Genomic DNA, 42,863 nt, shown 5'->3' with positions numbered 1-42,863 from the left:
CCCACACAGCGAGGACCACCCCAGATCCCCCACGGAAACGAAGCCGTGAGAGGTCCGGGAACCCGCCCAAGGGGGGGGGGGAGAGGGCCCCCCCCCCCCCCCCCCCCCCCCCCCCTTCCCCGTGGCGTGGGGTCACTTGCAGAGGACGTCCTGGGCGGGGCGGACGCCTTCGGTGAGGAAGCGGGTGACGGCCTGGTCGCCGCAGGGGTTGCCGTTGCCGAGGTAGACGGAGTGGCCGCCCTTGTCGACGGAGACGAGGCGGGCGCGGTCGCCGAAGGCCTGGCGCATCTTGAGGCCGGCGGAGTGGGGGGTGGAGGGGTCGCGGAGGTTCTGGATCATGAGGACGTTGGAGGGGCCGCGGTCGGTGATGCGGGTGGGCTTCTCGACGGCGCCGCCCTTCCAGAAGGCGCAGGGGGTGATGTTGGCGGGCATGCCGGCGGTCAGCGGGTGGCGGACGCGGTCGGCGGCGACGCCGCGCTCGTAGGCGGGGACCGAGCGGGGCCAGTCGACGTCGTTGCAGATGACGCCGACGCTCACCGTGGCGGCCTCGTCGGGCATCGGTCCGGCCAGCTCCGGCGGCAGGACGGGGACGCCCTGCGGGTCGAGAGCCTGGGAGACGAGACGGCCGAAGGACTCGAAGGCCGCGTCGGAGTACAGGGCCTGCTGGAGGGCCTGGCGGAGCACCGTACCCGTGAGGGGGACGCCGGGGGTGGTCGACGGGCGGGGCTCGCGGTCGAGGCGGGCGGCCAGGTCGAGGAACAACGGGCGTACGTCCTCCGGGCGTTCGGCGAGCCGCAGGCCGGTCGGGCGGGACGGGTCCGAGGCCCAGGCCGCGAAGTCGGGGAAGCGGTCGTCGGCGCCGCGCGCCATGCCCGCCAGCCAGCCCCGCGCGACGCGCCTGGGGTCCGGGTCGGCGCTGCTGTCCAGGACCCAGCGGTCGGTGCGCTCCGGGAACTTCTGGGCGTAGACGGCCGCCACGTACGTCCCGTACGACACGGCCCACGCCGACAGCTTCCGCTCGCCGAGCGCCTGCCGCAGCCGGTCCAGGTCCCGCACCTGGTTGGCGGTCGTCAGGCTCCGCAGCATCGCGCCGCCGTTCCGCTCGCACGCCTCCGCCATCCGGCGCGACCGGGCCACGTTCTCGCCGATCCCGCCGTCCGCCGCCGGCCAGGACCGCAGCGTCACCAGCCGCCGGTCGGCCTCTTCGAACCCGCACCGGGCCTTCGTCGAACCGCCGACACCGCGCGGGTCGAAGGCCACCAGGTCGTACGCCCCGCCCATCTCCTTGGCGAGCGCCGCCCCCTTCTGCCCCAGCCGCTGCACCCCGGAGCTGCCGGGCCCGCCCGGGATCACCATCAGCGTCCCGCGCCGCGCCTCCGGCTTGTCGCTGCGCAGCCGGGCCACCGCCAGCTGGATCTGCTCGCCCTCGGGATCGGCGTAGTCCAGCGGTACGGAGAGCGTCGCGCACTCCTGTCCCGGCAGCGGCTTCACCGCCGGGGCGCAGTCCCCCCATTCCAGACCGGTCGCGGCGGCGGCGGGGGCGGCCCCGCCTCCGGCGAGGGCCACACCGGCCACGGCGGCGGCGGAGAGGGTCAGCATCAGGGCCTTGCGTGCACGGTTCGTCGTCATGCGCACAGCCTCTCCCAGCCGTCCCTCCGCTCCCATCCGGCAGACAGGCGGGTCGGGGGTGGGGTCAACCCCCCTGTGTCCGGGGGGACTTCGGGGTGCCACTCGGAACCATCACGTCCGCTTCGGAGGCCGCTCCGCGTCGCCGCCTACACTCCACCCCCATGACGACTCCCGCCCCGCGCCCCGCACCCCACGACCTGCCCGCCGTCGCCGCCGACCTCGCCCCCACCGGCGTCCTGCGGGCCTCGGTCAACCTCGGCAACCCCGTCCTGGCGCAGGGCACCCCCGAGGCCCCGGCCGGCATCACGGTCGATCTGGCGCGGGAGTTCGGGGCCCGGCTCGGGCTGCCCGTCGAGCTGCTCTGCTTCGACGCGGCACGGAAGTCCTTCGAGGCGATGGCCGACGGGCGGGCCGACCTCTGCTTCCTGGCCGTGGACCCGGCGCGCGAGGCCGAGGTCGCCTTCACCGCCCCGTACGTCGTCATCGAGGGCGTGTACGCCGTCCCCGCGGGCTCCGCGCTCACCACCGTCGCCGAGGTGGACGCGCCGGGTGTGCGGATCGGGGTCAAGAAGGGTTCCGCGTACGACCTGTTCCTGTCGCGGACCCTCACGCACGCGACGGTCGTGCGCGGCGATGAGGGCGTCGACACCTTCCGCGAACAGGGACTCGAAGCCGGCGCGGGCATCCGGCAGCCGATGACGGCGTACGCGGCGGCGCACCCGGACGTACGGCTGCTCGACAGCCGGTTCATGGAGATCCGGCAGGCGGTCGGCACGACCACCGGCCGCGCCCCCGAGACCCTCGCCTTCCTCCGCGCCACCGTGGAGGAGCTGAAGGCGAACGGCTTCGTCGCCGACGCCCTCCGCCGCTCCGGCCAGGACGCGGAACTCCAGGCCCCACCGGCCTGAGCCGCCCCGCCCCACCCCACATGGAGAACCGGGCCCTCAGCCCACCACCCCCTCCAGCGTCAGCGGCTTCCCCGGGATGAGGGCGCGATCCCGGGGGCCGTACGGGAGGAGCTCGTCCCACCACTGGGCGGCCGGGTCGAAGCGGGCGTGCGCCAGGGTGCCGACGAGGGCGGGGTCGCGCGCCTGGAGGGCGCGGAGGGCGAAGGCGGGGCCACCGGGGAGGTGGGCGATGCCGTCGACGGCGAGCTTGCCGAGCTCGGTGGACATGACGGGGCCGCGCACGGTCCGCGCGAGGCCGGAGACCTGCCGCATCGCGTCCGCGTGGACGTCCAGGGCGCGGGCGAGCGGCAGCCCGAAGTAGCGGCGCGGACCCGTGTCGCGCTCCACGAACATGTAGTACGGGACGAGGCCCAGCTCCACCTGCTCCTGCCACATCCGCGCCCAGACCCCGGCGTCGTCGTTGACGTGCCGGACGACCGGCGCCTGGGTGCGCAGGACCGCGCCGGTGGAACGGAGCCGGCACAGCGCGCGGCGGGCGGCCTCCGGGTGGAGCTCGCGCGGATGGGAGACGTGCAGCATCAGGGCGAGATGGCGCCCGGATGCGACGACCCGTTCGAAGAGCCGCAGCAGGTCGTCCGCGTCGGGCGCGGTGAGGAAGCGTTCCGGCTGGAACGACACCGCCTTCGTGCCGATGCGGACGGTACGGACCTGGGGCAGCTCCAGGAGCGGCGCGACGTACGAGTCGACCAGCTCGGTCCGCATGACCAGCGGATCGCCCCCGGTCAGCAGGACGTCGGTCACCTCCGGATGCCGCGCCAGATGCCCCGTCATCACCTCGGGTCCGCCCACCGCCTGCCGCCGCGCGGGATCGCCGGTGAACTGCGGCCACCGGAAGCAGTAGGCGCAGTAGCCGTGGCAGGTCTGGCCCTGCCGGGGGAAGACGAGCAGCGTCTGCGGGTACGTGTGCTGGAGCCCCCGGCCGTCCTCGGGCACGTTCAGGTGCGACTGCCCGCCCGGGTGCGGGTTCAGCCGCTCCCTGAGCCCGTCCACCACGATCCGCAGCCGCACCCGGTCGCCGCCCAGGAGCGCCGCCTCGACGGCCGCGAAGTCCGCGGGCGCCAGCATGTCCCGGTGCGGCATGACCAGCCGGTACAGCGGATCGTCCGGGCCGCGCGCCCAGTCGACCAGCTCCTCGGCCACGTGGGCGCTCACCTTGAACGGCAGCACCCTGCCCACCACTTCGGCCTCGTGACCGAGCTCGCGCCGCCCCGTCCGCTCCGCGATCAGCCCCGCCAGCCGCCGCCCCGTAAACCAGCTCACCACACGCTCACCATCCGCACGCCGACCCCCTGCCCGCAGCCCTGTCCGCCCACCCCGCACGATGATGGGCAGCCCGCCCCGAGCCGCCAATCCCCCTAGCGGCGCCCCCTCTCGCGGGCAACCCGCCAGTCCGGCCAATCCCCTCCCCCGCGCGCCGGACACCCCCGGACACCACCGCACATCCCCACACGCCTACCCCGCCCGCTTCACCCCCATACACCCCACTTCGCACCCCCGTACTTTCAGCCTCCTCCCGCCCCACGGCCACCCCTCAGATTGACGCCTTTCCTCCGTGGCCCGGGACCCGAACACCCCGCGAACACGGGCACGAACACCCCGGGAAATCCGTCGAATCGGAGGCCTCCGCCCGGCCCGGAAAGGCCCCTCCAGGACCCCCTGGCGCCCCTTCCCCGCACCACGGCACGGGGCCCCGACCGAGGGGGTCAGGGGCCCTCCAGCAGGCCTTCCAGGGCTCGCACGGGGCATCCGCACACCACCTCTGACCTGGGCTTTTACCTTCCCGAGCCCTATTCTTGAGGGACTCGGAGGGGAGATCCGCATGGACCGTAATATCCGCACGATCGACGATGTGATGGCGCTGCTCGACGGCCTGTTCGCGCCTGAGGCGGACCGGTGGACGGAGGGTGGGGCGGAGTGGTGGAACGGGTTTTACGGGGACCGGGGGAAGGGGGTGCCGTTCTTCGTCGGGAAGGCGGACGAGTGCCTGGTGGAGTACGCGGAGCGGGGGCTGCTCGCGGGGCGCGGGAGGGCGCTGGACCTCGGGTGCGGGCCGGGGAGGAACACGCTGTACCTGGCGTCGCTGGGGTACGAGGTGGACGCGGTGGACCTGTCGACCGAGGCGATCGGGTGGGCGAAGGAGCGGGCGCGGGAGGCGGGGGTCGAGGACCGGGTGCGGTTCGTGTGCGGGGACGCGTTCGCGGGCGCCGTGGACGGCCCGTACGACCTCGTGTACGACTCCGGCTGCTTCCACCATCTGCCGCCGCACCGGCGGGTCGGGTACCTCGCGTTCCTGGAGCGGGTGTTGAAGCCCGGCGGGCACTTCGGGCTGACGTCGTTCGCGGCCGGGGAAGGCGGGATGGGGTCGGAGCTGCCGGACGCCGACTTCTACCGGCGGGGGAAGCTGGAGGGCGGTCTGGCCTATACGGACGAGGCGCTGCGCGCGATCTTCGCCGACCTGACCGAGGTCGAACTGCGCCGGATGCGCGACGAGTCGGCGGAATCCCCGGTGTTCGGGGAGTCCTTCCTCTGGGCGGGCCTCTTCCGGCGCCCTGCGTAGACTCCCCGGCATGACATCTGTGGCCCTCGCGGTCTACGACGGAGCCATGCTGTTCGAGGCCGCGGCGGCCTGCGAGGTGTTCGGCGTGGACCGGGAACTCACCGACGCGTGGTACGAGTTCACGGTCTGCGCACCGCCGGGGGCGGAACGGATCGGCAGCGGCTGGCTCCGCATCGACACCCCGCACGGGCTCGACGTCCTGGCCGGGGCGGACACCGTCATCGTCCCGGCCTGCACGGACGTCGACACCGAACCGCCGGCCGAGCTGCTCGCCGCCCTGCGCGCGGCGCACGACCGGGGCGCCCGGCTCGTCTCGCTGTGCACGGGGGCGTTCGTCCTGGCGGCGGCCGGGATCCTCGACGGGCGCCGCGCGACCACGCACTGGGCGCACACCGAGGCCCTCGCGGCGCGCTACCCGCACGTCGAGGTCGACCCGGACATCCTGTACGTCGAGGACGGGAACGTGCTGACCTCGGCCGGGAAGGCCGCCGGCATGGACCTGTGCCTGCACCTCGTGACCGCCGACCACGGGGCCGCCGTCGCGGCCGAACTGGCGCGGCGGCTGCTCGTGCCGGCCCGCCGGGCGGGCGGTCAGGCGCAGTACGTCGCCGCGCCGAGCGTCGCCGACACGGGCCACGCGTTCGCGGACCTCCTCGACTGGGCGAGCGCCCGGCTGCACGAGCCGCTGACCGTGCCCGACCTGGCGCGCCGGGTCAACATGAGCACCCGGAACCTGACCCGCCGCTTCACCGCCGCCACCGGCACCACGCCGCTGCGCTGGCTGCACACCCAGCGCATCCACCGGGCGCAGGAGCTCCTGGAGACGACCGACGCCAGTGTCGAGCTGATCGCCTCGCGTACGGGGATGGGGACCGCCGCCACCCTGCGCCGGCACTTCCACAACGCGCTCGGCGTCCCGCCGGACGTCTACCGGCGGACCTTCCGCGGCCACCGCGCGGCCGCCTGACAGGCCCGGCGCCGGAGGAGCGGCCTCACATCGAGGCCAGGTACTCCGCGAGCCGGTCGTACTGTTCCCGCACGCCCGCCTCCATGCCGGCGGCCAGGGCCTGGTCGCGGGTGTCGTTGGAGGGCCAGAAGGAGGTGCTGGTCAGGGCGGTGCCGCCGTCGGGGGTGGCGTCGAAGGCGAGGGTGACGCGGACCGGCTCGGCGTCCGGCATCTGCTCGAAGGCCTCCGTGTAGTCGAGCCGCTCGACCGGGACGACGTCCTCGTACACGCCGGAGAAGACGATCTCCTGGCCGTCGGGCGCGGTCTGCCCCCACCGCCAGGCGCCGCCGGGGCGCAGGTCGATGTCGACGACCGTCGTGGTCAGGACCTCGGCCCCGTACCACTCCCGTACGTGCTCGGGGTCCGTCCAGGCCTCCCAGACCAGGGCGGGCGGCGCGTCGAAGGTGCGGGTGATGACCAGCTCCCGGTCGGCCGGTGTCGTCAGCAGCGTGACCATGGTCGCGGCCCCTTCCGTACGGCTCCGCCCCGCGGCCCTCTGCCGTGACCGCCTCTTCCAGCATCCGCCGAACGCCCGAGGGCGGCACCCCCTGATGGGAGTGCCGCCCTCGGTCGCGTTCAGCGATGAACCACCGATCCCGGAGGATCAGAAGTCCATGTCACCGCCCGGCATGCCGCCGCCGGCCGGCGCGGACGCCTTCTCCGGCTTGTCGGCGATGACGGCCTCGGTGGTGAGGAACAGCGCGGCGATCGACGCGGCGTTCTGCAGCGCGGAGCGCGTGACCTTCGCCGGGTCGATGATGCCCTCGGCGATGAGGTCGACGTACTCGTTGGTCGCGGCGTTCAGGCCGTGGCCGACGGGCAGGTTGCGGACCTTCTCCGCCACGACGCCACCCTCGAGACCGGCGTTGACGGCGATCTGCTTCAGCGGAGCCTCGAGGGCCAGCTTCACGATCTGCGCGCCCGTGGCCTCGTCGCCCGAGAGGTCGCCCTCGAGCTTCTCGAAGACGTTCGACGCCTGGAGCAGGGCGACGCCACCGCCGGCGACGATGCCCTCCTCGACGGCCGCCTTCGCGTTGCGAACGGCGTCCTCGATGCGGTGCTTGCGCTCCTTGAGCTCGACCTCGGTCGCGGCACCGGCCTTGATGACGGCCACGCCGCCGGCCAGCTTCGCGAGGCGCTCCTGGAGCTTCTCGCGGTCGTAGTCCGAGTCGGAGTTCTCGATCTCGGCGCGGATCTGGTTCACGCGACCGGCGACCTGCTCGCTGTCACCGGCACCGTCGACGATGGTGGTCTCGTCCTTGGTGATGACGACCTTGCGGGCGCGGCCCAGCAGGTCGAGGCCCGCGTTCTCCAGCTTGAGGCCGACCTCCTCGGAGATGACCGTGCCGCCGGTGAGGATGGCGATGTCGTTCAGCATGGCCTTGCGACGGTCGCCGAAGCCCGGGGCCTTGACCGCGACGGACTTGAAGGTGCCGCGGATCTTGTTGACGACCAGGGTCGACAGGGCCTCGCCCTCGACGTCCTCGGCGATGATCAGCAGCGGCTTGCCCGACTGCATGACCTTCTCCAGGAGCGGAAGGAGGTCCTTCACGGAGGAGATCTTGGAGTTGACGATCAGGAGGTAGGGGTCGTCGAGCGACGCCTCCATGCGCTCCATGTCGGTGGCGAAGTACGCCGAGATGTAGCCCTTGTCGAAGCGCATACCCTCGGTGAGCTCCAGCTCCAGACCGAAGGTCTGGGACTCCTCGACGGTGATGACGCCTTCCTTGCCGACCTTGTCCATCGCCTCGGCGATGAGCTCGCCGATCTGGGTGTCGGCGGCGGAGATGGAGGCCGTGGAAGCGATCTGCTCCTTGGTCTCGACATCCTTTGCCTGCTCGAGCAGGGCGCCGGAGACGGCCTCGACGGCCTTCTCGATACCGCGCTTGAGGGCCATCGGGTTGGCACCGGCGGCCACGTTGCGCAGGCCCTCGCGGACGAGCGCCTGGGCGAGGACGGTGGCGGTGGTCGTACCGTCGCCGGCGACGTCGTCCGTCTTCTTGGCGACTTCCTTGACCAGCTCGGCGCCGATCTTCTCGTACGGGTCCTCGAGCTCGATCTCCTTGGCGATGGAGACACCATCGTTGGTGATCGTGGGGGCGCCCCACTTCTTCTCGAGGACGACGTTGCGGCCCTTGGGGCCGAGGGTGACCTTGACGGCGTCAGCGAGCTGGTTCATGCCGCGCTCGAGACCGCGCCGGGCCTCCTCGTCGAACGCGATGATCTTGGCCATGTGAAGTGGTCCTCCCGGACATGGGGTGGATAACGCTCCAGGACCGCGCCGATGCCCGCGACGGACGGCCTGCGTGCCCGGCGGTTCCTTGCCCCACCTGGCCGCGGGCCTCATCTGCCCGATCCTCGTAAGCACTCTCACCTTCCGAGTGCTAACGCCAATGATTAGCACTCGCCCTAGGAGAGTGCAAGCGACTCTCGGGTTTCGGGCACCTCCACGCCAAGCCCGCCGAACCCCTGGTGAACCTTCCGGGAACGCGCGAGGGGTCCGCATCCCCTCAGGGATGCGGACCCCTCGACGGCGTTGCGTCGGTGGCCGATCGCGCCGCGCTCAGACGGCGAGCTTGACCATGTCCGCCTGCGGACCCTTCTGGCCCTGCGAGATCTCGAACTCGACTCGCTGTCCCTCTTCGAGGCTGCGGTAGCCATCCATCTGGATCGCGCTGTAGTGGACGAAAACATCCGCACCACCGTCGACCGCGATGAAGCCGTAGCCCTTCTCCGCGTTGAACCACTTGACGGTGCCCTGAGCCATGCCTAACTCCCCTATTACTGGCCCTTGCGCGGGACCGCACTTCGCGGACCCGGGTCAGACCCTGCGCCGGAACGCGTCGACCGCCGCTGAATGTATCTGCCCAACTGCCCTCTGCAACAGGTCATTCGAGCGAGAATTCTCGGCGCGACGGAAAGGGGAATTGGGGAGAATCCCCTGGATGACGGGGCAAGTCGGGCCCGGCAAAAGGCGCACAACGTACACAACGCGCAGGCACTTTGGCTGCTTCTTGTCGCGCGAAGACGCTTTCTCATATGCGTCCGGCATGAGCAGCGGAGGGGACTTCCCCAACTCTACCCCGCTCAACCATGCAGAATTGCCCCTTCCGCTTATAGGCGCGGAAGGGGCAATTCGAGAAAGACGGGACGCGATAGGCGTCAGCAGCCGCCGGCGACGGCCGGGATGATCGAGACGCCCGCGCCGGCCGGGGTGGCCGTCTCCAGACCCTGCTCGAAGCGCACGTCGTCGTCGTTCACGTAGACGTTGACGAAGCGGCGCAGCTTGCCCTGGTCGTCCAGGACGCGGGCGGCGATGCCCGTGTGGTTCTTCTCCAGGTCGGCGATGACCTCGGCGAGGGTCGCGCCCTCGGCCTGGACCTCGGACTGACCGCCCGTGTAGGTGCGGAGGATGGTGGGGATGCGGACGTTCACGGCCATGTCGTCGAAACCTTTCGGGGAACCGGGGGAGCGGGCGGGTGTCAGAGCGCCAGGCCGGCGTCGCGGAAGGCGTCGAGGCTCGGGCGGATGGTGACGGTCGCACCGGAGGTGTCGGCCACCGCGTCGAGGGTCTTGAGCCCGTCACCGGTGTTGAGGACGACGGTGGTGAGGTTCGGGTCGATGACACCGGCCTCGACGAGCTTGCGCGTGACGCCGACGGTCACGCCGCCCGCGGTCTCGGCGAAGATGCCCTCGGTCCGCGCGAGCAGCTTGATGGCGTCCACCACCTGCTCGTCGTTCACGTCCTCCACGGCGCCGCCGGTGCGGCGGGCGATGTCGAGGACGTAGGGGCCGTCCGCCGGGTTGCCGATGGCGAGCGACTTGGCGATCGTGTTCGGCTTCTGCGGGCGGACCACGTCGTGGCCGGCCTTGAAGGCGGCGGAGACCGGGGAGCAGCCCTCGGCCTGGGCGCCGAAGATCTTGTACGGCTTGTCCTCGACGAGGCCCAGCTTGATGAGCTCCTGGAGACCCTTGTCGATCTTCGTGAGCTGGGAGCCGGAGGCGATCGGGATGACGAGCTGGTCGGGGATGACCCAGCCGAGCTGCTCGCAGATCTCGTACGCCAGCGTCTTGGAGCCCTCGCCGTAGTACGGGCGGAGGTTGACGTTCACGAAGCCCCAGCCCTCGCCGAGCGGGTCGCCGATGAGCTCCGAGCAGAAGCGGTTGACGTCGTCGTAGTTGCCCTCGATGGCGACCAGGTCGCCGCCGTAGACGCCGGCCATGACGACCTTGCCCTGCTCCAGGTCGTGCGGGATGAAGACGCAGGAGCGGAAGCCGGCGCGGGCGGCGGCGGCGCCGACGGCGCCGGCCAGGTTGCCGGTGGAGGAGCAGGAGAGGGTGGTGAAGCCGAAGGCGCGGGCTGCTTCGAGGGCCTGCGCGACGACCCGGTCCTTGAAGGAGTGGGTCGGGTTGCCGGAGTCGTCCTTGACGAAGAGCTTGCCGGGGGCGACGCCGAGCTCGCGGGCGAGGTTGTCGGCCTTGACGAGCGGGGTCCAGCCGGGGTTCAGGTTCGGCTTCTCGGCGACGTCGGCCGGGACGGGCAGCAGCGGGGCGTAGCGCCAGATGTTGGCGGGTCCTGCCTCGATCCGCTTGCGCAGCGCCTCGGGGTCACCGGCGGGAAGGTCGTACGCGACTTCGAGCGGTCCGAAACAGAGTTCGCAGGCGAAGATCGGGCCGAGCGGGAAGACTTCACCGCATTCGCGACAGGAAAGCCCGGACGCGGGACCGAGGTCGACGGTGGTGGCGGAAGCGACGGTCTGTACAGCCATGGAGGCGAGGCCCTTTCTCCTCATCTTTCCCATGACGAATTTTTCGTCATGAGACGGATTTGGCACCTTCCCTAGCCGGGAGCCTCGCTGGAGGACGAGTAACCGACTGGAGGGTTGCCGGGGCTTCAACGGGCCGTTTCCCTCTGCCCCTCTGGATGAGCGGTATTCGATTGTGAAGTGCGGTGGACTTTCGTTCCTGCACTCCGACGCGGTCGGCACCCCGACGTGCATCGGGCATCCGCGTTGTTCAAGACTGTAACCGAAGGCCCCGGAGCTTGGACGGGCCGTCCGTACCGCGAGATGGAGATCACGTGCTGGAAGAGGTGGAGCGCTGGCTGGACCGGCGGTCCTGGTCTGTGGCGGACCGGCCGCTGGAGCGCATCCTCGCCGCCAAGCGCAATACGAAGGTCAGCGTCGTGCTGCCCGCGCTGAACGAGGAGGCGACCGTCGGCGACATCGTCGCGGTGATCCGGCGGGAGCTGATGACGGAGGCGGTGCCGCTGGTCGACGAGCTGGTGGTGATCGACTCGGGCTCCACCGACCGCACGGCGGAGGTCGCCGCGGCGGCCGGCGCGCGGGTCGTCGCCCGCGACGCGATACTCCCCCGAATACCGGCCGTCCCCGGCAAGGGCGAGGTCCTGTGGCGCTCACTGATGGTGACGAGCGGGGACGTCGTCTGTTTCGTCGACGCGGACCTGCGGGACTTCTCCGCGGACTTCGTCACGGGGATCGTCGGCCCGCTGCTCACCGACCCGGACGTCGAGTTCGTGAAGGCCATGTACGACCGGCCGTTCGGAGACACGCCAGGCCAGGGCGGGCGGGTGACCGAGCTGGTGGCGCGCCCCCTGCTCAACCTGCACTGGCCGCAGCTGGCCGGCTTCGTCCAGCCGCTGGGCGGGGAGTACGCGGCGCGCCGCTCGCTGCTCGAACGGCTGCCGTTCCCGGTCGGTTACGGAGTGGAGCTGGGGCTCCTCGTCGACGCGCTGCACACGGTGGGCCTGGACGCGCTCGCCCAGGTGGACGTCGGGGTGCGCAAGCACCGGCACCAGGACGGGCAGGCGCTCGGCCGGATGGCGGCCGCGATCTACCGGACGGCGCAGCTGCGGCTCTCCCGGGGCCATCTGGTCCGCCCGCGTCTCACCCAGTTCGAGCGCGGCGAGAAGGGCTTCGAGCCGCGCACGTACGCGGTGGACACGGAGGAGCGTCCTCCGATGGCCGAGATCGCGGAGTACGCGCGCCGCCAGGTGGCCTGAGGGCGGGGGCGGAGGCGTACCCGGCCACCACGTACACGGCGGAGCGGATCGACCGCGTGGCGTAACGCCCCACGATGATCCTCTTTGCCTACATTGCCCTTTTATGCGCTTCAGACGACTTCACCTGGGCAGAGTGCTGGCGGCCATCGGCCTCACGGCGGGCTCGCTCGCGTTCACGGCGGCCGGTCCGGCCTCCGCGGACGTGGTCGAGCCCTTCGGAAAGCGGTACGACGAGTCGCTGTACGGCGACTTCACCACCATCGGCAACACGGTCATGGGCTGTCCCACCGCCCCCGCCGACCTGGCCGCCCGCTGCGCGTCGGCGGCGAGCGGCCAGGGGTCCGACAACAACAACACCTTCGTGATGCGGCGCATCGACGCGGGCGGCGTCGGGGACACCGGCTACGGCTCAAGCACCGGCCACGTCGTGATCCCGGCGGGCGCGGAGGTCGCGTACGCCCGGCTGTTCTGGGGCGGCAACGACGGCACGTACCGGGGCCCGAGCGGCGCGGCGCTCAAGCGCTGCGACATCTCCGGCGCGGACGTCGACGCCTCGCCAGGCGACCCGGCGACGACCACCCCGGTGATCAAGGTCGGCACGGGGGCGGCCGCGCCGGTCTCGATCGACAGCATGGTCGTCGACCCGGCCGACACCAGCGGCCCGCACTACTACACGGGCGAGTCGGACGTGACGGCCGCCTTCGCGGGCGTCACCGGCGGGGACGTGCCGATCGCGGTCGGCAACCTGTGGGCGCCGACCGGCAAGGGCTGTGTCGCGGGCTGGTCGCTGACCGTCGTGCACAAGTTCCCGGGCCCCGACCCGGTCCGCGCCCCCGAGCGCCGGAACGTGTACGTCTACGGCGGCCACGTCCTCCAGCGCTCGACCTCCCCGGCCACGACCATCACCGTGGACGGCTTCTACCGGAACCCGGGCACCGTGCGGGCGAGCGTCACCGCGTACGAGGGCGACTGGAACACGCCGGGCGACAAGTTCCTCGTCGACGGCCAGAACGTCACCGAGGCCCACACCGGCAACACGAACAACTTCTTCATCAGCGAGGACGACGGCGCCGTCAACCCGAGGACGCAGAACAACCTCAGCATCGACGCCAAGGCCTTCGACGTCCCCTCCGGCGCCGTCCCGCCCGGCGCGACCTCGGCCGAGCTGACCTTCTCCACCAGCGGCGACACCTACGTGCCCTCCGGCCTCGCCTTCTCCGTACCGGTCCCCGACCTGGAGATCACCAAGAAGGCGAGCACGACCAAGGTCAAACCCGGTGACACCCTGACGTACACGATCACCGCGAAGAACATCAGCCCGCTGGACTACCCGAACGCCAAGTTCAGCGACGACCTCACCGGCAACCTCGACGACGCCGACTACAACGGCGACGCGCGCAGCGACATCGGCACGGCCACATACGACAAGCCCAAGGTCGGCTGGACCGGCACCATCCCGGCCGGCCAGACGGCGACCGTCACCTACTCGGTGAAGATCAAGAACCCGCCGGCCGGCGACGGCAAGCTCCGCAACGCCGTCGAGTTCGAGACCGCGCGTACCAACTGCGGCGACGGCAGCCAGGACCCGGCCTGCGCGGTCGCCCCGGTGCTCGACCTCCCCGAGGTGACGGAGTCCCCGAAGCCCACGCCGACGGACCCCTCGCCGAGCCCCTCGTCACCCGCCCCGCCGACCTCCTCCGACGAGCCGTCCACCCCGGCCCCCAGCACGTCCGCGACGGCCTCGGCCACGGTCTCCGCGCCGCACACCTCCCCCGCGGCCCCGGCACCGGGACCCCAGGGCGGCCGCGGCTCCGGCTCCATGGCCGACACCGGCGGCAACGGCGAGCGGCTCTGGCTGCTCGGCGCCCTCGCGGTCGCCCTCGCGGCGACGGGCCTGGTCGCCAAGGCGGCGATGCGCGGCCGCCGCGACTGAAGGACAGCGGGGAGTCACTGACCTGCGGTGACTCCCCGTGGCCGGATCAGCCTGTCTCGTATACGTACGTTTGAGCGTTTACGGGACGGGCTAGGTTCGCCACATGGCTACTGTGCTCGTGGCATCCAACCGGGGCCCGGTCTCGTACGTCCCCGGCGAAGACGGCTCCCTCGAAGCCCGCAGGGGCGGCGGCGGCCTCGTCTCGGGGCTGAGCGCCGTGTCCGCCCGGGAAAGCCTCTGGGTGTGCGCGGCGCTCGGCGAGGGCGACCGCGAGGCCGTCCGCCGTGGCGTCTCCGAGCCGGGCGTCCGCATGCTCGACATCGATCCGGCCGTCCACGACGACGCGTACAACGGCATCGCGAACTCGGTGCTCTGGTTCCTCCACCACCACCTGTACGACATCCCGAGCGAGCCCGTCTTCGACGCCGCGTTCCGCCGCCGCTGGGAGTCGTACCGCGCCTACAACCGCGCCTTCGCCGAAGCCCTGGCCGCCGAGGCGGCGGACGGCGCCGCGGTCCTCGTCCAGGACTACCACCTGGCCCTTGTCCCCGGTCAGCTCCGCGCGCTCCGCCCCGACCTCCGCATCGCCCACTTCACGCACACCCCGTGGGCCTCCCCCGCCTACCTCCGCATGCTCCCCGACGACCTGCGCGGGGAACTCCTCGCCGGCATGCTCGGCGCCGACCACCTCGGCTTCCACACCCAGGCCTGGGCCTCCGCCTTCACCGAGTGCGCGGGCCCCGACGGCCTCGGCCGCTCCGAGGTCGCGGTGCACCCCCTGGGCGTCGACGGCGACGAACTCCGCTCCCTCGCCCACCGCCCCGAGGTCGACGAACGGCTCGCCGCGCTGCGCAAGGAGGTCGGCGACCGCAGGACCATCGTCCGCGTCGACCGCACCGAGCTCTCCAAGAACATCCTCCGCGGCCTGCTCGCCTACCGCGAGCTCCTCGCCACCCGCCCCGAGTGGCACGACCGCGTCGTCCACCTGGCCTCGGCCTACCCCTCCCGCCAGGACCTCGACGTCTACCGCGCCTACACCGCCGCCGTCTCCGACCTCGCCGCCGAGATCAACGCCGAGTTCGGCACCCCCGCCTGGCAGCCCGTCCTCGTCTCCGTCCAGGACGACTTCACCCGCTCCCTCGCCGCCTACCGGCTCGCCGACGTCGCCCTCGTCAACCCCGTCCGCGACGGCATGAACCTCGTCGCCAAGGAGATACCCGTCGTCTCCGAGTCCGGCTGCGCCCTCGTCCTCTCCCGCGAGGCCGGCGCCCACGCCGAACTCCACCCCTACGCCCTCACCGTCAACCCCTTCGACGTCTCCCAGACCGCCGAAGCCCTCCACACCGCCCTCTCCATGCCCCCCGCCGAACGCACCACCCGCACCACCCACCTCGCCACCGCCGCCACCGCCCTCCCACCCCAACGCTGGTTCCTCGCCCAACTGGAGGCCCTGGGCGGCTAGGGCCCCGCGATCGGGCGTTCGGTGGGGTGGTCAGACAAGTGAGGGCAGCATTCCGCGAGGCCAGTGCCCAAGCCAGAAGGCCATGGCGGACCCCTCGATCTGCCCCTCGGTCGATCCATCGTGGAAGAGGTACTCGGTCGGGGCCACGTAGCCCTCTCCGGGAGCGAGACGGACCCGAACGCACCGAAGAGGGTGGCCGGCGGCGACGTACGCGCGGCAGTCGTCGGTGTGGGGGTACCTCCGCTCGTAGGAGTCGGCGTGGACCGCTCGGCACACGGTCTGTGCGTCGAGGACGCCGAGGACAATGAACCGATCGCCAGGACCGAGGTTGAGGGCGAGCCGACGTCTTCCGGCCGTCCTCCGGCTGTAGATGAGCTTGTCCCAGTTGTCGAGGTGAAGGCCGATCAGACGCCCGTCCCTGTAGTTGTCAGTCGTGGTGCGCAGACCAGGCCCGGAAAGGGCCTGACCGATGTACTCCGCATGGTCGTCGCCCAGGGCCTTCGCCAAATCGGCGACACTCCCGCCGGTGAGTGCCGGGGGTGTGACGATCTCCACGAGCACGGCAGGCGGCGTCCCCACGGGAGCGGCCAGCGCGCGCCCCTCCTCCGCGCTGAGCCGCTGCCACGGGCCGGACGGCGCCACCGCCCCCTCCTCGTACTCCGCCTCGTCCCCGACGGGGTGGATTACGGCGATGTCGCAGCGTGTGCGTAAGGCACCCAGGTCGTTGAATGCGAGGTGCAAGGGCACGGAAGGCCTCCTGTGCGTCAGTCGTCCCCGATGACGATGTCGAGTTCGCTCACCAAGGCATGAGCGAGGTCGGCCTGCTGCGACTCGTCGATGCGGATCTTGGCGAGGTTCACGACGCCTCGGATCGCCGCCAGGTCGTTGCCCCGCAGGTCCGTGTCCCGGTAGCGGCCGCCCCCGAACTCCGTGAGCCTCAACGCGCAGTCGCTGAACACGGCTTCGGACAGGTCACAGTCGCTGAACACGGCCTCGGTGAGGACACAGCCCGCGAACACCACGGGCCCGATGGCCCGGAGCTTGTCGAACGTCGCGTAGTCGAACTTGCAGCCCTCGAACAGCACGTCGTCCAGCACCAGGCCGTTCAGCGCGGCGCCCATGAACTTGGAGTCGCGGACCACCACTCGGGTCAACTTGCTCTCACTCCAGCGAACCGACCGGAGATCACTGCCTCTGATCTCCACACCGTGCAGATTCAAGGCCCGGAACTCGACGCGCTGAGAGTGGACGTCACTGATGCGACCGGTGATGAGCTGCGTCTCCGCCAGGTCGAGTGAGCGCAGGTTCGCTTCTCCGAAGGAGAAGTCCTGGACGATGCCGCGCGCGCTGTCGAGAGTGCCGACGTTCGACAGGTAGAGGCCGGGTTCGTCCAGATCCGGCGTCGTCACGGTGACGCGCCCGAAGACTCGCGTGGCCATGGTGGTGCTCCGTTCCGTCGTGGGGCCGGAGCAGCCCCGCGGAGTCCGCTGGAGCCGCCCCGGTATCCGCGTGAGCTAGGACTTCTTGCTCCAGTCGTCCCACGTGGGCCGGTTGTCGAAGACCGGTGTGGGGTTGTCCCACGTGGGCCGGTTGTCGAAGGTGGCCAGAGCGTGCGTCCCGGCGGCCTCCAGGAGGGACCGGAAGCCGTGGGGCGAGTCCATCACGAGGGTGGTGGCGTCAGTGGGCATGTTCGCGGACATGGCGCGTTACTCCTTCCATCAGGGCGATCTTGGCGGTGGTGCAGTACCGGGTCCTGGTCCCGTCCATCCGGCCGCCGTGCTCGAAGTACCGGTTGGCGGGGTGTGCTCCGCCGCAGAAGGCGAAGTAGGGGCACTCGGCGCGGCAGGCGTCGACGCCGTTCCAGAACTCGGTAATCCAGGGGGTGCGTTCCTCTGCCTCGGCCACGAGGACGTCAAGGCCCAGGTCGAGCACGCTGCCGGTGGTGAAGTCGCCGAACCTGTCGTCGGTGAACCCGGCCAGCTCGGGCGACAGCATGACCACGCCCCCGTCGTACGCGATGGTGGGCAGCGGGTCCCAGGGAGCAGAGGCCGGGAGGGGTGCGGACACCTTCCCCTGGAGGACCGCACCGGCGAAGTTCACCACTCGCTGGACCTCCCTCAGGCGTATCACCGGGTTGGCCCGCCAGGTGCCGGCGAGAGCGGCCCAGAACTCAGTCGCCCGGGCGGCGTCGGTCGCCCGTACGGAGCGGTTCACGCCCTCCTCCTCTTCCACGTTCACCCCGAGGGTGGTGACGCCGAGCTCGGCGAAGAACTCGTAGAACCGGGCAGCGTTCACCGGGTCCGGGTCGGAGACGACCGCGATGGCGGAGAACGGGATGCCGTGTCGGCGCAGGCGGTCGATCCCCCGCATCGTGGTGTGGAATCCGGGATGTCCGGCAAGGGTCACACGGTGGGTGTTCATGGCTTCGGGACCGTCGATGCTGACTCCCACGGCTACGTCGTGCTCTGCCAGGAACCCGCACCACGCGTCATCGACGAGTGCGGCGTTCGTCTGCAGGGAGTGCTTCACGCCTTTGAAGGGGGCCATGAGCGCCGCCATGTGTTCCCGGCCCGTGGCGAGAGGCTCTCCCCCGTGCCAGACGACCTCGAATGCCGGGTCATCGACCGCCCATTCGTTGACCGACCTCGCCACTGCCCCGGCGACATCCACCTTCATGAGGTGCTTCTGCTTCCGCAAGGGCAGGTAGCAGTAGGTGCAGTCCATGGGCAGGCATTGCGTCGTCGGCTGCATGATCACGGCACGGGGGACGGCCGCGAGCCGCTTGGGGCTGCCCGAGGTCATGGTGCTCCTCTCGTCCGACTACTGGCTGGATGGTTCATCGGACGGCCTTGACGTTGTCGACTGCCGTCGACCACTCCACACCGGACGCGGGGCGGATGTGGGCGACGCGGACCACTCGGCCGTCGTCGTGAACGTCGTGCGTGACCGCCATGAGCCGGCCTTCGCTCCGGGAGGCGATGTCCCGCACCTGCCGCCCGAGCAACACGTGCTGCTCGTACCCGGCCTGGTCGACGGCGTTCACGCCTCGATGTCCCGGTCGGTCTGGGGCTGGTCGACGGCGAAGCGGCGCAGGAACCGTTCCCATCCGGCGGCCGCCCGTTCCCTCAGCTCATGACTGGGGACGCCGTAATCCGGCCTCGGTGTGCCGTACTCGTGTCCGCTTGCTTCGGGCGTGCGGTGAGAAAGAGAGCTGTCCATCGCCTGCTCCTGCCATCGGGGTACGGAGACGGCCGGCCGGGCTGAAGAGGAGCCGACGCTGATCGGCTTGCACCCGAACGGTGTGATCAGTCAACGGCCGGAGCCCGCGGGGGAACAGGAAAGGTTGCCGGCCAAGACACGGGGTGCGACCGGAAGACTTTACGAGCCCTTTGCGATACCCCTGGCCCGGCGAGTGAGCTGGGGCTACGTTCTGTGTCGTGGCAGTCAACGCCGTGTTGAAGCAGCGGATGGCCGACTTAGGCCTCACGCAGGAGGAGTTGGCGGAGCGAATGAGCGCCGCTCTGCTGGAGATCACCGGCAAGCCGGGCGATGTCTCGGACCGGACCGTGCGAAACCTGATCAACGGAGCCACCCGGCGCCCGATCGGTCGCACACGCCGGGCACTGGAAGTGGTCTTCCGCTGCCCGTTGAAAGACCTGGGGTTCGAGTCCCCCAGCACCACAGCACCACCGGAGGCCCCCGTGCAACGCCGCCAGTTCATCGCAGCCGGAACTGCTCTGGCACTCACCCCGGGGTCCGGTACTCCCCGTCGCATCGGCGTCAGCGACGTCGAACGCCTCCAGCGCAGATTCACCGACGTCGTCGCCAAGGACCACCGTCACGGCGGCCAACTCGTCATCGAGCACAAGGCCGCAGCTCTCGCCGACGAAGCCCTCTCGCTCCAGGGCTCCGCCACCGCCAGCCAGCGAGTCAGGAAGCAGGTATACGCCTCAGCCGCAGCCTTCCGTTCCTCCGCGATGTGGGCCGCCATCGACGGACGCCGTTTCGACGACGCGGCACAGCACATGCGTGTCGCCCAGCAGCTCGCCGAGATGGCCGGTGATCCGTACATCAAGTTCCGCATCTGGTCTCACGCGGGCACGATGTACCGTCACATGGGTCGTCCGGCCGACGCGCTCGCGGCCAACGACGTGGCCCGAAAGCTCGGTATCACCCGCCAGGACCCCATGTTCGCCTCCCTGGGGCTGGCCAGGCAGGGCGCCATTTACGGTGCGTCCGGAGACGCCGCCGCCATCCGCCGGACCTTCGACCAAGCTCAGGACGCCATGCTGCGCGCCGACCCCGAGGCCCAGCGCCCCGTCTGGATGAACGCCTTCTACGACCACTCCGAACTCGACAGTCTTGCCCTCTCCGCCTATCTCACCCTCGGTGACTTCGCGCGGGCCGAAGCCCACGGCCATCGGTGCCTTGCGGCCCTGCGCCCCCATATGCACCGCTCCAAAGCCATCGCCACGACCCGCGTCGCGCGGGCGCAGCTCGAACAGGGCGATGTGGAGCACGCCGTCGCCAGCGCCATGTCCGTCCCAACCGATGCCGCGACCCGCCACCCCCGTGTCGTGGGGATGCTCCGCGTGTTCGGCCGACGCCTCGAAGCCATCGCCCCCGGCACCGCCTTCACCCAGTCCTGGACCCAGTACACCCTCGATACCTGGAGGCACCCCGCATGACTCCCCGGCTCCACCGCTACGCGAACACGCCCGCAACCATCGAGCAGGTCATCGCCCCACTGATCGAGGTGTACGCGAAAGTCCGCGAGCCGCTGCTTCACCTGCCGAACTACGCGGTACCCACCTTCACCGAACGCCTTCAGCGCCACGGAAGAGAACCGGGATTCGGGGCGGTTCTGGCGTTCGATGCCGAGGATCGGCCTGTGGGTTACGCGTACGGCAACACCGTAGAGAGCGGTGACCGGTGGTGGACGAGGATGGGCGAGGTCGACACCGGGTTCACCAGCTCCCCGGCGCTGGCTCTCAAGGAGATCGGCGTGACGCTGCCCTACCGGGGCACCGGACTTGCCCGGCGTATCCATGACGAGCTGCTCGCCGGTCGCGGCGAGGCGTACGTGTCACTCATGGTCAACGCGGCGGCGGGTGAGGGAAAGGTCCAACGCGTCTACGAGTCTTGGGGATACCAAGTGATCGGCACGAGCCAGCCGTCCCCTGAATCGCCCCTTCTCTCGGCGATGATCAGAAAGATCGCCACGGCTGAGGAGCACGTCCGCTAGGACGGTCACTCACGCGTCGCGGTCGTTGCCGCCGTCGATGACGGTCAGCTCGGCGCCCTTGCGTGCGTACGGGTCAGGGGTGCCGGCGGGGATGTTCTGCACGGCCTGGCCCTGCGCGGCCCCGTTGCCGTTGAACGCGAAGTCGGGGCGAATGCGCCAATCACGGCCGTCGGGAAAGATGAATCCGGCCTCGGCGAGCTGCCGAAGGGACCGCGAAACGGACGACTGGGACATGCCCACCTGCTCGGCGAACTTGACCTGACTCTCCACCCGGACGAGACCGTGGTCCTTGCGGTTCTGAAGGGCGCACATCTTGTGGAACAGCTTGTAGGACGCCCCGCTGAGGTCCGCCTCGGCGAGTGCGTCATGCGCGTCATAACCCATCGTGGTGAACCCACCTCCCCGGAACCAGAGTCCGTGCGCGGCTCCGACCGACGAGTGGACAGTGAGGTCCTGCACCTCGCCAGTGGTCCGGTTGACCGTCTCGATCTTGGTCACTCGTCGGGCCGCACGCACAGGGTACCTCCGGGGCTGTATCCGAGGCCTACATCGATAACCCATTCTTGCATTCCTCAACGCCTGATCAGGCTGCATCTATCCATCTCTGCATAGTCAGCCTCCGTGGTTGCAATGACGCTCTGGCATTAACGCAGGTCAGGACCTCGCCCGGGCCGCCCCGTCTTAAGTAGGTAAGCGCACCCGCCGTACGGACACCCCGGCGCTCGGAGGTACTGACTCGCCCCGGGCGCCTGCGGGCCGCCGTCGGCGGCCGTCATGGCGACAAGGAAGCGTGGCCGGGGTCGGTGGGTGGTTGCCGGAGACACACGTGACGCACGCCCGTCCGGCTTTCCCGCCGTCCTGGCGGGCTTTCGTGGGCCGGGGTCACGACAGGGCCTTGGTAGGTCAGGGCGAGTGGAGTGACAGCTGGAGGCCCTCGGCGGCGAGACCCCCTAACGCGTCTCGCGCCGCTCGCGGCCCCAGGCCGCCAGGGGTTCGAGGGCCTCGTTGAGACGCACGCCCGCCTTGGTGAGGGAGTACTCGACGCGAGGCGGAACCTCCTCGTAGGAGGCGCGGTGGACGATGCCGTCCGCCTCCATCTCCCGGAGGTGGGACGTCAGCACCTTCTCGGTGACGCCCGGGAGGAGACGGCGGAGTTCGCCGAAGCGGCGGTGGGGGTGCTCGTGGAGGGCCCAGAGGATGAGGACCTTCCACTTGCCGCCGATGACCTCCATCGCGGCGTCGATACCGCAGACGTGCCCGTCGTCGGTGCCCGGACGGTTCACGGTCGCCATGCGCCCACCCCTCTGACCTGTTCGCTCACCTCAGGGTAACCACCCACTCCCAAGTGGGTACTTGAGCAGGTCAGAGGCCTGAAGCAGCCTGGTGGGCATGACAGAGAACAGCGCCACCACGTCCCCCGTCTCCCTCCTCGGCCTCGGCACGATGGGCACCGCCCTCGCCCGCGCCTGGCTCACCGCCGGGCATCCGCTCACCGTCTGGAACCGCACCCCCGACCGCGCCCGTGCGCTCGCCGCCGAGGGGGCCGAGGTCGCGGAAAGCGCGGGCGCGGCCCTCGCCGCGAGCGAGCTCGTCGTCCTCTGCCTCCTCGACGACGCGTCCGTCGCCGCAACACTGAAGGGCCTCGACCTCACCGGAAAGGACCTCGTCAACCTCACCACCACGACCCCCGCCCAGGCCCGTACGCGGGCACGGTGGGCCGAGAAGCGCGGGGCACGCTATCTGGACGGCGGAATCATGGCCGTACCCCCGATGGTGGGCGTCCCGGAGGCCGGGGGATACGTCTTCTACAGCGGGTCTCGGGAGGTGTTCGAGGCGCGCCGGGCGGCCCTGGCCGTTCCCCTCGGGACGAGGTACGTCGGGGAGGACGCCGGGTTCGCCGCGCTGCACGACGTGGCACTCCTGAGCGCGATGTACGGGATGTTCGCCGGCGCCGCACACGCCTTCGCGCTGATCCGCCGCGAGGACATCGACCCGGTGTCCTTCGCGCCGCTGCTCGCGGACTGGCTGGGCGCCATGGCACAGAGCGTGCACGGCACCGCCGCCCAGCTGCAGAGCGGCGACTACACGACGGACGTCGTGTCGAACCTGGCGATGCAGGTGGCGGGGACGCCGACCTTCCTCGCCACCGCGGAGGGACAGGGGGTCAGTCCTGAGCTGATCAGGCCGTACTTCGAGCTGATGCGACGGCGGCTCGACGCGGGGAGCGGCGAGGAGGACCTGACGGGGGTGGTGGACCTCCTTCTGCGGTGATCGGTACGGCGCTCCCCGAGCCACCCGTACCGCCCCCGCCGCTTCCGGGGCCTCAGGCTCCCCGTACCGCCCTCGCCAGTTCCGTCAGGAACGCGACCACGCCGGGCGGGCCCTGCACCGACAGGTCGGCGCGCCCCGCCAGCTCCGGCACCTCGGTGGAACCGCTGCAGACCAGCAGGCCGGGGGTGCCGTCGGAGCGGAGCTTCTCCACGGCGGCGAAGGCGGGCAGATCGCCCAGGTCGTCGCCCGCGTACAGCACGGCCCCGGCCCCCACCTCCCGTACGTACTCGGCGAGTGCCACGCCCTTGTCCATCCCCGGCGGCCTCAGCTCAAGGACCATCCGTCCGGGCTCCAGGACGAGCCCGTGGTGGGTGGCGAGCTCGCCGAGCGGCCCCTTCAGCGCCTCGAAGGCGCCCTCCGGGTCCACGGCCCGCCGGGTGTGCACGGCGACCGCCCGGCCCTTCTCCTCGATCCACACGCCGGGCCAGGCGCCGGCCCGGTCCAGGAAGCCCGGGAGCTCGGCGCGCACCGACCCCACTCCCGGATGCACCGCCGCCGCCCGCACGGTCCCGGTCAGGGCGTCCCAGCGCTCGGCACCGTAATGCCCGAGGACCACCAGGTGCTCAAGCCCCGGCACCCCGGCGAAACCGCCGTACCGCACGGCGACCCCGGCCGGGCGGCCCGTCACCACGGCCACCGACGCGACCTGGGGAGCGAGCGCGGCGAGCGCCTCCACCGCGCCCGGGTGCGCGCGGGCCCGCTCGGGATCGGGGACGATCTCCGCGAGGGTCCCGTCGAAGTCGAGGGCGACGACGGCGCTCGCGGGCCGCGCGAGCAGCGCGTCCAGTCCGTCTCGTCCAGCGGGCGTGCGCGGCTGCGGCAGGCTGCTGACCATGCTGCCGACCCTACCGACGTACGGCTGCCGCGTCAGCGGGACCGACGTCACAGGGTTCCGGCGGGATGGCGGCCTCAGCCCGCGGGTACGACCTTCACTCCGCTGAGGGACGTGTAGGGCGGGCCCATGGTGAGGACGCGCTGCTCACCGGTGGCCGGGTTCACCCGGAAGACGGTGGGTTCCCTGGTCAGGGCCTTGTTGTCGGTGACGAGAAGGGTGCCGTCGGCCTCGATGGCGATCGCGGCGGGGGTGTCGAAGTCGCCGCCGGAGGACACCGTGGTCTGCCGGCCGGTCACCGGGTCCACCTTGATCACGCCGCCGGCGAAGCCCTCGAAGGCGTTGGCGTCGACGACGACGATGTTCCCGTCGTGGTCGATCAGCACGTCCACGGGGCTGCGCAGGCTGCCGCCCGACGAGATCACCGTGCGCGCGCCGCTGACCGGGTCGATCCGCACCACCTGGGGCGCGGGCGGCTCCGCGACGGGCCCGGCCTGCTCGACGGTGACGATGCTTCCGTCGGCCGCCACGGTCAGCCCGCAGGGCCGCAGCGGGTCGTCCTTGGCCTCGCCCACCGAGAGGACGCTCTGGTCGCCGGTGACGGGGTCGATCCGGATGACCGCTCCCTGGCCCTTGGAGAAGAGGTCGGCCACGACGATGTTGCCGTCGCGCTCGACGGCCACCGCGATCGGGCTGACGAGGTTCCCGTCGGACGACACCACCGACTGCTTCGTCGTCCCGTCGACCCTGGTCAGCCGCAGCAGCGTGCCGCCGCCCGGATGGTGCCGGTCCTTGGTCACCAGGACCCCGCCGTCGGCTTCGAGGGCGATCCCGGTCGCTCCCACCAGGTCCCCGCCGAGGGCGAAGAAACCCCGCAGCCCGGTGCGGGGGTCGAAGTAGTGCACCCCGCCCTGGCAGCCGAAGGTGGACGAGTCGGAGAGCAGCAGGGCCCCGGCGGGCATCCTGTAGTCGGCCATGGCGGTCACGACGGCTCCTTGAGCGCGCGAGCGAGCGGGACCAGCCCACTCAACCCCGGCCCCCGCGACCGCCCCCCGCACCCCGCCGCGCGACGATCCCCGAACCGCCCGATCGCAGCACCGCTACCGCCTTCGCCGCTTCTCCTCCCGCACCCTGCGCAGCCGGTTCACCGTCACCGGGTCGTGCGCCAGTGCCCGCGGGTCGTCGAGCAGGGCGTTCAGCAGCTGGTAGTACCGCGTCGCGGAGAGCCCCAGCTGCTCCCGCACCGCCCGCTCCTTGGCCCCGGGCCCGGGCCACGACCGCCGCTCGACGGCGAGGAGCGCCTGCTCGCGTTCGCCGAGCGTGGTCGCGTCACCCGCCGTCTCTTCGGTCATACGACCAAATTACTCGGCGGCCTCGGCCGCGGTCGCCGCCCGGTTGATGGCGCCGAGGACGTCGGAGGGCTTGGCGCCGGGGGCGACGGCCTTGCCGATGTTCTGCTTGACGTTCTCGCTGACCTTGGCCCAGGAGGTCTTGCCGACCGGGGGGAGCTGGGCGTTGGGGAGGCCCTTGAGGAACGCGCGGAGGTTGGCGTACTCGGGGTCGGTCTCCATGCGGGTGGAGGCGCTGACGGTGACGGGGAGGAGGTCGTTGTCGCCGGCGAACTTGAGGACGTTCTCGTCGGTGAAGACGAAGTTGAGGAAGGCGCCGATCTCCTTGGCGTGGCCGTTCTGCTTGAAGCCCATGATCCAGTCGGCGACGCCCATGGAGGACTTGGGGGTGCCGTCGATGCCGGGGAGGGGGACCTGGCCGACCTTGACGCCCTTCTTCGCGGCTTCCTGGACGAGGGAGGGGTGGCCGTTGAGCATGCCGACGTCGCCGCGGGCGAAGGCGGCGAAGGCGGCCTTGCGGTTGAGCTTGGCGGGGGCGACGGGGCCGGTGAGGCCCTTGCCGACGAGGTGGGTGCGCAGCCATTCGAAGGTGCGGATGTTGGCGTCGGAGTCGATGACGTAGTGGTCGGTGGCGTCGGTCCAGCCGCCGCCGCCGCTGAGCAGCCACATCAGGGTCTCGGCCTGCGCCTCCTCGGGTCCGAGGGGCAGCGCGAAGGGGGTGGGGACGCCGGCGTCCTTGAGCTTCTCGGCGGCGGCGGCGAGCTCGTCCCAGGTCTTGGGGGCTTCGAGCCCGGCCCGGTCGAAGAGGTCCTGGTTGTAGAAGAGGGGCCGGGTGGAGGCGACGAAGGGCAGGCCGTACTGGGTGCGCTTGGACTCGCCGGCGGCGACGAGCGGGGCGAGGAAGTTGGCCTGGACGGGGATGGAGAGCATCTCGTCGGCGGCGTAGAGCTTGCCGTCGGCGGCGTAGTCGGCGTAGGCGCCGATCTGGGCTATGTCGGGGGCGTCGCCCGCGGCGACCATCTCGGCGACCGTGCGGTCGACGTCGTCCCAGGACTCGATCTGGACTTCGATCTTGACGCCGGGGTGCTGGGCCTCGAAGGCGGCGACGAGGTCGGTCCAGTACTTCTTGGTGGAGTCGCCGCCGGTCAGGTCGTACTCGGCGGCGACCAGCCGGAGGGTGACGTCGCCGGAGTCGCCTCCGAGGGAGCCGCACCCGGCGACCGTCGCGGTCAGTCCGAGGGCGGCGGCGGCCGCGGTCAGTCCAAGGAATCGTCGCCGCTCCACGGCTTCATCCACCTTTTGCTCGTCGTTGAGCTGCGCGGAGCCTGGTGTTCGCTCTTCGCAGGGCCGCAAGTCTCTCGCGGGCCTGGCATGAGGTCTACACCACTTGGGTATCACTTCCGCAACTCAGCCCGGCCTTCGAATTTGTATCCGCACGCAACAATCCTCGGCAGTGGACTAGACCTTTTGGGTGGTGGCGCGCCAGACTGTCCCCGTGAGACACGTCATCGCCCTGGATGTGGGCGGCACCGGCATGAAGGCCGCCCTCGTCGGGGCGGACGGCACCCTGCTCCACGAGGCCCGCCGCGCCACCGGGCGCCGCCGCGGCCCCGAGGCCGTGGTGGAGACGATCCTCGGCTTCGCCGAAGACCTCCGCGCCCTCGGCCAGGAGCGGTACGGCGAGCCCGCCGCGGCCGCCGGCGTCGCCGTCCCCGGAATCGTCGACGCGGAGAACGGCATCGCCGTCTACGCCTCGAACCTCGGCTGGCGCGACGTTCCCATGCGCGAACTCCTCAGCGACCGGCTCGGCGGCATCCCCGTCGCCCTCGGCCACGACGTCCGCACCGGCGGCCTCGCCGAAGGCCGCATCGGCGCGGGCAACGGCGCCGACCGCTTCCTCTTCGTCCCCCTCGGCACCGGCATCGCCGGCGCCATCGGCATCGGCGAGCACATCGAGGCCGGCGCCCACGGCTACGCCGGCGAGATCGGCCACATCGTGGTCCGCCCCGGCGGCACCGACTGCACCTGCGGCCAGCGCGGCTGCCTGGAGCGGTACGCCTCCGCCTCCGCCGTCTCCCAGGCCTGGGCCGCCGCCAGCGGCGACCCCGAGGCCGACGCCGCCGACTGCGCGAAGGCCGTCGAATCCGGCGACGCCACCGCGGCCCGGGTGTGGCAGGACGCCGTCGACGCCCTCGCCGACGGCCTCGTCACCGCCCTCACCCTCCTCGACCCCCGCACGCTCATCATCGGTGGCGGTCTCGCCGAAGCCGGGGAAACCTTGTTCACACCACTTCGGGCCGCGGTGGAGGAGCGAGTGACGTTCCAGAAGCTGCCCGCCATCGTCCCGGCGGCCCTCGGGGACACCGCCGGATGCCTGGGCGCGGGCCTCCTCGCCTGGGACCTGCTCGCCGACACGCCCCGCAACGACTCGGAGGTTTCCGCCTGATGGCCGATCACAAGGTTCTCGCCGGCGCACACGTCGTGCTGCCCACCGGGATCGTCGAGAACGGACGCGTGATCGTCGCGGGCGACCGCATCACGGGCTCCGCCCCCGAGGGCGCCCCGACCGTCGACCTGACCGGCCACTGGCTCGTCCCCGGCTTCGTCGACATGCACAACCACGGCGGCGGCGGCGCCTCCTTCACCTCCGGCACCGTCGACGACGTCCTCAAGGGCGTCCACACCCACCGCCTGCACGGCACGACCACCGTCGTCGCCTCCTTCGTCACCGGCGAGATGGACTTCCTCACCCAGCGCGCCGGCCTGCTCTCCGAGCTCGCCGAGCAGGGCGAGATCGCCGGCCTCCACTTCGAGGGCCCGTTCATCTCCCCCTGCCGCAAGGGCGCCCACGACGAGACGCTGCTCCGCGACCCCGACCCGGCCGAGGTCCGCAAGCTGATCGACGCCGGCCGCGGCCAGGCCCGCATGGTCACCCTCGCCACCGAGCTGCCCGGCGGCATCGACTCCGTACGGCTGCTCGCCGAGCACGGCGTGATCGCCGCCATCGGCCACACCGACGCCACCTACGAGCAGACCGTCGCCGCCATCGACGCGGGCGCCACCGTCGCCACCCACCTCTTCAACGCGATGCCCGGCCTCGGCCACCGCGCGCCCGGCCCGATCGCCGCGCTCCTGGAGGACGAGCGGATCACCGTCGAGCTCATCAACGACGGCACCCACCTGCACCCCGCCGCCCTGGAACTCGCCTTCCACCACGCGGGCGCCGAACGCGTCGCCTTCATCACCGACGCCATGGACGCGGCCGGCTTCGGCGACGGCCGCTACATGCTCGGCACGCTCGCCGTCGAGGTGAAGGACAGCGTCGCCCGGCTCGTCGAGGGCGGCTCCATCGCCGGCTCCACCCTCACCCTGGACCGCGCCTTCAAGCGCGCCGTCACCATCGACGGCCTGCCCGTCGAGTCCGTCGTCCAGGCCATCTCCGCCAACCCCGCCCGCCTCCTCGGCGCCTACGACCGCGTCGGCTCCCTGGAGCCCGGCAAGGACGCCGACATCGTCGTCCTCGACGCGGAGTTCACCCTCAAGGGCGTCATGCGCAAGGGCGAGTGGATCGTCGACCCCACGGCGGGCCCGGCGGCCTGATCAGGAGTCATGCGCGAAGGGCGGTCGGCCGGGGGTCTGGGCCGATCGCCTTTCCTTTGGCATGATCGGTGCCCGTCGGAGCGCACGTTCCGCAGGACTTCACACGGAGTACGGAGTACGGGGGTGGACAGGTGATCCTCACGGTCACCCTCAACACGGCACTGGACCTGACCTACCGGGTCCCCGCCCTCACCCCGCACGCCTCCCACCGGGTCACCCAGGTCATCGAACGCCCCGGCGGCAAGGGCCTCAACGTGGCCCGGGTGCTCGCCGCCCTCGGCCACGAGACGGTCGCCACCGGCTTCGCGGGCGGCGCCACCGGCGCCATGCTCCGTGACCTCCTCGCGCCCACGGCCGTGCGCGACGCCCTCGTCGAGACCGCGGGACCCACCCGGCGCACCGTCGCCGTCGTCGACGCCGCCACCGGCGACACCACCCAGCTCAACGAACCCGGCCCGGCCGTCACCGCCGCCGAATGGGAGACCTTCCGCGGCCGCTTCACCCAACTCCTCCACGGAGCACAGGCGGTGGCGCTCTGCGGCAGCCTCCCGCCCGGCATCCACGTGGGCGCGTACGCGGAACTCGTCCGGCTCGCCCGGGCCGCCGCCGTCCCCGTACTCCTCGACACCAGCGGCGAACCCCTGCGGCGCGGCATCGCCGCCCGCCCCGACCTGGTCAAGCCCAACGCCGACGAACTCGCCCAGCTCACCGGCTCCCGCGAACCCCGCCGCGCCACCCGCGACGCCCGCCGCCGCGGCGCCCACGCGGTGATCTCCTCGCTCGGCCCCGAAGGCCTCCTCGCCGCCACCCCCGAAGGCCTCTGGCGCGCCGCCCCGCCCTCCGCCGTCCGCGGCAACCCCACCGGCGCCGGCGACTCCGCCGTCGCCGGCCTCCTCTCCGGCCTCGTCGAGGGCACCCCCTGGCCCGACCGCCTCGCCCGCGCCGTCGCCCTCTCCGCCGCCACCGTCCTCTCCCCGGTCGCCGGCGAATTCGACACCACCGCCTACGCGGACCTGCTCCCCCGCGTGAAGGTGACGGAAGAGGCCCCCTAGGGGGCCTCGCTCCGGTCGGCTACTGCCCGAACTCCGGCGTGACTTCCAGCCAGTCGAGCAGCACGTTGCACTGATTGCCCTGCTCGCACGAGATCCTGATCTCGTTCTCGCCCTTCTTGAGGGTGACCGGCGCCCAGGTGGTCTGCCAGTTCTTCTCGAGGTTGGGGTCCGAGGACTTGATGAAGTTCTTCAGGCCGATCGGCGAGGTGTTCGCCGTGCCGTTGACCGTCAGCGTCGCGTTGGCGTCCACCGCCGGAATGGCGTAGCGCACGGTCAGGCGGTACTTGCCGTCCGACGGCATGTTCGCCTTCCAGGTGACGGAGGCGCCGACCTGGTTGAAGCCCGACACGTACACGCCGCCCGCGCCCTCGGCGCCCTTGACCACCGTCTCCGTGGCCGCCGTGCCGCCCAGTTTGAGGGTGGCGGCGTCCTGCTTGGGGAGTTCTTCGGGGGTCTTGTCGGTGCTGGGGGTGGTGGAGGGCTGTTCGGAGACCTGGGAGGGGGCGGTGGAGGGGGTGTTGCCGCCCTGGGCGTCCTTGTCCTTGTCACCGGAGTTGCTGATGACGGCGGCGGTGATGCCGATGACGACGACCGCGACGACCGCGACCGCGCCGATGAGGAGGCCGCGCGTGTTGGGGCCGCGGCCGGAGCCGCCGCGCTGGGGCGGGATCGGCGCCTGCCGGGTCGGGGGGCCGCCGTGGCCGCCGCCGTACGTCTCCGGCGCCGCGTACTGCGCCTGCGGCTGGCCGTAGGGGGCCTGCTGCTGCGGGACGTAGGGCTGCGGCTGGCCGTACTGGCGCTCGCCGACCGTTCTGACCTGGTTGTAGGAGGTCCGGGGCACGCCTGGCTGCGCGGGGGCGGGGCCGGGGTAGCCGTAGCCGCCGCCCTGCGGGGGCTGGGCGCCCGCTGCCTGGCCGTCCGCGTACAGGTAGCCGAACGGATCGTCGTCCTCGGGCTTGTTCGCGCCGTCGTTACCGGCAGCCATCCGGGTCATCCTCTCCATGCTCGCCAGCCGTCGCCGACCGGCCGAGCCTACCCCGAACGGACGAGCGCTCGACTCAGCCCGCCCGCCGGTGGACCTTGGCACGGGAGCGTTTCTCCACGTACATCCGCTGGTCGGCGGAGTTCAGGACCTCTTCCACGGTCATCCCGCACTCGGCCCAGCCGATGCCGAAACTGGCACCGACGCGGACCGCCCTCCCGTCCACCCGGATCGGCGGAATGATCGCGTTGCGGAGGCGTACGGCCAGGTCGGCGGCGTCCGCGGCACCCAGACCGTCGGCGAGGACGACGAACTCGTCACCGCCGAGCCGGGCGACCGTGTCGCCGTCCCGCACCCCGGTGGTGAGCCGGCGGGCGACCTCGACGAGGACGGCGTCGCCGGTGTGGTGCCCGAACCGGTCGTTGATCGACTTGAAGCCGTCGAGGTCGCAGAAGAGCACCGCGAGCCCCTTCGTACCGTCGTCGACGTCACCGCCCGTGGGCGCGACGGCGTGCACGTGGTGGTCGTAGGCGGCGCCGCCCGCCGGCTCGAAACCGAAGCCGTGCTCGTGCTCGTGCTCGTACGACTGCGGCCCGTAACCGGAGTCGTAACCCGAGTCGTAACCCGAGTCGTAGGCGGGGTCGTGACCGGGGTCGTGGACCGGGTCGTACGAGGAGGCGTGGCCGAGGTCGTGCCCCGTCCCGTAGCCCCCGTCCCGCGCCGAGTCGTACACGCCGTAGGCGGCCTCGTCGCCCGGCGCCGACGGGCGCTCGCAGATGCGGGCGGAGAGCCGGGAGCGCAGCTCGGCGCTGTTGGGCAGGCCGGTCAGGGCGTCGTGCGAGGCGCGGTGGGCGAGCTGCAGCTCGTGCCGCTTGCGCTCCTCGATGTCCTCGACGTGGGTGAGCAGGAAGCGGGGGCCGTCGGCGGTGTCGGCGACGACCGAGTTCCGCAGCGAGACCCAGACGTACGTGCCGTCGCGCCGCCCGAGCCGCAGTTCGGCCCGGCCGCCCTCGGCGGAGGTCCTGAGCAGGGTGCCGATGTCCTCGGGGTGGACGAGGTCGGCGAAGGAGTAGCGCCGCATCACGGAGGCGGGCCGGCCGAGGAGGCGACAGAGGGCGTCGTTGGTACGGAGCAGCCGGCCGTGCTGGTCGCCGCCCATCTCGGCGATGGCCATGCCGGAGGGGGCGTACTCGAAGGCCTGCCGGAAGGACTCCTCGGAGGCCCGCAGGGCCTGCTGCTCGCGCTCCAGGCGGATCAGGGCGCGCTGCATGTTGGAGCGGAGGCGGGCGTTGCTGATGGCGATGGCCGACTGCGAGGCGTACATCTGGAGCGCCTCCTGGCCCCAGGGGCCGGGGTGCCGGCCGTTGCGCGGGCGGTCGACGGATATGACGCCGAGCAGTTCGCGGCCGGAGCCGGAGGCATACATGGGGGCGTAGAGGCGGTCGTGCGGGTGCCACTCGTCCTCGAAGCGCGGCGCGGGGCCGTCGGTGTGCCACTGGGGGACGTCGTCCTCCATCAGCACCCAGCCCTCGGTGTGCGGGATGAACCGCAGGTCACCCCAGGAGGTGCCCATCGCGAGGCGCCGCTCCCAGGAGGCGCGGGAGCCGACCCGGCCGGTGATCAGGGCCTCGGCGGCGGAGCTTCCGGCGAACGCGGCGACGACCAGGTCACCGTCGGGGCGTACGAGATTGACGCAGGCCAGCTCGTAGTTGAGACCGGCGACGACACCGTCGGCGACGGTCTGCAAGGTGTCCGCCAGGCTGCGGGCAGTGTTGAGGTCCGCCACGACCTGATGCAGCTGCCGCAGGGTCGAGAGACGGACGTACGGCTCCGACTCGGTCTCCATCGCTCGCTCTCCCCGAGACCTCGACAGCAACTCCAGGGTTCTCATCGGCTACGTGTTGCACTGTCACTGCCACTGAATCACAGCGAGCTGCGCACCCGGTACACAGGGTCAGCAAATACTGCCCTCTGTGACTCAAGTCACAGCAGGTAATGGCGGGTCGCGCCTTTCCTCCTGAGCCCTCGCGCCATAGGGCGAACGGCGCCCGCAGGGCCCGGCGGACGGGCCGGACCTAGGTCCCGCGGGGGTGCCGGACTGGTCCCCGGGCCCGATGCGGGAGGCGGGGGCTGCGCCATAGCGTGCGGGTGTGCTGCAGAAGACCCCCGCCCCGCCCCCCGTCTCCGACCTGGCCATCCCGCATGCTGAGGGGGTGAGCAACGACGAGTTCCGGGCGGCCATGTCCCGCCTCGCGGCAGGCGTGGTCCTGGTGACCGCGCACGATCCCGACGACGGTCCGCGCGGCGAGGACGTCGGCATGACGGCCACCGCCTTCATGTCCGTCTCGCTCGACCCGCCGCTCGTCCTGGTCAGCCTCCGCAACGGCTCCCGCATGGACGACCTGCTCACCGACGTCCCCGTCTGGGCGGTCTCGATGCTCGCCGAGGACCAGCGGCACGTCGCCGGCCGCTTCGCCATGAAGAACCGCGTCAGCGACCGGCTGCTCTTCGCCGACCTCCCGTACACCCGCGGCGAGGAGAGCGGCGCCCCGCTGGTCTCCGGCGCGCTCGCGGTCCTCGAATGCCGTACGGAGAGCCGCGTCGTCGCCGGCGACCACACGCTCGTCATCGGCCGCGTCCTCACCGCCGGCCTCCCCCCGGCCTCCGCCGCCGGCCCCTTGACCTACTTCCAGGGCAAGTACCGCAGGCTGGGCTGAAAGCCCCCGCCACACTCGACTCCCGGCCCGTGCTCAGCCCCGCGGCACGGGCGCCTGCTCAGCCCCCCCGGCACGGGCGCGTGCTCAGCTCCAGTCGCGGGACTGGCGGGTCTTCTTCGTCTCGGAGCGCTGCTTCTTCTCGCGGAGCCGCCGCTCGTTGATCCCGCGCGGGATCTTCGTCGGGCGGCGGGGCTTCGGCGGCGGGGCCGTCGCCTCGGCGAGGAGCGCGGCGAGGCGCACCGCCGCCGTCTCGCGGTTGCGCCACTGGGAGCGGTGCTCGGAGGCGCGGACGGTGACGACGCCGTTGACGAGGCGGGAGGCGAGGCGCTCCAGGGCGCGGGCCTTCCACACCTCGGGGAGCGCGTCGGTGGCCGCGAGGTCGAAGCGGAGCTCCACCTGCGAGTCGCTGGTGTTGACGTGCTGCCCGCCCGGCCCCGACGACCGCGAGAAACGCCACTGGAGCTCGGCCTCGGGAAGCGAGACGGAGCCGCGGATGGGATACGGACCGGACATGCCCACCATGTTCCCCGCAGCCGCGATCGCAGTCATCCTGTTTTCACCGGGAATTCTCACCGGGAACCGCCGGAGCCGCGCACGCGTTTCTCCAGGCGAAGACATCACGATGAAAGGGACTTTCCATGGCTGTGAGCCTGTCCAAGGGCGGCAACGTCTCCCTGACCAAGGAGGCCCCGGGCCTCGCCGCCGTCACCGTGGGCCTCGGCTGGGACGTCCGCACCACCACCGGCACCGACTTCGACCTCGACGCCTCGGCGATCGGCGTGGACGCCACCGGCAGGGTCGCCTCCGACGCCCACTTCGTCTTCTTCAACAACAAGGCGACGCCGGACCAGACCATCGTCCACACCGGTGACAACCGCACCGGCGAGGGCGGCGGCGACGACGAGCAGATCAACGTCAACCTCGCGGCCCTCCCGCCGAACGTCGACAAGATCGTCTTCCCGGTCTCCATCTACGACGCGGTCAACCGCTCGCAGAACTTCGGCCAGGTGCGCAACGCCTACATCCGCATCGTCAACCAGGCCGGCGGCGCCGAGCTCGCCCGCTACGACCTCTCCGAGGACGCGGCCGTCGAGACCGCCATGGTCTTCGGCGAGCTCTACCGCAACGGCGCGGAGTGGAAGTTCCGCGCCGTCGGCCAGGGTTACGCCTCCGGCCTCGAAGGCATCGCCCGCGACTTCGGCGTCAGCATCTGACCCGTCGCACGGCAGTCGAGCCCCGGCCGGGTTTCCCGGCCGGGGCTCTACCCTTCTCCGGGTGATCGTCGAAGCCCTCGCCCCCAAGGCCCTCGAGGACGGCGCCGCCCTCCCCGGCGCGCTGCTCACCGAACTCACCGCGCTGTACGCGTCGAACGTGGAGTTCCAGCAGCTCAGCGGCGACTTCCCGGACCCGTCCGACATCCGGCCCGAGCAGGTCGCGGCGGCGCTCGCCGACGACCTCGCCGAGCCCACCGCCGAGGTGCTCCTCGCCCGTTCGGAGGGCCGGCTCGTGGCCGTCGCCGTGACGCTCGGCCGGCACCCCGACCCGGCCGACCCGGACCCGTGGCTCGGGCTCCTCATGGTCCACGCGGACGAGCGCCGCGCGGGCCACGGCCGTCGCCTCGCCACGTACGTCGAGGACCGCTTCCGCGCCGCGGGCCGCACGGGCCTGCGGCTCGCCGTCCTGGAGAACAACCCGAAGGCCCTCGCCTTCTGGACCTCCCTCGGCTACGAGGAGACCGCCCGCCGCCCGGACCTCTCCCACGGCCGCCCGTGCGTCGTACTGCGCAAGTCCCTGGTGCCCCAGGCCTCCTAGGGCTTCTCGGGCTTCCCGTCGCCGTACAGCCAGACGTCCCACAGCGCGTCGAGGTCCTTGCCGGCCACGCTCTCGGCGTAGGCGGTGAAGTCCTCGGTGCGGGCGTTGGCGTGCCGGTACTTCGCGGGCCAGCCGCGCAGGATCTCGTCGAAGACGGCGTCGCCGACGGTCTCGCGGAGCTTGTGCAGGGCCATCGCGCCGCGCTGGTAGACGGGCGGGTCGAAGAGGTTCCCGGCGGCGGGCGGATCGGCGGGCGGGAAGGCCCAGTTGGCGTCCTGGGCGAAGGCCCGCTCGAAGTGGGTGCGCGCGGGGACGTCCTCGTACTCCTCGGTGTACAGCCATTCGGCGTACGTGGCGAAGCCTTCGTTCAGCCAGAGGTCCCGCCAGGTCGCGGGGGTGACGGAGTTGCCGAACCACTGGTGGGCCAGCTCGTGGACGAGGGTCGTCCGGTCGAAGGAGGCGGCGGGGAAGACGGGCCTGGTCTGGGTCTCCAGGGCGTAGCCGAGGGTCCCGTCCGGCACGACGATCGCCCCGGCGGAGGAGAAGGGGTACGGGCCGAAACGTTCCGCCTGACGGGTGAGGAGCGTCGGGAGCTCGGCCCGCAGCGCGGCCGCGCCCGCCGCGACCGACGGCTCCACGGCGGTGAGGACCGGCACGGGACCCGCACCGGGCGACGCGGCGCCGACCGCGGTCGCCGTGCCCGTCTCGTACCGGCCGATCGCGACCGTCGCCAGATAGCTCGCCATCGGCTCGGACGTGCGCCACACGCTGGTGACACGCCCGTCCGCGCCGGCCCGCCGCTCCGTCCGCTCCCCGTTGGAGATCGCCTCAAGGCCGGCCGGGACGGTCAGGGTGATGTCGTACGCGGCCTTGTCGGAGGGGTGGTGGTTGCCGGGGAACCAGGTCATCGAGCCTTCCGGCTCGCCGACCGCGACCGCCCCGCCGGCCGTCCGCAGCCAGCCCTCCGTGGAGCCGTCCGCGTCGGTGAGCGGCTCCGGCACGCCCGAGTAGGTGACGGTCGCCCGGAACTCCTCGCCCTCCGGAATCTCCTCGTGGGGCCGGAGCGTCAGCTCGTGCCCGGCGCGGTTGTACGCCGCCGGGACACCGTCGACCGTCGCCCGGCTCACCGTGAGGCCGTCGAGGTCGAGGTTGAAGGCGCTCAGGTCCTGCGTCGCCCGGGCGGTGATCTCGGCCGTGCCGTCGAGCCGTCCGGTCCCCGGGTCGTAGGCGAGGGTCAGGGCGTAGTGCCCCACGTCGTACCCGCCGTTCCCCAGCTTCGGGAAGTACGGATCGCGCAGCCCGGCCGCCCCCGGCGTACCCCGCACACCCCCGGTCGCCCCCGAGCACCCGCCCGCGAGCAGCCCGACGGCGACGAGGACGGCTACGGCTCCGGTCCGGCGGCGCTGATTCACGTAACGATCCTAAGCGGGGCGATACGCACAAGGCGGCGGCGCCCGGCGGGGGGTCCGGGCGCCGCCACCGTCAGGGGGGGGCCGAGTGGTGCTGTGCGGCTTAGTTGCCGAGGGCGGCGACGCCGGCCTGGGCGAACTTCTCGTCGAGGTCGCCCGACGGGGCGCCGGCGACGCCGATGCCCGCGATGGGGGCGCCCTTGGCGGTCACCGGGGCGCCGCCGGCGAGGAAGAGGGTGCCGGGGATGTCCTTGAGGGTGGGGGCGTTGGCCAGGCGGCCCGCGAGGACGGAGGTCGGGGCGTTCCAGGAGACGGCGGTGAACGCCTTGCGCTCGGCCGACTCGTAGGACTGCGGGCCCGCGCCGTCGCCCCGGAGGGTGACGATGGTGTTGCCGTTGCGGTCGACGACCGCGACGGAGACCCGCTGGTTCTCCTTCTCGGCGGCGTCCAGGGTGGCCTGCGCGGCCTTCGTGGCGGCCTCGATCGTCAGGTGCGTCGACTGCTGGAGGTTGTCGTTCCCCGCGTCGGCGGTGACCGCGGCGGGCGCGGCGGCGGCCGGGGCGGAGGCGTTCGCGGAGACGGCGCCGAAGGTACCGGCGGCGATGACGGCGGCGGCGGTGGCACCGAAGAGGATCTTCTTCATGAGGAACTCCGTGAGGTGAGAAGGAGGCGGAGGCCGGGTGCCCCGTTCGCTCTGAGATCCATCCTGTGGCCGCCCCCGGTGCCTTTCGGTCCACGGTCCGGCTGCCCTCCTCGCGCACACTGGAGGACGGCCGGGTCAGCCGATCGGCTGATGCCGCCCTGGTCCCCACGGGCCACCATGGACAGATATCCCCAGGTCAGAGGGTTCAGGGGGCGAACGGAGGCGGAACGATGACACGGCCGACACGCCATCCGGACGACCGTCCGACGGAGCGGGACCACGACCCGGACACCCGCCGGCTGGCCCGCGTCATGCACATCGCCTTCTTCCTCCTGCTCGGCGCCTCGCTGGCCCGCTTCCTGCTGCGCCACCCCTGGGAGGACCGCAGCCCGTGGATCATCGCCCTCTCCGGCGCGCTCGCCTCCCTGTACCTCCTCGGCCCGGTCGTCGGCACCCGCGCCGCCCCGCGCCGGATCGCGTGGCTCGGCACGGTCGTCGCCGTCTGGATCGTCCTCGTCGTCCTCGCGCCCAGCTTCGCCTGGTGCGCGGTGCCGCTCTTCTACACCGGCCTGCGGACCCTCCCGGCGCGCGCCGCGCTCGGCCTCGTCACCGTGCTCACCGCGTTCGTGGTCTTCGCCCAGGTGCAGCTCGCGCACGGCGGCTGGGACCCGAACCTGATCGTCGCCCCGCCGGCCGTCGCCGCCATCGCGACCGGCGTGTTCGTCTACTCCGACCGGCAGGCCGCCCGGCAGCGCGCCCTCATCGCCGACCTCATCCGCACCCGCCGCGAACTCGCCGCCACCGAACGGCGCGAGGGCACCCTCGCCGAGCGGCAGCGGCTGTCCATGGAGATCCACGACACCCTCGCGCAGGGCCTGTCCAGCCAGCAGATGCTGCTCCAGGCCGCCGACCGCACCTGGGACAGCGACCCGGCCACGGCCCGCCGCCATGTCCGTACCGCCGAATCCATCGCGGAACGCAACCTCGCCGAGGCCCGCCGCTTCGTCCACGACCTCGCGCCCGCCGACCTCGCCGAGGGCGGCGGGCTCGAAGAGGCGCTGCGCGGCCTGGCCACCCGCGAGTCGGCGGCGTTCCGTGTCGACGGCACCACCACCCCCCTGCCCGAGCGGGTGCAGTCGGCGCTGCTCCGGATCGCGCAGGGCGCCCTCGCCAACATCCGCGAACACGCCGACGCCGAATCCGCCGCCCTCACCCTCACCTACCTCGACGACCAGGTCGTCCTCGACATCGCCGACGACGGCCACGGCTTCGACCCCGCCGACACCCCCGGCGGAGTCCGCGGCCACGGCCTGCCCGCCATGCGCGTCCGCGCCCGCCAGCTCGGCGGCACCCTCACCGTCGAATCCGCCCCGGGCGAGGGCACCGTACTCTCCGCCGCCATCCCCCTCACCCTGGAGCCCTGATGTCCGTACGCATCCTGCTCTGCGACGACCACGTCGTCGTCCGCGCCGGGCTGCTCGCCCTGCTCGGCAGTACCCCCGACATCGAGGTCGTCGGCGAGGCCGGCAGCGGCGAGGAGGCCGTCGCCATGGCGGCCAAGCTGAAGCCGGACGTCGTCCTCATGGACCTCCAGCTCGGCGCGGGCATCGACGGCGTCGAGGCCACCCGCCGGATCGCCCCCACCGGCGTCCACGTCCTCGTCCTCACCACCTACGACACCGACGCCGACATCACCCGCGCCATCGAGGCCGGCGCGACCGGCTACCTCCTCAAGGCCGAACGGCCCGAGGAGCTCTTCGCCGCCATCCACTCCGCCGCCCAGGGCCGCACCGCCCTCTCCCCGCCCGTCGCCAGCCGCGTCATGGACGTCATGCGGGGCGCCGCCGGCCCCAGCCTCACCGACCGCGAGCGCGACATCCTCGGCCAGCTCGGCCGAGGCCTCGGCAACCGCGAGATCGCCCGCGCCCTCTTCATCAGCGAAGCCACCGTCAAGACCCACCTCGGCCGCATCTACGCCAAGCTCGGCGTCGACACCCGCGCCGGCGCCGTCGCCGTCGCCAAGGAACGCCGCCTGCTGCCGTAAGGCGTACCGCGTACGGGTTGGCCTACCGCGACAACGCGCTCCTCCGGCCACCCCCGCTGCTACTGTGCGCTACTGCCTGACCGCACGGTGTCATGCATCGGTTCTCCGTGGGAGCGCACGTGAAGCTCGCGATCGTCGGCGGCGGCCCCGCCGGCCTCTACCTCTCGATCCTGCTGAAGCGGCAGGACCCGGCCCACGACATCACCGTCTACGAACGGAACCCGGAGGGCTCCACGTACGGCTGGGGCGTCACCTACTGGGCCGGGCTCCTCGACAAGCTGCGCGCGGGCGACCCCGAATCCGCGCAGGCGGTCGCCGACGCATCCGTGACCTGGACGGACGGCGTCGCCATCGTCCGCGACGAACGGACCGTGCACCGCGGCGACGCCGGCTTCGGCATCGGCCGGCGCCGCATGCTCGGCCTCCTCGCCGACCGCGCCCGCGACCTCGGCGTCCACGTCTCCTTCGAGCACGACATCACCGGCCCCGACGCCCCCGAACTCGCCGGCGCCGACCTCGTCGTCGCCGCCGACGGCGTCAACAGCGTCCTCCGCACCGCCCACGCGGAACACTTCGGCCCCACCGTCACCAACGGCCGCAACGCGTACATCTGGCTGGGCACCACCAAGGTCTTCGACTCCTTCAGCTTCGCCTTCAAGGAGACCGAACACGGCTGGATCTGGTGCTACGCCTACGGGTTCAGCGGCGAGCGCTCCACCTGCGTCGTCGAGTGCTCCCCCGAGACCTGGACCGGCCTCGGCCTCGACACCCGCGGCGAGGCCGACAGCCTCGCCCTCCTGGAGAAGCTCTTCCACGACCTCCTCGACGGCCACGAACTCATCGGCCGCGACCGCGCCGACGCCGCCGCCCAGTGGCTCACCTTCCGCACGCTCACCAACCGCACCTGGCACCACGGCAACCTCGTCCTCCTCGGCGACGCCGCCCACACCACCCACTACTCCATCGGCGCCGGCACCACCCTCGCCCTCGAAGACGCCCTCGCCCTCGCCGAGGCCCTCCGCCACCCCGCCGACCTCGACACCGCCCTCACCACCTACGGCAAGCGCCGCCGCGCCGAACTCGTCTCCGCCCAGAGCGCCGCCCGCTACAGCGCCCAGTGGTACGAGAACCTCCCCCGCTACATGTCCCTGGAGCCGGCCAAGATGTTCGCCCTCCTCGGCCAGCGCCACTCCCCCCTCCTCCCCCACGTCCCCCCTCAGCTCTACTACCGCCTCGACCGCGCCGCCGGACAGCTCGAACCCCTCCGCCGCCTCAAGCGCTGGCTCGGCCCCCGCGTGGCGAGGGCCGTCCACGGCCGCCACTGAGCCAGGACACGGCCGGCCGTTCCCACCAGGCCGGCCGCTCCCCGCATCCCCTCACACGTCCCTGCGGTCGACCGCGAGAAAGGCCACCGCGAGGGCGCCGAGCGCCCACACCGCGTACACCGTCCACGCCCCGCCCGCCGTCCACGGATAGTCCACCGGCACCGGCGACTCCCCCACCTCCTTGAGCCGGTGCCACGCCCCCTGCGGCAGCGCGTGCAGGAACGTCGCACCCCAGCGGCTCCGGTCGTCCACGAGCGCCGGCAGCAGGAGCAGCACCCCCGTGAGGGACACGATGGCCGTCGCGGTGTGCCGCAGGAGCGCCCCGAGCCCGAAGCCGGCGAGCGCGCACACCGGCGCGAGCAGCGCGGACGCGGCGACGGCCCGCGGCACGCCCTCGTCGGCGAACGACATGCCTGCGCCCCGGCCGTCGAGCACCGCCTGCGTGGCGGCGAACGAGACGCCGGCGACCAGCACTCCGTACAGCAGCATCACCCCGCCGAGGACGAGCGCCTTCGCCGCGACGACCGCCCGGCGGTGCGGGACTGCGGTGAAGGTCGTACGGATCTGCCCCGTGCCGTACTCGCCGACGATCATCAGCGCGCCGATCGATCCGGTCGCGAGCGTGAACACCATGGCCCCGCCGAGCGTGAACGCGTCGCGCATCGCCCAGATCGGTACGAAGAGTTCCTTGATGCCGTCCGGGTAGTTCGGGTAGTTGCGGTAGTCGGCGAAGGTCGCGTTGAGGTTCACCACGAGGACGGCGAACGCGCCGACGGCGAACGCCCACGGCGTCGACCGCAGCGACCACAGCTTCAGCCACTCGGCGGCGAGCAGATCACGGAAACGGACGGCGGGCATCAGCGGTACTCCACACTCTCGGCGGTGAGCTCCATGAACGCCTCTTCGAGGGAGGAGGCGTGCGCGGTCAGTCCGGCGAGCGGGACTCCGTGCCGGTACGCGAGGGCCCCGATCCGCCCCGCCTCCATCCCGGTCACGGCAAGCTCCCGCCCCTCCGTCCGTACGGTCGCCCCCTCGGCCCGCAGCGCGTCGGCGAGGCCCGGCGCCGCGGCCTCGTCGGCCGTCCGCACCGTCACGCTCCGGCGGGTGCCGCGCGCCGCGAACGCGGCCACGCTCTCGGCCGCGATCAGCCGCCCCCGGCCGATCACGACGAGATCGTCGGCCGTGTTCTCCATCTCGCTCATCAGATGACTCGACACGAACACCGTCCGCCCCTCCGCCGCGAGCCGCCGGAACAGCCCCCGCGCCCACAACACCCCTTCCGGATCGAGCCCGTTGACCGGCTCGTCGAAGAGCACCACCGGCGGGTCCCCGAGCAGCGCCCCCGCGATCCCGAGCCGCTGCCTCATCCCGAGCGAGAATCCGCCGATCCGCCGCCGCCCCGCCTCCCCGAGCCCCACCTCGTCCAGCACCTCCCGTGCCCGCCCCCGCGGAATCCCGTTGGTCCGCGCCAGGGCCGCGAGATGCGCCTCGGCCGTCCTGCCCCCGTGCACGTCGTGCGCGTCGAGCAGCGCCCCCACCTCCCGCAGTCCCCTCGGCAGCTCGCCGAACCTCCGCCCGCCGACGGTGGCGGTCCCGGACGTCGGCCGGTTCAGGCCGAGGAGGAGCCGCAGGGTCGTCGACTTCCCGGCCCCGTTGGGGCCGAGGAAGCCGGTCACGCGGCCGGGCCGGACGCTGAAGGAGAGACGGTCGACGGCCGGACGGCCGGACGGGGCGCGGCGGGGCAGGCCCCGGCGATGCCCGTACCGCTTGGTCAGTTCGTGGACTTCGATCATGCGGACCACGGTCGCGGTCCGGCCCCCGCGCGCGCATCGGCCCGCCGGCCACAAGCGGAAGCGCCGGGTTGGGGGGGGGGGGGGGGGGGGGGGGGGGGGGGAGGGGGGGGGAGGGGGGGGGGGGGGGAGGGGGCGTGTCCTCGCCTTCCCCC

The 42,863-nt window shown here is 71.9% G+C and carries 44 protein-coding genes and 1 riboswitch; of the genes, 18 read left to right on the top strand and 26 right to left on the bottom strand.

Features of this window, described 5'->3' with window-relative positions:
- Nucleotides 1-132: 132 nt before the first annotated feature.
- Nucleotides 133-1,629, bottom strand: a complete 1,497-nt coding sequence (locus tag ACZ7G1_RS30465; RefSeq protein ID WP_470878855.1) for an alpha/beta hydrolase — start codon at nt 1,627-1,629, stop codon at nt 133-135.
- A 161-nt stretch (nt 1,630-1,790) separates the two neighbouring features.
- On the opposite strand from ACZ7G1_RS30465, the gene ACZ7G1_RS30460 reads away from it, so the two are divergent.
- The gene (locus tag ACZ7G1_RS30460) at nt 1,791-2,537 is read left to right on the top strand and encodes a transporter substrate-binding domain-containing protein (RefSeq protein ID WP_470878854.1); all 747 of its coding nucleotides are present in this window, start codon (nt 1,791-1,793) and stop codon (nt 2,535-2,537) included.
- Nucleotides 2,538-2,573: 36 nt separating this feature from the next.
- On the opposite strand, the gene ACZ7G1_RS30455 is transcribed toward ACZ7G1_RS30460, so the two are convergent.
- Nucleotides 2,574-3,857 carry a KamA family radical SAM protein gene (locus ACZ7G1_RS30455; protein ID WP_470878852.1) on the bottom strand — a complete coding sequence of 428 codons (1,284 nt, stop codon included), beginning with the start codon at nt 3,855-3,857 and terminating at the stop codon, nt 2,574-2,576.
- Nucleotides 3,858-4,416: 559 nt separating this feature from the next.
- On the opposite strand from ACZ7G1_RS30455, the gene ACZ7G1_RS30450 reads away from it, so the two are divergent.
- Nucleotides 4,417-5,154 carry a class I SAM-dependent methyltransferase gene (locus tag ACZ7G1_RS30450; RefSeq protein ID WP_470878851.1) on the top strand — a complete coding sequence of 246 codons (738 nt, stop codon included), beginning with the start codon at nt 4,417-4,419 and terminating at the stop codon, nt 5,152-5,154.
- 10 nt (nt 5,155-5,164) lie between these two features.
- Nucleotides 5,165-6,121: a helix-turn-helix domain-containing protein gene (locus ACZ7G1_RS30445; protein ID WP_470878849.1), complete on the top strand. Its 957-nt coding sequence runs from the start codon at nt 5,165-5,167 to the stop codon at nt 6,119-6,121.
- 25 nt (nt 6,122-6,146) lie between these two features.
- Here the strand turns inward: ACZ7G1_RS30445 and ACZ7G1_RS30440 are convergent, their stop codons facing one another.
- The 5 genes from ACZ7G1_RS30440 to thrC all read right to left on the bottom strand — a co-directional run bounded on the left by ACZ7G1_RS30440 (nt 6,147) and on the right by thrC (nt 10,953).
- Nucleotides 6,147-6,617: an SRPBCC family protein gene (locus tag ACZ7G1_RS30440; protein WP_470878848.1), complete on the bottom strand. Its 471-nt coding sequence runs from the start codon at nt 6,615-6,617 to the stop codon at nt 6,147-6,149.
- 147 nt (nt 6,618-6,764) lie between these two features.
- Complete coding sequence (gene groL / locus ACZ7G1_RS30435; protein WP_470878846.1) at nt 6,765-8,393, bottom strand: chaperonin GroEL; 1,629 nt, start codon at nt 8,391-8,393, stop codon at nt 6,765-6,767.
- A 330-nt stretch (nt 8,394-8,723) separates the two neighbouring features.
- Nucleotides 8,724-8,927: a cold-shock protein gene (locus ACZ7G1_RS30430; protein WP_015035246.1), complete on the bottom strand. Its 204-nt coding sequence runs from the start codon at nt 8,925-8,927 to the stop codon at nt 8,724-8,726.
- Nucleotides 8,928-9,322: 395 nt separating this feature from the next.
- Nucleotides 9,323-9,601, bottom strand: a complete 279-nt coding sequence (locus ACZ7G1_RS30425) for a MoaD/ThiS family protein (protein ID WP_017238235.1) — start codon at nt 9,599-9,601, stop codon at nt 9,323-9,325.
- 41 nt (nt 9,602-9,642) lie between these two features.
- Nucleotides 9,643-10,953, bottom strand: a complete 1,311-nt coding sequence (thrC, locus tag ACZ7G1_RS30420; RefSeq protein WP_470878948.1) for a threonine synthase — start codon at nt 10,951-10,953, stop codon at nt 9,643-9,645.
- Nucleotides 10,947-11,091: riboswitch (SAM riboswitch) on the bottom strand. Its footprint overlaps the gene before it by 7 nt.
- A 149-nt stretch (nt 11,092-11,240) precedes the next feature.
- Between thrC and ACZ7G1_RS30415 the strand changes: the two genes are divergently transcribed.
- The 3 genes from ACZ7G1_RS30415 to ACZ7G1_RS30405 all read left to right on the top strand — a co-directional run bounded on the left by ACZ7G1_RS30415 (nt 11,241) and on the right by ACZ7G1_RS30405 (nt 15,577).
- Nucleotides 11,241-12,182 (top strand): glucosyl-3-phosphoglycerate synthase, encoded by a 942-nt coding sequence (locus ACZ7G1_RS30415; RefSeq protein ID WP_470878844.1) that lies wholly within the window; start codon nt 11,241-11,243, stop codon nt 12,180-12,182.
- Between the two features lie 103 nt (nt 12,183-12,285).
- Nucleotides 12,286-14,115, top strand: a complete 1,830-nt coding sequence (locus ACZ7G1_RS30410; protein WP_470878842.1) for a DUF7927 domain-containing protein — start codon at nt 12,286-12,288, stop codon at nt 14,113-14,115.
- Nucleotides 14,116-14,218: 103 nt separating this feature from the next.
- A complete protein-coding gene (locus tag ACZ7G1_RS30405) occupies nt 14,219-15,577 on the top strand; it encodes an alpha,alpha-trehalose-phosphate synthase (UDP-forming) (protein WP_470878840.1) in 1,359 nt (452 codons plus the stop codon).
- A 30-nt stretch (nt 15,578-15,607) separates the two neighbouring features.
- On the opposite strand, the gene ACZ7G1_RS30400 is transcribed toward ACZ7G1_RS30405, so the two are convergent.
- From ACZ7G1_RS30400 to ACZ7G1_RS30375, 6 genes are all read right to left on the bottom strand, one after another.
- Nucleotides 15,608-16,324, bottom strand: a complete 717-nt coding sequence (locus ACZ7G1_RS30400) for a hypothetical protein (RefSeq protein ID WP_470878839.1) — start codon at nt 16,322-16,324, stop codon at nt 15,608-15,610.
- Nucleotides 16,325-16,341: 17 nt separating this feature from the next.
- On the bottom strand, nt 16,342-17,016 hold the full coding sequence (locus tag ACZ7G1_RS30395; RefSeq protein ID WP_470878837.1) for a pentapeptide repeat-containing protein: 675 nt from the start codon (nt 17,014-17,016) through the stop codon (nt 16,342-16,344).
- Nucleotides 17,017-17,091: 75 nt separating this feature from the next.
- Nucleotides 17,092-17,277 (bottom strand): multiple cyclophane-containing RiPP AmcA, encoded by a 186-nt coding sequence (amcA, locus tag ACZ7G1_RS30390; RefSeq protein WP_470878836.1) that lies wholly within the window; start codon nt 17,275-17,277, stop codon nt 17,092-17,094.
- On the bottom strand, nt 17,255-18,379 hold the full coding sequence (gene amcB, locus ACZ7G1_RS30385; protein ID WP_470878834.1) for a cyclophane-forming radical SAM peptide maturase AmcB: 1,125 nt from the start codon (nt 18,377-18,379) through the stop codon (nt 17,255-17,257). Before amcB ends, amcA begins: the two co-directional genes overlap by 23 nt.
- Before the next feature lie 34 nt (nt 18,380-18,413).
- Nucleotides 18,414-18,620: a hypothetical protein gene (locus ACZ7G1_RS30380; protein WP_470878832.1), complete on the bottom strand. Its 207-nt coding sequence runs from the start codon at nt 18,618-18,620 to the stop codon at nt 18,414-18,416.
- Nucleotides 18,617-18,796, bottom strand: coding sequence for a hypothetical protein (locus ACZ7G1_RS30375; protein ID WP_470878830.1), 180 nt, complete (start codon nt 18,794-18,796; stop codon nt 18,617-18,619). Before ACZ7G1_RS30375 ends, ACZ7G1_RS30380 begins: the two co-directional genes overlap by 4 nt.
- 218 nt (nt 18,797-19,014) lie before the next feature.
- Here ACZ7G1_RS30375 and ACZ7G1_RS30370 point away from each other — a divergent pair, with 218 nt between their 5' ends.
- A complete protein-coding gene (locus tag ACZ7G1_RS30370; RefSeq protein WP_470878827.1) occupies nt 19,015-20,265 on the top strand; it encodes an XRE family transcriptional regulator in 1,251 nt (416 codons plus the stop codon).
- Entirely contained in the window at nt 20,262-20,822 is a 561-nt protein-coding gene (locus ACZ7G1_RS30365) for an N-acetyltransferase (RefSeq protein ID WP_470878825.1), read from the top strand. The genes ACZ7G1_RS30370 and ACZ7G1_RS30365 overlap by 4 nt, the downstream gene beginning before the upstream one ends.
- A gap of 9 nt (nt 20,823-20,831) precedes the next feature.
- On the opposite strand, the gene ACZ7G1_RS30360 is transcribed toward ACZ7G1_RS30365, so the two are convergent.
- Nucleotides 20,832-21,320, bottom strand: coding sequence for an ArsR family transcriptional regulator (locus ACZ7G1_RS30360; RefSeq protein ID WP_470878823.1), 489 nt, complete (start codon nt 21,318-21,320; stop codon nt 20,832-20,834).
- Between the two features lie 452 nt (nt 21,321-21,772).
- Nucleotides 21,773-22,114 (bottom strand): winged helix-turn-helix transcriptional regulator, encoded by a 342-nt coding sequence (locus ACZ7G1_RS30355; RefSeq protein ID WP_470878822.1) that lies wholly within the window; start codon nt 22,112-22,114, stop codon nt 21,773-21,775.
- Nucleotides 22,115-22,211: 97 nt separating this feature from the next.
- On the opposite strand from ACZ7G1_RS30355, the gene ACZ7G1_RS30350 reads away from it, so the two are divergent.
- Nucleotides 22,212-23,093, top strand: a complete 882-nt coding sequence (locus ACZ7G1_RS30350) for an NAD(P)-dependent oxidoreductase (RefSeq protein WP_470878820.1) — start codon at nt 22,212-22,214, stop codon at nt 23,091-23,093.
- Between the two features lie 52 nt (nt 23,094-23,145).
- On the opposite strand, the gene otsB is transcribed toward ACZ7G1_RS30350, so the two are convergent.
- The 4 genes from otsB to ACZ7G1_RS30330 all read right to left on the bottom strand — a co-directional run bounded on the left by otsB (nt 23,146) and on the right by ACZ7G1_RS30330 (nt 26,630).
- On the bottom strand, nt 23,146-23,988 hold the full coding sequence (otsB, locus tag ACZ7G1_RS30345) for a trehalose-phosphatase (RefSeq protein WP_470878818.1): 843 nt from the start codon (nt 23,986-23,988) through the stop codon (nt 23,146-23,148).
- A gap of 74 nt (nt 23,989-24,062) precedes the next feature.
- Complete coding sequence (locus tag ACZ7G1_RS30340) at nt 24,063-24,962, bottom strand: Vgb family protein (RefSeq protein ID WP_470878816.1); 900 nt, start codon at nt 24,960-24,962, stop codon at nt 24,063-24,065.
- A gap of 123 nt (nt 24,963-25,085) precedes the next feature.
- Nucleotides 25,086-25,337 (bottom strand): DUF3263 domain-containing protein, encoded by a 252-nt coding sequence (locus tag ACZ7G1_RS30335; protein ID WP_470878814.1) that lies wholly within the window; start codon nt 25,335-25,337, stop codon nt 25,086-25,088.
- A gap of 9 nt (nt 25,338-25,346) precedes the next feature.
- Nucleotides 25,347-26,630 (bottom strand): extracellular solute-binding protein, encoded by a 1,284-nt coding sequence (locus ACZ7G1_RS30330; protein WP_470878812.1) that lies wholly within the window; start codon nt 26,628-26,630, stop codon nt 25,347-25,349.
- A gap of 199 nt (nt 26,631-26,829) precedes the next feature.
- On the opposite strand from ACZ7G1_RS30330, the gene ACZ7G1_RS30325 reads away from it, so the two are divergent.
- From ACZ7G1_RS30325 to ACZ7G1_RS30315, 3 genes are all read left to right on the top strand, one after another.
- Nucleotides 26,830-27,780, top strand: a complete 951-nt coding sequence (locus ACZ7G1_RS30325) for an ROK family protein (RefSeq protein WP_470878810.1) — start codon at nt 26,830-26,832, stop codon at nt 27,778-27,780.
- A complete protein-coding gene (nagA, locus tag ACZ7G1_RS30320; protein WP_470878808.1) occupies nt 27,780-28,934 on the top strand; it encodes an N-acetylglucosamine-6-phosphate deacetylase in 1,155 nt (384 codons plus the stop codon). Before ACZ7G1_RS30325 ends, nagA begins: the two co-directional genes overlap by 1 nt.
- A 131-nt stretch (nt 28,935-29,065) precedes the next feature.
- The gene (locus ACZ7G1_RS30315; RefSeq protein WP_470878806.1) at nt 29,066-29,986 is read left to right on the top strand and encodes a 1-phosphofructokinase family hexose kinase; all 921 of its coding nucleotides are present in this window, start codon (nt 29,066-29,068) and stop codon (nt 29,984-29,986) included.
- A 19-nt stretch (nt 29,987-30,005) separates the two neighbouring features.
- Here ACZ7G1_RS30315 and ACZ7G1_RS30310 read toward each other — a convergent pair whose 3' ends face one another.
- Both ACZ7G1_RS30310 and cdgB read right to left on the bottom strand, forming a co-directional pair.
- Nucleotides 30,006-30,971: a CBM35 domain-containing protein gene (locus ACZ7G1_RS30310; RefSeq protein WP_470878804.1), complete on the bottom strand. Its 966-nt coding sequence runs from the start codon at nt 30,969-30,971 to the stop codon at nt 30,006-30,008.
- 73 nt (nt 30,972-31,044) lie between these two features.
- Nucleotides 31,045-32,814 carry a diguanylate cyclase CdgB gene (gene cdgB, locus ACZ7G1_RS30305; protein WP_470878802.1) on the bottom strand — a complete coding sequence of 590 codons (1,770 nt, stop codon included), beginning with the start codon at nt 32,812-32,814 and terminating at the stop codon, nt 31,045-31,047.
- Nucleotides 32,815-33,118: 304 nt separating this feature from the next.
- Between cdgB and ACZ7G1_RS30300 the strand changes: the two genes are divergently transcribed.
- Entirely contained in the window at nt 33,119-33,685 is a 567-nt protein-coding gene (locus ACZ7G1_RS30300) for a flavin reductase family protein (protein ID WP_470878800.1), read from the top strand.
- A gap of 84 nt (nt 33,686-33,769) precedes the next feature.
- Here ACZ7G1_RS30300 and arfB read toward each other — a convergent pair whose 3' ends face one another.
- Nucleotides 33,770-34,207, bottom strand: coding sequence for an alternative ribosome rescue aminoacyl-tRNA hydrolase ArfB (gene arfB, locus ACZ7G1_RS30295; protein ID WP_470878947.1), 438 nt, complete (start codon nt 34,205-34,207; stop codon nt 33,770-33,772).
- 116 nt (nt 34,208-34,323) lie between these two features.
- Between arfB and ACZ7G1_RS30290 the strand changes: the two genes are divergently transcribed.
- Entirely contained in the window at nt 34,324-34,899 is a 576-nt protein-coding gene (locus ACZ7G1_RS30290; protein ID WP_470878798.1) for a TerD family protein, read from the top strand.
- A gap of 61 nt (nt 34,900-34,960) precedes the next feature.
- Nucleotides 34,961-35,497 carry a GNAT family N-acetyltransferase gene (locus ACZ7G1_RS30285; RefSeq protein ID WP_470878796.1) on the top strand — a complete coding sequence of 179 codons (537 nt, stop codon included), beginning with the start codon at nt 34,961-34,963 and terminating at the stop codon, nt 35,495-35,497.
- Here the strand turns inward: ACZ7G1_RS30285 and ACZ7G1_RS30280 are convergent.
- Both ACZ7G1_RS30280 and ACZ7G1_RS30275 read right to left on the bottom strand, forming a co-directional pair.
- On the bottom strand, nt 35,494-36,909 hold the full coding sequence (locus tag ACZ7G1_RS30280) for a M1 family metallopeptidase (protein WP_470878794.1): 1,416 nt from the start codon (nt 36,907-36,909) through the stop codon (nt 35,494-35,496). The two genes, ACZ7G1_RS30285 and ACZ7G1_RS30280, sit on opposite strands and share 4 nt — an antisense overlap.
- 100 nt (nt 36,910-37,009) lie before the next feature.
- The gene (locus ACZ7G1_RS30275) at nt 37,010-37,549 is read right to left on the bottom strand and encodes a GlcG/HbpS family heme-binding protein (protein ID WP_470878793.1); all 540 of its coding nucleotides are present in this window, start codon (nt 37,547-37,549) and stop codon (nt 37,010-37,012) included.
- 230 nt (nt 37,550-37,779) lie between these two features.
- On the opposite strand from ACZ7G1_RS30275, the gene ACZ7G1_RS30270 reads away from it, so the two are divergent.
- The 3 genes from ACZ7G1_RS30270 to ACZ7G1_RS30260 all read left to right on the top strand — a co-directional run bounded on the left by ACZ7G1_RS30270 (nt 37,780) and on the right by ACZ7G1_RS30260 (nt 40,918).
- Nucleotides 37,780-38,973, top strand: coding sequence for a sensor histidine kinase (locus tag ACZ7G1_RS30270; RefSeq protein ID WP_470878791.1), 1,194 nt, complete (start codon nt 37,780-37,782; stop codon nt 38,971-38,973).
- On the top strand, nt 38,973-39,593 hold the full coding sequence (locus ACZ7G1_RS30265) for a response regulator (RefSeq protein WP_017242455.1): 621 nt from the start codon (nt 38,973-38,975) through the stop codon (nt 39,591-39,593). Before ACZ7G1_RS30270 ends, ACZ7G1_RS30265 begins: the two co-directional genes overlap by 1 nt.
- 92 nt (nt 39,594-39,685) lie before the next feature.
- Complete coding sequence (locus ACZ7G1_RS30260) at nt 39,686-40,918, top strand: FAD-dependent monooxygenase (protein WP_470878789.1); 1,233 nt, start codon at nt 39,686-39,688, stop codon at nt 40,916-40,918.
- A 51-nt stretch (nt 40,919-40,969) separates the two neighbouring features.
- Here the strand turns inward: ACZ7G1_RS30260 and ACZ7G1_RS30255 are convergent, their stop codons facing one another.
- Complete coding sequence (locus tag ACZ7G1_RS30255; protein ID WP_470878787.1) at nt 40,970-41,776, bottom strand: ABC transporter permease subunit; 807 nt, start codon at nt 41,774-41,776, stop codon at nt 40,970-40,972.
- Nucleotides 41,776-42,711 (bottom strand): ATP-binding cassette domain-containing protein, encoded by a 936-nt coding sequence (locus tag ACZ7G1_RS30250; RefSeq protein WP_470878785.1) that lies wholly within the window; start codon nt 42,709-42,711, stop codon nt 41,776-41,778. The genes ACZ7G1_RS30255 and ACZ7G1_RS30250 overlap by 1 nt, the downstream gene beginning before the upstream one ends.
- Nucleotides 42,712-42,863 lie beyond the last annotated feature (152 nt).

The organism is Streptomyces sp. NPDC037273 (assembly GCF_055603625.1).
Note: the sequence above shows the minus strand (reverse complement) of the source record. Positions and strands in the feature narration are given on the sequence as shown.

What these genes read in the sequence shown, in the direction of transcription:
- ACZ7G1_RS30265 (WP_017242455.1), top strand. Translation starts at nt 38,973, where the DNA reads ATGTCCGTACGCATCCTGCTCTGCGACGACCACGTCGTCGTCCGCGCC.
- ACZ7G1_RS30410 (WP_470878842.1), top strand. Translation starts at nt 12,286, where the DNA reads ATGCGCTTCAGACGACTTCACCTGGGCAGAGTGCTGGCGGCCATCGGC.
- ACZ7G1_RS30260 (WP_470878789.1), top strand. Translation starts at nt 39,686, where the DNA reads ATGCATCGGTTCTCCGTGGGAGCGCACGTGAAGCTCGCGATCGTCGGC.
- ACZ7G1_RS30270 (WP_470878791.1), top strand. Translation starts at nt 37,780, where the DNA reads ATGACACGGCCGACACGCCATCCGGACGACCGTCCGACGGAGCGGGAC.
- amcA (WP_470878836.1), bottom strand. Translation starts at nt 17,277, where the DNA reads ATGTCCGCGAACATGCCCACTGACGCCACCACCCTCGTGATGGACTCG.
- ACZ7G1_RS30405 (WP_470878840.1), top strand. Translation starts at nt 14,219, where the DNA reads ATGGCTACTGTGCTCGTGGCATCCAACCGGGGCCCGGTCTCGTACGTC.
- ACZ7G1_RS30355 (WP_470878822.1), bottom strand. Translation starts at nt 22,114, where the DNA reads ATGGCGACCGTGAACCGTCCGGGCACCGACGACGGGCACGTCTGCGGT.
- ACZ7G1_RS30350 (WP_470878820.1), top strand. Translation starts at nt 22,212, where the DNA reads ATGACAGAGAACAGCGCCACCACGTCCCCCGTCTCCCTCCTCGGCCTC.
- ACZ7G1_RS30275 (WP_470878793.1), bottom strand. Translation starts at nt 37,549, where the DNA reads ATGAAGAAGATCCTCTTCGGTGCCACCGCCGCCGCCGTCATCGCCGCC.
- ACZ7G1_RS30250 (WP_470878785.1), bottom strand. Translation starts at nt 42,711, where the DNA reads ATGATCGAAGTCCACGAACTGACCAAGCGGTACGGGCATCGCCGGGGC.
- nagA (WP_470878808.1), top strand. Translation starts at nt 27,780, where the DNA reads ATGGCCGATCACAAGGTTCTCGCCGGCGCACACGTCGTGCTGCCCACC.
- arfB (WP_470878947.1), bottom strand. Translation starts at nt 34,207, where the DNA reads ATGGTGGGCATGTCCGGTCCGTATCCCATCCGCGGCTCCGTCTCGCTT.
- ACZ7G1_RS30460 (WP_470878854.1), top strand. Translation starts at nt 1,791, where the DNA reads ATGACGACTCCCGCCCCGCGCCCCGCACCCCACGACCTGCCCGCCGTC.
- ACZ7G1_RS30425 (WP_017238235.1), bottom strand. Translation starts at nt 9,601, where the DNA reads ATGGCCGTGAACGTCCGCATCCCCACCATCCTCCGCACCTACACGGGC.
- ACZ7G1_RS30395 (WP_470878837.1), bottom strand. Translation starts at nt 17,016, where the DNA reads ATGGCCACGCGAGTCTTCGGGCGCGTCACCGTGACGACGCCGGATCTG.
- ACZ7G1_RS30335 (WP_470878814.1), bottom strand. Translation starts at nt 25,337, where the DNA reads ATGACCGAAGAGACGGCGGGTGACGCGACCACGCTCGGCGAACGCGAG.
- cdgB (WP_470878802.1), bottom strand. Translation starts at nt 32,814, where the DNA reads ATGGAGACCGAGTCGGAGCCGTACGTCCGTCTCTCGACCCTGCGGCAG.
- ACZ7G1_RS30310 (WP_470878804.1), bottom strand. Translation starts at nt 30,971, where the DNA reads ATGGCTGCCGGTAACGACGGCGCGAACAAGCCCGAGGACGACGATCCG.
- amcB (WP_470878834.1), bottom strand. Translation starts at nt 18,379, where the DNA reads ATGACCTCGGGCAGCCCCAAGCGGCTCGCGGCCGTCCCCCGTGCCGTG.
- ACZ7G1_RS30340 (WP_470878816.1), bottom strand. Translation starts at nt 24,962, where the DNA reads ATGGCCGACTACAGGATGCCCGCCGGGGCCCTGCTGCTCTCCGACTCG.
- ACZ7G1_RS30375 (WP_470878830.1), bottom strand. Translation starts at nt 18,796, where the DNA reads ATGGACAGCTCTCTTTCTCACCGCACGCCCGAAGCAAGCGGACACGAG.
- otsB (WP_470878818.1), bottom strand. Translation starts at nt 23,988, where the DNA reads ATGGTCAGCAGCCTGCCGCAGCCGCGCACGCCCGCTGGACGAGACGGA.
- ACZ7G1_RS30450 (WP_470878851.1), top strand. Translation starts at nt 4,417, where the DNA reads ATGGACCGTAATATCCGCACGATCGACGATGTGATGGCGCTGCTCGAC.
- ACZ7G1_RS30440 (WP_470878848.1), bottom strand. Translation starts at nt 6,617, where the DNA reads ATGGTCACGCTGCTGACGACACCGGCCGACCGGGAGCTGGTCATCACC.
- ACZ7G1_RS30445 (WP_470878849.1), top strand. Translation starts at nt 5,165, where the DNA reads ATGACATCTGTGGCCCTCGCGGTCTACGACGGAGCCATGCTGTTCGAG.
- ACZ7G1_RS30365 (WP_470878825.1), top strand. Translation starts at nt 20,262, where the DNA reads ATGACTCCCCGGCTCCACCGCTACGCGAACACGCCCGCAACCATCGAG.
- thrC (WP_470878948.1), bottom strand. Translation starts at nt 10,953, where the DNA reads ATGAGGAGAAAGGGCCTCGCCTCCATGGCTGTACAGACCGTCGCTTCC.
- ACZ7G1_RS30255 (WP_470878787.1), bottom strand. Translation starts at nt 41,776, where the DNA reads ATGCCCGCCGTCCGTTTCCGTGATCTGCTCGCCGCCGAGTGGCTGAAG.
- ACZ7G1_RS30465 (WP_470878855.1), bottom strand. Translation starts at nt 1,629, where the DNA reads ATGACGACGAACCGTGCACGCAAGGCCCTGATGCTGACCCTCTCCGCC.
- ACZ7G1_RS30290 (WP_470878798.1), top strand. Translation starts at nt 34,324, where the DNA reads ATGGCTGTGAGCCTGTCCAAGGGCGGCAACGTCTCCCTGACCAAGGAG.
- ACZ7G1_RS30430 (WP_015035246.1), bottom strand. Translation starts at nt 8,927, where the DNA reads ATGGCTCAGGGCACCGTCAAGTGGTTCAACGCGGAGAAGGGCTACGGC.
- groL (WP_470878846.1), bottom strand. Translation starts at nt 8,393, where the DNA reads ATGGCCAAGATCATCGCGTTCGACGAGGAGGCCCGGCGCGGTCTCGAG.